Below are 57,671 nucleotides of genomic sequence, written 5' to 3' on the forward strand. Positions count from 1 at the left end.
TGAAGGCCAGGTTGGGCATTTCGGTTAAGGACTGGCCGATGAGGGAGATTTCCGGGCTCTTCTCCACGGGAGCGCTTTCCCCCGTGAGGGCTGACTGGCTGATGAAGAGGTCCTTCGCCTCCAGGATGCGCACATCGCCGGGAACCATATCCCCGGCGCTGAGGTGCACCAGATCCCCCACCACCACGTCAGCCAGGGGGAGCTCATGGGTTCCGGTTTCTTTGCGTTCCACCAGGGTGGTGGTATGGATCATCTGGGCCAGCTTGGCGGCTTCATGGCCGCTGCGGGTTTCCTGCACAAACCGCATGAGGCCCGAGATGAGCACCATGGTGGTGATAATGATCACCGTGACGGGATTTTTCTCCTCGGGCGGGACGAAGATGAGGTCCGTAAAGGTGGAGATCACTGCCAGGACCAGAAGAATGGCCGTGAAGGGATTGAGGAAGGCTTTGCGAAGGCGAAGGGGGAGAGATTCGGTTTTTCCCTGGCGCAGAATATTGCGCCCATAGGTTTCCCGGGCGGTTTCCACCTGTTCCTGTGTGAGTCCTTCGGGATGGCTCCCCAGTACGGGATAGAGAACCTCTGCCTCCTTCCCCCAGGCTTCGGCGAGCCGGGTTTCCCGGGGAATCGCCGTGGTGAAGTTCAGTAGGTTCGGTTCGCGTAAAATTTCTTTCTTGTTCATTTTTTGTACCTCCTTCTTGAGCTCTTTCGAGCGGGGTGTGGGAAGCACGACACCCCCTGGGGGAGTTAAAGGCAAAGGCGCCATGGAGCACGGAATTTCAGCGCACCAAGACTCAGATTTGTCATTTGCTCTCCCGCGGGGGGATAGTCGCCGCCACTTCCAGTGTCCATTTTTGTCACCTCATCTTTCTTCTTGTTATTTTTCAGGGTTCTTTTTTCGGATTTTTGGGCATAAAAAGGCCATCGTCTGCTTTGCCGGGATTAAGGCTCACAGACGATGGCATCTCTCTTTTTTTACGCAGCAAGACTAGGCCCGAAGCCCCGGAGGACTTTGAGCGTCTTGGGAGAGAAATCCCAGATCCATGAACCAAATTCGACTGTGACTACTGTCCAAGTACAAGCACCATCCTTTTATCCGAAGTAAAAACTCCCCTGTGATCGGCAACGAACACAGGGGAGTCCAAAGAATCCTCTTCATTTGTCGTTTGAGCTTTAGCTTTGCAGGGCGATGTAACTGCATTATGCGATACCTTGGATTCGATATCGCCTGTTCAAACCTGCTCAAGGTGTCTCCACCCTTTCGCGGCAGCAGTCCGTATCCCTGTAGGAGCCTCACCTACCGATCAACAGCTTCATTATAGGCTTTGAAAACGAAAAGGTCAAACCTTCGTCAGGGAAGATTTCGCTTTTCTTTGGGGGAGAAAGGGAAACTGAAGGAAACCCTTTGGAGAAACTCCGGTTTATTTCTGCAGCAGCCGTTTTCCCAGCTTCACCAGTTCATACCACAGCACGGAGGCTGCGGCCAGGGCCAGGGCGGTGAGGAGAAGCGGAAGGGGAAGAGCCGCCAGTTTCAGCACCGTGGCTAATGGGGTGTAGAGAATGAGGAAAAGCAGAAAGAGGGTTCCCAAATTCACGGCCCACATGACCCTGTCTCGGACCAGACGCCTTGCGGAATGGAAGGCGAAATCCGAATCTGAACTGTTCACCTGGACGAGGAAGAGGTTGGCCAGCATGATGATGGCCAGTCCCATGGAGCGGGCCAGGGCTGCCCGGGAAAGATCGCCCTGAAGAACATTCAGATAGGCCCCAAAGGAGACGCCGAAGATAACCAGTCCCTGGAGGGTGCTTTTCACAAGAAGACGAGCGGTCAACAGCTTTTCCTGGGGATTCCGGGGACGGCGTTCCATGAGATCCGTCTCTGCAGGCTGCCGCTCCAGCACGATGGAGCAGGTGGGGTCGATGATAAGCTCCAGGAGCACCACATGGAGGGGAAGAAGCAGGAGGGCCGAAGGGGCGATGCCCAGGAAGGGTCCTAATAGAGAGGCCAGGGCAATGGGAATATGGATGGTGAAGACATACCCCACGGCCTTGCGGATATTGTCGTAGATCCGTCGGCCGTCCTTCACCGTTTCCACGATGGTGGTGAAGTTGTCATCCAGAAGAATGAGATCCGCAGCTTCCCGGGACACTTCGCTGCCCCGTTTTCCCATGGCGATGCCGATATCCGCATATTTCAGCGCAGGGGCATCGTTGACGCCGTCGCCGGTCATGGCCACGACTTCCCCGTTGTCCTTCAGGGCCTGCACGATCCGCATTTTATGTTCGGGGACCACCCGGGAGAAGATGGCGACGGTTTTCACCGCTTCCTGCAGTTCTTCTTGGCTCATGGCCTCCAGCTGATCTCCCGTGAGGATCTCCTCCCCATGGGGCAGTCCGATTTTTTTAGCAATGGCGGCGGCGGTGATTCCGTTGTCTCCGGTGATCATCATCACCCGGATTCCTGCTTTCATGCATCGGGCGATGTCGCTTTTTACACTTTCCCGAGGGGGATCCGCCAGACCCACCAGACCCAGGAGGGTAAGGCGGTTGTCCGTTAGTTCCGCGGGAATCATGGCTTCGCTTTCCACAGTGCGGGTGGCCACGGCAATGATGCGAAGACCCTGCTCCGACATTTCGCGGTTCTTCCGAAGAGCTTCTTCCCGAGCCTCCACCGTCAGGTCGCAGATTTCCAGGATGCTTTCCGGGCTGCCCTTAGCGGCGATGAGGATTTGGCCTTCGTGCTCCCAAACATGGCCCATCATCTTCAGCGCATTGGTGAAGGGGTATTCGCAGATGAACCGGCTCTCCTCGAAGAGGTGGGCCAGGGGAATGCCATGGGATTTCACAAAAGAGAGCATGGCCTTTTCCATGGGATCATAGGCTTCCGTTTCGCAGGCCAGGCCCATGATTTCCACCAGATCCTGCTCTTCCCCGGCGGCGGTCCACAGGGTATCCACGGTCATCTGGTTCAGGGTGAGGGTACCGGTCTTGTCCACGCACAGGGCACTGACGGCGCCCAGGGTTTCCACGCTGGGAAGCTTGCGGACCAGGGACTGTTTCTTGGCCAGGCGCCAGGCTCCCATGGAGAGGAAGACGATGAGGATCACGGGGAATTCTTCCGGAATCATAGCCATGGCCAGGGTCACGCCGGATAGAATACTTTCCACGATTCGATCGCCAAAGGGATGATCCGGAATATTCATCCAGGTGAAGATGCCGACGAGGAGGAAGAGGGCAGCGGCAATATAGGCACTGGTTTTGACCAGCTTGCCCGTCTGTTTCTGAAGGGGGGTCTCCTCCTGGGGGGCTTCCGCCACATGGAGGCCGATTTTTCCGTATTCGGTATGAATACCGGTCTGGTCCACCTGAAGGAGGGCGGAGCCCTGGGTGACGAGAGTACCGGCATAGCAGTAGTCTTTGCGCCAGTAGTCCTTTGTGGGCTCAGCCTGATCCACCGTCACCTTCCAGACCCCGGCGGACTCTCCCGTGAGGGAGGATTCATCGACGCAAAGATCTGCGGCCCGGACCACCAGACCATCGGCGGGGATTTTCACCCCTTCGTGGATCTTCATGAGGTCTCCCGGCACCAGATGGGCGCTGGGGATCGTTTCCTCTTTTCCGCTCCGGATGACGGTGATGTGGGGAGCGGAAAGATCCTTCAAAGCATGGAGGGTTTTGTCCGTTTTCCATTGCTGAATGACATCGATGCTGATGATGCCCAGGACAAAGACCAGCATGATGATGCCGTCCCGGGGTTCACCCAGGAGAAAGTAGATGGTGGCGGCGGCAAGGAGCAGCAAAAACATGGGTTCGGATAAGACGTGGAGCACTTTTTTGATAAAGTTCTCCTTCTTCTCCGCGGTCAGCACATTTTCCCCATGTTTCAGGAGAAGCTCGTAGGCTTCTTCATGGGAGAGTCCGGTGGGGGGCGTGGTTATCATAGCAATCCTCCATTCCTGCCGTATTTTACGGCGGTGTACGTATAGTGGTCTTTGTCTTGCCGATCGTCACCCTGTTCCGAGGAATAAAAAAAGCACCTGCGGAACATTCACTGTCCCACAGATGCGGCTTGTCATCTGCTGCCGAAAAATCGGCCCGGCCCCATGCCATGACGGCATCGCCTGCTCAGTTTGTATTGTTGATCTCGCGTCACCCAAAGGATGGCGTAATGCAATGCAAAGAGGTTAGACTTTATTATATTCAGGCTCCGCATTCCTGTCAAGAAAGGCGGGATGAATTTTTACCAATTTTTTAATAGACTTTTCCACAGGGCTGCTTTCGTGGAGTCATTTGGTTTACTTCTTGGCCAGACCGTATTTGGCCAGGAATTCTTCCTTTTTGCGGCGAAGGGGTTCCATTTCGTTGTGGAGAAGGCCATCTTTGAGGTTTTCCTTTTCCATGAAGAAGAAGGACAGTCCGCCCAGACCAACATGGGTACCCACGGCCACGCCCATCTGCATGATGTAGACATCGCCGGTGAAGCCCGTGTCTTCGAGGAATTTCTCCCGAAGATTTTCGGCATAGAGACGATCCGAAGTGTAGCCGATGATGACGAAGTCCGTGAGGGATTCATCCACGCGGCGGATAAACTCTTCCACATAGTGGGCAAGGACGCGGCGGCGGCCCCGTTCTTTGGCCACTATGGCACCTTTTCCCTGTTTCATGGACATGATGGGCTTCAGCTTCAGCATTTTGCCGATGATGGCACTGGTGCTGGACAGTCGTCCGCTGCGCAGAAGATGATCCAGATCGTCCACGGAGAGGAAGTGCTTCACCTGGGTTTTGTAGCTTTCATTAAAGTCTACAAGTTCCTCAAAAGTGGCCCCCTGTTCCCGCAGGCGGGCACTCTTTAAGAGCAGCTATCCGCTGCCGTGGCTCATGGACTGGGAGTCCACGATATGGATTTTCACCAAAGAGTCTGGGTGGCTTTCCTCAAAGTCGCTTTTGGCCAGCATGGCGGACTGATAGGCTCCGCTGGTGCCGCTGGACATGCAGATGCACAGAATTTCATCGTGACCGCTGGCGATGGCTTCGTCAAAGATCTTCAGGTATTCCACGGGGCTGGGCATGCCCGTGGTGGGGGAATTGGCCAGTTTCTCCATGCGGCTGTAGAACTCATCGGGGGTAATGCCGATACGGTCCTGGTAGGTTTCTCCATCCATGGTGACGGAGAAGAGGGCCAGGGAAATGTCGTAACGGTCCAGAATTTCCTGCGACAAATCACAGGTGGAATCGGCCATGAGCTTGATCATACTATATCCTCCGTGGAAATCAAAGTTCTTGTTGGTGCTGAATAAGGTGTAGCGTTTCCATTATACGGGATGAGCCCCGGGAATACGAGAAGAATTTTATCTCCCCCGTGGTATAATTGGAGGAAAAGGGAAGATGGTCTGCCTTAGACAGTTTTCCCGTCTTTTTCGATCATCGGATGTCGCATGAAGGGAGTCCTGGACGAGATGGAGCTATATGGACGCTATTTTCGAACCTACCGCAAACTGTTCTTTTTTGCGGTCTTTTTTGTTTTTCTGGAGACCATGGTGGATCTTTTGCAGCCCACTCTCATGGCCCGGATCATCGATGACGGCATTCGCCGGGGAGAGGTTTCCCGGGTGCTGCAGCTGGGCGGCCTCATGCTGGGGGCCACCGCCCTGGGGGCAGGATTTGCCGCCCTTCGCAATATCCTGGCCAGCCGGGTTTCTCAAAGGTTTGGCCAGGAACTTAGGGAAGATCTCTTCCGCCAGACCCTCTATCTGGGGGAAGGGGAAGCCGATGCCCTGGGCAGCGGTTCCCTGGTCACCCGACTCACCAACGATACGGCCCAGTGCATGCAGTTTGCCAACGGCATGATGCGGATCTTTTTCAAAGCCCCCATCACGGCCCTGGGCAGCGTGATTTTGGCCTTTTTGCTCAGTCCCCAGCTGAGCCTGGTGCTGTTTCTTTTGCTTTTGGTGGTGGGCGTCCTCATTACCCTCAGCATGCGTCTGAGCTACACCCGGTTTGCCTGGGTGCAGAAGGCCATGGATCAGCTCAATGCCAAGGTTCAGGAATATCTTCTGGGCATACGCCTCGTGAAGACCTACGGTCGTCATGAAACAGAACGGGAAAAGTTCGAAGGGGTGAACGGGGAGCTGGAAAAGCGGTCCATGGCCTCCCAGCGGGTCATCGCCTGGTTTTCCCCCCTCCTGACCCTGACCCTTAGTCTGGGGATCGCCTTGGTGCTCTATCTGGGAAGCTACATGTTTTCCCGGGGAGAGATCGAAGTGGGGAAAATCGCCGCCTACATCAGCTACATGACCCAGATTCTCAGCTCCATCATCATGATTACGAATATTTTCAACACCTTTGTCCGGACCAAAGCCTCCTCTGCCCGGATCCTGGAGGTTCTGGACAGCCCCGGGGAAGCCCAGACCAAGGGCGAGTCCCTGGGCCAGGCCTTGAAGGTTTTGGCCTTTGACGAGGTGTCCTTTGCCTATCCCGCGGGTAGTGGGGTTCCCGCCTTGAAGAAGGTGACCTTCACCTTGGCGGCGGGGGAAACCTTGGCGGTCATCGGGTCCACGGGTTCGGGGAAATCCACCCTCAGCTGGCTGCTCCTTCGTTTTTATGAGCCTTCCGATGGGTGCATCACCCTGAATGGCCAGGATATTCAGACCCTGGATCCTGGGGAGATTCGCCAGCGCATTGCTCTCGCGCCACAAAAACCCCAGCTCTTTTCCGGCACGGTCCGGGAGAACATTGCCTGGGGTCGTCCGGATGCCCCTGCAAAGGACGAGGAATGGGCAGCCAGAACAGCCATGGCGGAAGAGTTCATTCTGAAGATGCCAAAAGGCTATGACAGCCCTCTTCGCCAGGGGGGCGTGAACCTTTCCGGGGGACAGAAACAGCGGATCAGCATCGCCCGGGCCCTGGCGAAACGAGGGGAGATCCTCATTCTGGATGATGCTACCAGCGCCTTGGATGCCCTCACGGAGGCCAAGGTTCGAAGTGCCCTTCGGAGGATTTTCCCCAAACCCATGACGTTCCTCATCACCCAGCGGGTCAGTACGGCCATGGGGGCGGACCGGATCCTGGTCCTGGAGGAAGGAAGCGTCGCGGGTTGGGGCACCCATGGGGAGCTCCTTAAAAGCTGCGCCATTTACCGGGAGCTCTACGACTCTCAGATTGGACTGGAGGAAAAGTCTTATGGAGAATAAAAGCGCCAATACCATGCCGAAGCTCACCACTGGGGGCATGGGCACCGGTCCTCAGCGGTTTTCCAATCTGGAGAGGCCGGCGAACTCGAAGGAAACCTTTCAGCGGCTGCTTCGGATCTTCAAACCCTGGCGAAGATCCCTCGCCCTGGCCACCCTATTCACGCTGCTGTCTTCGGGGGCATCTTTGGTGGTTCCTCTTCTCATCGGCCGGGCCATCAACACCTTTGATCCCGTTTCCGGTACGGTGAAGGAGAGTGCTTTAGGGCGGATCCTGCTTCTCATGATGGCCGCCTATGGCCTCACCTGGGTCCTGGAAACCGCTGGAGGGCTCCTCATCAATCGGATCACCCAAAACCTCATTCGCCGGATCCGCTCGGACTTTTTTGATAAGCTTGAGCGAATCCCCCTGTCCTTCTTCGACCAGCGTTCCCATGGCGACACCATGAGCCGCATGACCAACGATGTGGACAACATCAGTTCCGCCGTGGGACAGACCACCACCCAGCTCCTCGCCAGTCTCTTTATGCTCACAGGCTCCCTGGTCATGATGCTCTACCTGAGCCTTCCTCTGACGGGCCTGGCCCTGGTATCGGTCCCCCTCTTCATGGGGCTCACCCGGACCATCACGGCGAAGAGCCGAAGGCATTTCCAGGGACAGCAGCGCAGCCTGGGGGAACTGTCGGGGGTTCTGGAGGAAAACATCACCGGCCTAAAAATGGTGAAGGCCTTCCACCGGCAGGAGGGGGTGCTCGCCCAGTTTCAGGAGGTCAATGGTGAGCTTTACCGCCACGGGACCCTGGCTCAGATCTGGGTGGGGTTCATGATGCCCTTCATGGGGGTCATCAGCAATCTGGGCTTTGCCCTGGTGGCCACTGCTGGGGGAGTATTGTCCCTTCAGGGGGCCATCACCGTGGGCACCGTGGTGAGTTTTCTCACCTATTCTAAGCAGTTCGGTAGGCCGCTGAATAACATCGCCGGGATGATCAGCGGCATTCAGTCGGCCCTGGTGGGGGCGGAGCGGGTCTTTGAGATCCTGGATGAAGGAGAGGAGACCCCTGATTCGCCCAGGGTGGAGATAATACCCCATCCCCAGGGAGAACTGCGCTTTGAGCACGTGCAGTTTTCCTATAATGGAAAGACCCCGGTTTTTACAGACTTTAACCTCATCATCCACCCTGGGGAAGTGGTGGCGCTGGTGGGGGAAACGGGAGCCGGGAAAACCACTTTGGTGAATCTCATGACCAGGTTTTACGAAGTGGATGGGGGGCGCATCCTTCTCGATGGGAAGGATATCACGACCCTTACCCGTCGTAGCCTTCTTCAGGCCTTCTCCGTGGTGCTCCAGGACACGGTGCTCTTTTCCGGAACTGTGGCGGACAACATCCGGTATGGGAAACCGGAGGCGTCCCAGGAAGAGGTCATCCGGGCAGCCCAGCTGGCCCATGCGGAGGACTTCATCCTGAAACTTCCCCAGGGCTATGATACGGAAATTCTTCCGTCCTCGGACAGTTTCAGTCAGGGACAGCGTCAGCTCCTGGCCATCGCCCGGGCAGTGTTGTCGGAAGCACCCATCCTGATCCTGGATGAAGCCACCAGCAGTGTGGATACCCGAACCGAAAAAGCCATTCAAAAAGCCATGGTAACCCTCCTGGCCAAAAAGACCAGCCTTATCATTGCCCACCGTCTGTCCACCATCAAGAGTGCCGACCGGATTCTGGTCCTGGATCAGGGGATGGTGCAGGAAGAGGGAACCCATGGGGAGCTCATGGCGAAAAAAGGGCGGTATTACGCCATGGTCATGAGCCAGATGGGGGGATAGGGATGAAAAGAGACACCGGATTGATGCCGGTGCCTCTTTATAGGAATTTGACGCAAAAGAAAAGCAGCTGCTTGCGCAACTGCTATTTTCATCAGAAATTATCTTCTGCTGAACTTCTCGTTCTTTCTTGCTCTTCTGCAATCAGGACATCTTACGGGCTCGTTCTCGAATCCTTTTTCCTTGTAGAATTCCTGCTCACCTACGGTGAATACGAATTCGTTGTTGCAGTCTCTGCAAATGATCTTCTTGTCTTCCATGTTAACTTCCTCCTTAGGAAACAGTTATACCTAAATTTCTCTGTCGCTAAGGCGAAAGGCAAAATCTTCGTGATTAACTGTATTTATTCATCCCTCTTCAGGACTTTTTCAGTATAGCACATCCCCAAAGAAATAGATAGCGTTATTTATTTTTTATTTTTAAACATGAAATCCAGAATTCTCTGTTTATTTCCGTGCTTCTAGGGCGAAATTCCCTTGGTACTCCGGCGGTTTCCCGGATTTTTTCTGCAAAAAGGGTACTCAAACCCCGGTAGGTATTGTATGATGACGGTGGAACGAAAATGAATTCCTGGCGCAAGCCAAGGATAAAGGAGTGGTGCAGTATGATTTACATAAACCGTTATTTGGCACAAGTCGCTGTGGGAGGAATTTTGATTTTCTGATCCTAAATTTCTCCCCCATATCCAAGGGAGGAAAAATATTGAATCAACGAATGCTCAATTACGGCTTCACGGAGAAGATTCTCCAGGAAGCCTCGGAAGAGGCGCACCTGTATCCGGGGCGCATCATATCCCAACATAAAGAACTCTATAAGGTGGCTCTTGCAGAAGGGGAGGTCCATGCGGAGGTCTCCGGGAAGATGATTCATGGGGCACAAAGTCCTCTGGATTTTCCCGTGGTGGGAGACTTTGTCCTTCTGGACCGCACATCCGATGCTGGAGGGTACGCCATCATCCACCGGGTTCTCCCCCGAAAAAGTCTCTTTGTCCGCAAGGCGGCGGGGAAAACCACCAAAGCCCAGGCTGTAGGAGCCAACATCGATCTGGTGTTTCTCTGCATGGCCCTGAACAAGGATTATAATCTCCGCCGCCTGGAGCGCTACTTTGCTGTAGCCCTGGACAGCGGCGCCACCCCGGTCATGGTGCTCACCAAAGCGGATCTTTGCTCCGATGTGGAAAAGAGAGTAGCAGAGGTGGAGCGCATAGCCCTGGGTTATGATGTGGTCGTGACTTCAGGAGCTACCGAAGAAGGGTACCTGGGACTCAAACCCTATTTGGCCCCAGGGCGAACCCTGGCCTTCATGGGATCCTCGGGGGTGGGAAAATCCACCCTCATCAACCGGCTTCTGGGGGCGGAAATCATGGCCACCCAGGGGCTGCGCAATGACGACAAGGGTAGGCATACCACCACCAGCCGGGAGCTGCTCCTTCTGGAAGAGGGAGGAACCCTCCTGGATACACCGGGCATGCGGGAGCTGGGGCTGGATGGCGCCAATCTGGAAGAATCCTTTGAAGATATCCATATGCTGGCTGCACAATGCAAGTTCAGCGACTGCCGTCATGACCGGGAACCGGGCTGTGCCGTTCGGGAAGCGCTGGATTCGGGGGAACTGACCCTGGACCGACTGGAAAGCTACCGGAAACTGAAAACGGAGAACCCCTATGAGGGACTCAGTTCCCGCCAGATTGAAAAGAAGAAGATTGATCAGATGTTTGGCGGAAAAAGCGGGCTTAAGCAGGCCCGGGAGATCATCAAAAATAAGAAAAAGCGTTAGCGAAAAAGTCCTCCGGAAAATTTCTGGGGGACTTTTCCATGGGGAGGCTTTGTGGACAAAGGGGAGCGCTCCTTGTAAAATGAACATCAAAGAAACCTCCCGCGGCAGCGCGATCATCCGCGTTAAAGGACGGCGGGGGAGAATAACGGCAAGGTCGATGACCCCCTTGCAGAGAAGAGGAAATCATGGGAAAGAAACTGATTCTGGCGGAAAAACCCTCCGTGGGCAGGGATATTGCCAAGGCCCTGGGCCTTCATGAGTCCCGGGACGGATTTATCGAAGGAAAAGAGTATATTGTCACCTGGGCCATGGGCCATCTGGTGACCCTGGCGGATCCGGAGGAATATAATCCGGAATACAAGACCTGGCGCATGGAGGATTTGCCCATTCTGCCGCCGCGGATGAAGCTGGTGGTCCTGGGCAAAACCGCTAAACAGTATAAAACCGTAAAGTTTCTCCTGGACCGGAAGGATGTGGATTCCGTCATCATCGCCACCGATGCGGGCAGAGAAGGGGAACTGGTGGCCCGGTGGATTCTGGAGCGGGCGGGGGCCCGGAAACCCCTGAAGCGGCTCTGGATCTCCTCGGTGACGGAAAAAGCCATCCGGGAAGGGTTTTCCCAGCTGAAGGATGCCAAGGCTTATGAGAACCTCTTCCATTCGGCGGAAGCCCGGAGTCAGGCGGACTGGATCGTAGGCATCAATGCCACCCGGGCCCTGACGGTGAAGCAGAATGCACCCCTGTCCCTGGGACGGGTCCAGACCCCCACCCTGGCCATGGTGAAAGCCCGGGAGGAAGAAATCCGTGCCTTTAAGCCCAAGGAGTATCAGCTGCTGAAACTTCGGGCCAAGGGCGCCCAGTTCACCCATGAGGGCGGACGGATCTGGTCCAAAGCGGAAGCCGATGCGCTTCTTAAAAAGCTCACGGGTCAGGAGCTCCTGATCACATTGGTGGAAAAGGCCGAGAAGCGCAAGGAAGCGCCTCTCCTCTATGATCTGACGGAGCTGCAGCGGGACGCCAGCAATCTCTATGGCTACAGCCCCAAGGAAACCCTGAATACCATGCAGGCCCTCTACGAAAGGCACAAGGTGCTCACCTATCCCCGTACGGACTCCCGATACCTGACCCATGACATGACCGATACCCTGGCGGACCGGGTCCGCGCCGCAGCCAAGGGAGATCTCACCAACATCGGCCGGGAGATTCTTCGAAAAGGAATACGGGAAAAGAAGAGCTTTGTCAATGACGCCAAGGTATCCGATCACCACGCTATCATCCCCACGGAGGAAAGCGTGGTGCTATCCACCCTCACGGACAAGGAGCGGAAGATCTATCTCCTCGTGGTGAAGCGGTTTTTGGCGGTGCTCATGGACCCCTATGTGTATCAGTCCATGAAGGTTACGGGAAAAGTGGGAACGGAAAGTTTCACCCATACGGCAAAAGTTACGGTGAGCCTGGGCTACCGGGCCCTCATTGCCGATGCTTCGGAAGAGGAGGGCGAAGAGCATGCGGCCCTTTTTGAGAAAGGGGAGCGCTGCCCGGTGGAACGGCTTCTCCTGGAAGCGGGACTAACAAAGCCTCCGGCTTATTTCACCGACGCCACCCTCCTCTCCGCCATGGAGAACCCCGGGAAATACATGGCCAGCGAAGACAAGAATCTGGAAGCGATTCTCAAGGAAACCAGCGGACTGGGCACCGTGGCCACCCGGGCCGATATCATTGAAAAACTTTTTTCTTCCTTTGTTTTGGAAAAGCGAGGGAAAGAAATCCATATTACGGAAAAAGGCCGCCAGCTGGTCAAACTGGCGCCCAAAGAGCTGACCTCTCCGGAAATGACCGCCAGGTGGGAAGAAAAACTGGAGAAGATCAAGAAGGGACAGTTGAAGAAGGAGCTCTTCATTGCGGAGATGACCACCTACGCCCAGGAAGTGGTGCGGGAGATTAAAGCTGCCACGGTGACCTTCCGCCATGACAATCTCACGGGGCAGAAATGCCCGGAATGCGGCAAGAACCTCCTGGAGGTGAAGGGCAAGAATTCCACCATGCTGGTATGCCAGGACCGGGAGTGCGGCTTCCGCAAGACCTTGTCGGTGAAATCCAATGCCCGATGTCCGGAATGCAAGAAGAAGATGGAACTGGTGGGCGAAGGGGACAAAAAGGCCTTCAAATGCGTCTGCGGTTACCGGGAAAAACTCACGGCCTTCCAGGAGCGTCGGGAGAAGGAGGGCACGGCCATGCGAAAGAGCGAAGTGAAGCAGTTCCTGGCCAAGGCCAGCAAAGAAAACGAGGAGCCGGTGAACTCGGCCTTGAGCGATGCCTTGAAGGACTTCTTCAAGTAGACCGGGGAAGCTTAGGTTGGGTCCACAGAAGGATAGCCGTGAACGTTTCGTAGCCTTTTCATGAATCTTGCGGGTTTCACCTTGCGCTGTATACCCCTAGGTGGTATATTGAGGTCAAGAAAACCCAGGAGGTTTATTATGAAAATGATTTATGAAGTTAAAACGGAAAAGTCCTTTGAAGTTGCCCGGGAGGACCTGAAAAAGAGTCTTGGAGCCCGTTCCTTCGGTGTGCTGTGGGAAATGAACTTTAAAGACAAACTGCACGAGAAAGGCTTGGAGTTTGAGGATGATTTCCAGGTGATGGAAGTCTGCAATCCGCCCAAGGCCAAAAAGGTGCTGGACAAGCACCGGGAAGCCGGGTACATGCTGCCCTGTAAAATGGCGGTCTATACCGAGGAGGGCCAAGTCTATATGGGCATGATGAAACCCACCGCCCTCATGGGCGTCATGGAGAAGGAAGACCTGCGTGACGTGGCGGAGGAAGTGGAGGCCATTTTGAAGGAAGCCCTAAGCGAGGCCCGTTAGGAAGTATCTAGGATACCCTAGGTAACCAACCAATCCCCCCGCAAGGAAATTAATCTGGAGATCCATGAAATGAAAGCGAGAAGTGCGCTCCTTCGGGAGAGTTGCACTTCTCGCTTCTTTGTGATTGCAGGGGTTTATGGGAAAAGGGGAAGAGGAGTTCAGCGAAGGGATGCGTCCTTCTTCTTCATGAGGTACATTCCGGACAGGGTGTTCACCGGACAGATGGTACACCAGGTGCGGGGTTTGTAGAGTTTGGCTAAAATCAGCCCCAGGGTGGTGGTGGTCATCATCATGGAAAAGATGCGGAAGGAGAGATGGGTGAACCACAGGGGGACTTCCGGGAAGGGAAGAAGGGGAACCAGATGCACCGGCAGGGGGATGAAGATCAGAAACCGGGGAATCAGCATGGGGGCCATTTGTCCCCGGGCCACCCGAAGGGTGGAAAACGTCATGATCAGGAGGCTGAAGAGAAAGTAAATGAGCACTCCGTACTTGACCTCGCTCTGGGTGAAAGAGCGGGGGATTTTGCGGGAGGAGCGGTGATGCTTTCCCAGGGTCATGTAGAGGCTGGAGCGGGGACAATACCCCTGGCACCAGGTCTTTTTCCCATCCCGGAGGAGGAGGTAGAAAGGCAGGGTCATACACAGCAGTCCGAGAACCGCCAGATGGATATTGAGAAGGGACAGGAGGAAAAAGCCTAGGGTGAACAGGTAGAGAAGACGATGATTACGCAGAGAGGACACCTCATTTCAACATTATGCTTGTGGGGAAAAATTACCGGGGATTGCTGAGCAGAGCGCCGACCAGGGCTCCATACAGCGTAGACCGCCAGGGGCTGGAGGTAATGGGGCAGGTGCCGGTACGGCAGCCCACCAGCTTGTACTGCAGATAGCCGGCGATGCCGCCCACGAAGGTTCCTATAAATATGGACATAGTGAATCCACCTCATTTTCAAAATTTGGGCAAAAAAGGAGAAGAGGCATAAGTTGCCTCTTCTGTAGGCAGGAAGGGTTACAGGCTTTCCATGGTCTTCAGGAACTCCTGAATGGGTTGATTCCCCAAAAGATCCACCTGATCGTTGAAGACAATCTTCGGGACACCGGAGACATTATGCTTCATGGACAGTTCCTCAAAGGTCTCGGCTTCGATCATTTCCGCTTCGATGAGGGGGTTGATCAGGGCCATTTTATGGGCCTTCTGCACGGCTCCAGGGCAGTGAGGGCAGCTGAGGGTAACAAAGACTTTAATATTCACGGGCTTATTGATGTTCTTGATGCGGGCTTCCAGTTCTTGAGGAAGCTCGCTGGCATTGCCGGAGACTTCAATGATGGCGGGAATAAAAGAGTTGATTTCATGGCCAGCAGGAATTCCATTGAACTTGATCCCGTGATATTTCTTTTCGCTGTCTAAAAGGACGATACTGGGGACCATTTCCACATGGTAGAGCTCGGCCATTTCCGCATCCTTCTCGATGTCATAGACGTCCAGATGGATTTTGTCGCTGAGTTCTTCCACTTCCTGCATATAGCTCAGGGTTTCTGCACAGGAGTAGCATTCGCCTTCCTTGGTGAAGAGGGCGATGGTTACGTCATTTTTGAGATCCTGAAAGATTTCTTTCAGTTGGGATTGAATTTCTTCGTTGAACATTTTCATGGGTTTTCCTCCAAATTATTTAGTGGTCGAAGGGGCAGCAGCATGGGGTTTCCAGGTATTGAGATATTCATTGGCGGCCAGAGCAGCTTTTGCACCGTCACTGGCGGCCAGGATTATTTGCTTGTAGGGAATCTGGGTCACATCGCCTGCGGCGAATACCCCCGGAAGGTTTGTTCGGTTCTTCTCATCCACCAGAATTTCCCCCTGAGCATTGAGCTGAAGGACTTGGTGGAAGGGGCCCAGGTTGGGAATATGGCCGATTTCGATGAAGAGCCCGTCGGCGGTGATTTCCTCTTCTTTGCCTGTGGCTTTGTCACGGACCTTCACGGCGCGCAGGGCGCTATCGCCCAAAACTTCGAGAATTTCTGTTTCCAGCCGGATGGCGATTTTCTCTTCCTGGTAGAGCTTATCCACCAGGATTTTGTCGGCCCGAAACTGACTACGATGGATCAGCTGGACATGATGGGCCACTTTAGCCAGATCCAGGGCGGATTCCACGGCGGAGTTTCCCCCACCGGCGATGAGGACATCCTTTCCCTTGAAGAGAGGAGCATCGCAGATGGCGCAGTAGGCTACACCTTTGCCGGCGAAGCGGTCTTCTCCGGGAATGTTCAGGTGACGGGGCTTAGATCCTGTGGCAATGATCACGGCCTTCGCCTGATAGGTGACCCCGGAAAGGAGGGTGAGATAGTGAACCCCGTCTAGGGAGGAGTAGGCGGCAACTTCCGCATCCTCGAGAATGGGAACGTGGAGAGCCTCCACATGCTGCAGAAATTCCTCTGCCAGCTTTTCTCCCGTTTGAAGGGAGATTCCCAGATAGTTGTCCACGGAGGAGGTGTCCAGGAGCTGGCCGCCTTTGCGCACCGTGAGGACAGCAATGTCCAGGCCCTTGCGCCTTGCATACAGGGCGGCATTGAGTCCGGCAGGGCCTCCACCCACGATGAGAAGATCATAAAGCTTCTCGGGATTCAGGGCCGTGGGGGAAAGGGGAGAAAGGTTTTTTTTCAGATCGACTTGAAATTGAAAAGCCATGGTTACCTCCTGGAATAGGGTAAAAAGAGAAAGTGAAGGGAAGATCTCTCCCAAGGTTCAAATCCAAGGGGGATTTCCAACAACCTCGTGGTGATGCTTGGTGAATCATGCCATCGGGTTGCATTTTCTAATCACAATATACCATACGGGGGTATATTTTACAAGGGGCTTTTCTCCCGTCGTTCGATGTTTTTCCGGGAAAAGGGCTCTTTTCAGCCTGGAACGCCTAGTTCTCCATGGAAGAACTTTGCGAGGAGGTCGTGCGATGAAGATCTATTTATCCCCCAGCCGGCAGAAGGAAAATCGGTATGCAGAGGGGGAAACCCACGAAGCGGAGGTCATGGGGAGGGTGAGCGGAAAAATCCTGGAGATCCTCCACCGGGAATATGGCGTTCAAGGGATCCTGGCGGATCCGAATTTGGGCATTGAGACTTCGGGGCGGCCCAAGGAAGCGGTGAAGCAGGGCTGTCAGCTCTATGTTGCCCTCCATTCCAATGCGGGTGGGAAAGGCAAAGCTGCAGGGGCCGTGGCCTTTTATCACCCGAAGTATCCGCTGTCTAGAAAGTTAGCCGAAGTGCTGGTGGAGGAGCTGGATCGGGTATGCCCGGTGCCCTCCAACCGGGCACAATCGGTACTGGATGGAATGAAGGCCTTCCAGGGAAAGGGGTATGGGGAGATCCGCAATCCCGCGTTAGCGGGCCTTGTCCCTGTGCTGGCGGAAACCAATTTCCATGATCATCCCGAGGTCGCCCACTGGATGAGGACGAAGACGGAGGAGGTGGCGCAGGCTTATGTCGCCGCTCTGGCCAAAGTGCTGGAGCTGAAGAAAAGGGATTCTTCAAAATCTGGTCCCGAACTTTACCGGGTTCAGGTGGGGGCCTTTTCTCAGCGAAAAAATGCAGAGGCCTTGCGGGACCAATTGAAGGAAAAAGGCTATCCGGCATTCATCACGCGAAAAGAAGAGGCTTGAGAAAGGGGAGTTTCCTTTCTGATTCCCCGGGTTCCTCCGGGTTTTACGAAAACTCGGGGATCAGAATAAAAAATTATGGAAAAATATTCCCTGATTACCTTGAATTTCAATAAAATTCGCAAAAAGAATTATCGATTTTAATTATTTCAAATGTTATAATAGATTCAATTGTAAGGGTAATGGAATTATCGTATGTATTGGATTAACCTGAATACGCCATCATTCCGAAAATTGAAGGCCTCGTGGCAAAATGAATCGAGGAGAGGTGAAGTAAAACATGGAACAGGACAACATCATGTACCTGCAGAGCAAACTGAACAAGAACTACATCAAGTCAAAATTTCGGTCCAAGCTCTTTGGCGGACTGAACCATGACGATGTGGTGAACTACATCAGCAACATGGAACTGGAGTTTCAAAAAACCGAGCAGAAGATCCGCAAGGATCTGGCGGATCAGTGCGCCGTGAAAGTGGCCCTGCAGATGGAACTGGATGCGTTGAAAGCAAAAATTGCTGAAGAAGCAGCCCAGCGGGAAATGGAAATCAGTGAACTGCGCGATGAAAATGAACTGCTGAAAAATGAGATGCAGGGAAAAGACAAGGCTCTGCAGGAATTGGATGAAACCTTTGGGGTTCAGTACGAAAGTGCTTTAGCAGAGGCCCGAAAGCTGGAAGAAGAGCTGCAGAAGCTCCAATCGGAGCGGGAGGTTCTCAGCCAGGAGCTTCAGCTGTCCCAGGAAGAAAAAGCCGAGCTGCTGGCCATGACGGAAAAGCTCCATCAGCTTCAAGATGACCATGAATCCATGGCCCGGGAGCTGAGCCTCACCCAGGAAGAAAAGGCTGCCCTCCAAGGGAAAGCGGACACCGCCGTGCTGGATGAAGAAATACAGCGGGTGAAAAGCGAAACCGAACAGGAACTGATGCTGGAGCGTGCTGTCAGCGGAAAACTCATGCGGGATCTGGAAAATGCCAACCTCATGTTAAGAGACAAAGCCGTGGAGATCCGGAACCTGGAAAACCAGGTCCAGAAGGAAAAGATCCACGCTGCAGAACTGGAAATGACCCTGCGGGAAGAGCGCAACAAGCTCACCAATATGCAGATCAATGGCCTCAAGGATGAAGTTTCCGGGATTTATCTTCTTCTGGACGAGCTCTCCCAGGAACTGGCCCAGAACAAGGAAGATTTCAAGAATCGTCTGGAGCAGGAATCCCAGCGGGCAGAAGCTGCAGAAAATATGGTGGGCGAACTCCTCAAACTGGGCACCGACCTTCGGGACAAGCTGTCCGGGGAGCGCAACCTCATCGATACCCAGCTAAGGAAGATCATGGAGAAGCACGAACAGATCGTGGGCGATGCTTCAGGAATCCTGGTCAATTTTGGCGACTACAAAGATGTATCCTCTCATCAGTAATCCTTTGGACCTTCGGCATCGCCGGAGGTCCTTTTTAGAGGAAAAAATCAAGAGAGCGCAGAACCCCAGCCGAGGATGATCCTCCGCTGGGGTTCTGCGCTCTCTCTTTTATTGGTATGGGTGCGGATTCTTGATGGATGCCGTCTTTCCCGTCTCTTTTTAATGTCAGTTGCGGGGAATCAGGATCTCTAAAGGCGTGGGTAACGCTCTTGCGGGGCCTGAGTGACGGGGGAGAAGAAGCTCGTGGCTTTCGGTTTTTTCCAGTACCATGCGGGTCAGCATCACCGGTACGCCATTCTCCAGGGTACTGCTGATGCTCGTGGACTTCACCGGGACTTCCTCTTTCGTGAGCGTGGTCACCTCATGGTAGAAGAGACTGAAGGACTGATCGGTGAAGGTTCTAAACTCCAGGATCCAGGCATCCTCTTCTTCCGTGACGTTTAAGAGGTAGGTGTCCGGAATTTCCGGTGTGAGGGTCCGACGCTCCAGATCCACAAGAACTTGCTTCTCGGTTTTTGGCAGCGTGGTCAAGGCAGTGATCTTAAGCGTCTGGGGTTTGTCGCTGAAGTAGTCGGACTCCAGGAAGTAAGTCAGGGATGATCCGTCCAGGGAGCCAAAGGCTGAAATTCCCCCCGGGGCATTGGCTCCATCCAGGGACAGTTCCAGGTCTTTGATCCATGCGGTATTGGTATCGGGAAAGCGGAATGTGATTTCGGTGCCTGTGGGATACGTGGTCAGGGATTCCAGGATAACCTGCTGATCCAGAAGGGTCAGTTCCTGGTTCAGCACATGGGTTACCGGGGCCAAAAACGTGGGGAGGGAAAGCTCATAGTCAAAGCGATACTGCTTTTTGAGGGTCTCTTCGGGATACCCCGGGTTCTCTTTAATCGCCAGTTCCAGGGTCAGGTCGAAGTTTTGGGGCGTGGGGCGGTCGGCGAAGCGGAGCCGCAGAAGGAATAGCCCATCGTCTTCCAGAAGTCCCTGGGGAGTCAGGGAACTGCTGCTGTAGGCGTAGCCTTCGATCTTCTCTTTCGTATCCGGATGGGTCAGGGTAACGTTGTTCGGGAAGATCCATCCCTTCTCCTCCCGAAGAAAGGCCTCGGGAAGCTGGAAAATCAGCACGAGGCTGTGCTCATCGGCAATGACGTAGGGCAGATCCAGGGTGAGGCCTCCATCCTCGTGGGAGAGGGCCAGCTCTTGGAGATATTGATTCTCGATGGCGGACTGGATGCCCCGGTCTTCCTGGGTGAAACGAACCAAACGGGTGAGATCGCCGATGACGGGCCACTTCGCCAAAGTGTTGGCAAAAGCCGTGTTCGTGTTCACCAGGGTGACAAAGGTCAGGGCAAATAGTGCGGTGGTCAGGGCAGAATATAAGGTTCTTCGCCGTTTTCGGAGTCTTCGGCTCAGCCTTTCCTCGACACCCAAAAGGCCGGGGGGCGTATCCTGGACTTCCTGAACCAGGTCATTCCAGGGATGGTTATCGCTTTTCATGGGAGATTCCTCCTTCCTCGTCAGCCAGTTCAACTCGAAGAAGCGTCAGGGCCTTTCGGGCTCGGGTAGCCACCGTGCCCTCCGGCAGCGAGAGCAGCTTGGCGGTTTCCTTCAGGGTGTGATCGGCGAAGTACCGGAGGACAATGACCTGACGAAGCTCCTCCGGAAGGCTTTGCACGGCCATGCGGGTGGGAAGGGTCACTTCCGTATCCTGTTCCGGAAAGTCGGGCAGACCGTCCAGGGGGAGAAGGCGCTTCTCAGTTTTCAGCAGTTTCAGGCATTCGTTGATCAGGATTCGGGTGAGCCAGGTTTTCAGATAGTCCATCTCTTTTAGCTGGCGCCGATGGATGTAGCCTTGGTATACAGCTTCGTCCACGGCATCCAGGGCAGCGCTTTCCCGGCCCAGATAACCATAGGCGATCCGGTACATGGTGGCTTTATAGCCGGTAATAAATGCAAGATAGGTTTCTTTGTCCAGGGCGGGGGTGAATAGTCCCACGAGCATCCCTCCTTCTTCAACTATTAGAGATCCCAGATCCCTTTTTTCATTTCGAAAAGGGAAATTTTTTTTCTTTCGTTCTTCGCCGGTTTCCATGAGTCCTGAGGGGGTGAACCCTCCAGGGGGTTTTTGGCCATCGGTGCATGGTCATGGGCTGGATTTTGCAGATATCTTCATCATAGGAGCAGAAAGGCACAAGGACAAGGTATTCCCGGATTTTCTTTCCTTGACGCACAAAGAAGTGCGAAGAGAGAGGGGAGAAGAAAATGCTGCAGATCCGCTGAGGGTGGATAAATATGCATTAATGCAGATATTTTGAATAATTATTCAATATGAATACGAATGTATTCATTGAGAGGCTGCTAAATTGTCGGCGAGGAAGAAATAGCCCTTATTGAAGGATTCATGTTTGATTTATGCAGATGTGTACCGTGGGCGGACTGAGGTTTGATAAATACATACAATTTGCAGTTATTCAGTTATTTTACTCTCAATTATGCAAGAATATCTTCGTTTTTTGGGTCTGGACGTTTTACTGCTGGACGACGGAAGTTTGGGAAATAACGAATGATCATCGCGTTTTTCTATTTTTCATTCCGAAGACATTGTTTCGTGAAGCAAAAATATTTTGTAAATTAATAACGAATGGTGAACCGATGTCGTTTACATGGGCTGCTAATCCTTAATTATCAACGATTTTTATATTTTTTGTCGTTCATTACAGGTTTACGATTGACAAGGGATCATGGCGATGTATAATTATTAAAAATGCGCAAGCGATGCGGATTGTCAGGAAATCAGGAGAAATCTTGAGAGTTTGACAAGAAATCAACCTTGTTGTCATCAAAAAGGAGGAAAATCCATGAAAAAGAAAAAGAGAGGTCTGGGATTAGCCCTGGCGCTGGCTTCGATGATGTTCGTCACAGCCTGCGGCAGTTCCGGAAGTCCCGCCACCCCTTCCGAGACCCCGACCAATGAGACCCCCTCAGAAGGTGGAGATCAGGTTCTCAAGGTACAGTTCGATGTGGAAGTGTCATCCCTGGATCCCCAGATTGCCACGGATGGAACATCCTTTGAACTCATCGCCGCCACCACCGAAGGACTCTACACCGTGGATGCCAAAGGTTCTCCGGTCCTGGCCATGGCAAAGTCTGTGGACAAGAGCGAAGACGGCCTAACCTATACCTTTACTCTTCGCGATGCCCAGTGGACCGATGGTACACCGGTCACCGCCGATGATTTTGTTTTTGCCTGGAAACGTCTGGTGGATCCGGCCGTGGCCAGTGAGTATGCCTTCATCATGGAAATTGCCGGGGTGAAGAACGCCGCCGCCATCAGTTCGGGAGAAAAGCCCGTGGATGATCTGGGCGTCACGGCCAAGGATGCCAAGACCCTGGTGGTGGAACTGGATGTTCCGGTTCCTTACTTTGAATCCCTCATGGCCTTCCCCTCCTTCCTGCCGATGAATGAAGCATTCTTCACCGCAGCGGGAGATAACTATGGAACCTCCCCAGCCACAGTGCTGGCCAATGGTCCCTTCAAAATCACCGCCTATGAGCCTGCCACCACCTCCATTACCCTGGAAAAGAACGACAAGTACTGGGATGCTTCCGCCGTGAAACTGGCCGGCATTCAGTATCAGGTCATCAAGGATTCCCAGCAGGCCATGCTGTCTTATCAGAATGGCGATCTGGATGTGGCCACCCTCTCTGGAGAGCAGGTGGAACAGTTCCAGGCTGATCCGGAATTCAAGAATGTCGTCGCTGGATATCTCTGGTACATTTCCCCCAACCAGAAAGTAGCTGGATTGGAAAATGAGAATCTGAGAAAAGCCTTGGCTCTTTCCTATGACAAGGAAGCCATTGTGAGCAACATCCTAAAAGACGGCTCCATCGTGGCAAACTTCGCCGTCCCCACCAAGCTGGCTACAGGTCCCGACGGAAAAGACTTCCGCGAGACCACGGACACCTACCTTCTTACCGACAAAGCCAAGGCTGCGGAGTACTGGAACACCGCCAAGGGTGAACTGGGCGTCACGGAGCTGACCTATACCATGATCGTGGAAGACACGGAATCGGCCATCAACGTGGCACAGTTCATTCAGTCGGAGATTCAGACCACGCTCCCCGGCATCACCATCGAAATTCAGACCATGCCAAAGAAAAACCGCGTGGAGAGAATGCAGCAGGGTGACTTTGAACTGGGACTTACCCGATGGGGCCCCGACTATGCTGACCCCATGACCTACCTTGACATGTGGACCACCGGAAGCCCCAATAACTATGGATTCTGGTCCGATGCTGACTATGATGCCATCATCGAGTCTGCCAAGAAGGGCGAACTGGCCCTGGATCTGGAAGCTCGCTGGGAAGCCTTGAAGGATGCCGAAAAGATCGTCATGGATGCTGCAGTGATTCTGCCGGTATACCAGAAGGGCGATGCGGTGATGATCAAGGATGGCGTGGAAGGCATTGAGTTCCACTCCGTGGGCATCAACCGCGGCTACAAGAACGCCACAAAGAAATAGAAGGGTCCTGAATATCTAAAGCAAGAGTAGTGACGCTGTTCGATGGTCCTCATCGTGGCAACAGCGTCATTATTCTGCTTTATCCCCGACAGGAATCCTGAAGGAGAATTTCAATGAAAAAATACATTTTGAAACGGATTGGCATATCTGCCCTGACCCTCTTGGTGATTCTCTTCATCCTCTTCATCATGCTGGAGCTCATGCCCGGATCCCCCTTCAATGATGAGAAGCTCACGGAGGCCCAGCGGGCCATCATTAATGCGAAGTACGGTCTGGACAAGCCCGTCTTCATCCGCTTCTTCAACTACCTGAAGGCCATGCTCACGGGGGACTTCGGGGTCTCTTACACCATATCGAAGAATACACCCATCTCCACTCTCCTCCAGGCGCGGCTTCCCTTGTCTCTGCGCATCGGCGGCCAGGCGGTCTTCATTGGGACCATCATCGGGATTATCCTGGGCCTCATTGCCGCGATTAAGCACAATACGATTTTTGACACGCTGACCACGGTTATTTCCGTCATCGGCGTCAGCCTGCCCTCCTATGTTTTCGCCATGGGGCTCATCTATACCCTGGGGTTCAAGCTGAAATGGTTCCCCCTCCTTTATCAGGCCAAGGCGCCCTTTGAATCCACGGTGCTTCCCACGGTGGCCCTCAGTATGTTCACCATCGCCACAGTGGCCCGGTTCACCCGTACGGAAATGCTGGAAGTTCTGGGGACGGACTATATGCTTTTAGCGGAAAGTAAAGGGGTAAGCAACACCCACCTCATCTTCAAGCATGCCCTGCGCAATGCCCTGATCCCCATTATCACCGTGCTGGCCCCTTTGGTAGTGGGCCTCATGACGGGAAGCCTCGTCATCGAGAAGCTCTTCTCCATCCCGGGTATCGGCAGCCTCATGGTCACCGCCATCCAGTCCAATGACTACAATGTGATCATCACCTTAGCCTTCATCTACAGCGCCATGTTCATCGGCATCATGCTGGTGGTGGATATTCTTTACGGGATCATTGATCCCCGCATCCGTCTGGCAAAGGAGGACAGCCATGAATAACGAACAAATGGAATTTAAGCCGGATGATTTTGTGCTGGTGGGTTCTCTTGGCGATGCCTTCGTGGACGAAAGCTACAAGAAAGAATCCTACTGGAAGGATATCCTCTCCCGCTTCATGAAGAACAAAGGGGCTCTGGTGGGCCTGATCTTCATCATCCTGGTGGTCATCATGGCCCTAGTGGGACCGGGACTCAATGAGCATACCTATTACTCCCAGATCATCGCCCATCAGAACCTGGCTCCCCGAATTCCGGGTCTGGAAGATCTGGGGATCTTCAACGGTTCGGAAACCATGAACACCTCCACGGGAACCGTGGTGGTGAACAAATATGTGGTGCCTGGAAAAGTCACGGGTCTGGAAAAGACCTACTACTGGTTCGGCACCGATGTACTGGGCCGGGACATCTTCACCCGGACCTGGCAGGGAACACGAATTTCCCTCTACATCGCCCTGGTGGCCGTGATTGTGGACATGCTCTTCGGCATGAGCTACGGTCTGATTTCCGGTTATTTCGGCGGAAAGGTGGACATGGCCATGCAGCGCTTCTCTGAAGTGCTCAACGGCATTCCCACCCTAGTTCTCGTGACCCTTCTCATCATCGTCATGAAACCGGGGCTTGGCACCATTACCCTGGCGCTGGCCTTGACGGGCTGGATCGGCATGAGCCGCATTGCCCGGGCCCAGGTGCTGAAGCTCAAGGAGCAGGAGTTCATCCTGGCGTCCAAGACCTTGGGGGCCAAGGACTTCTTCATCATCTTTAAAGAGATCCTTCCCAATATCTTCGGACAGCTCATCATCATGTCCATGTTTTCTGTGCCCAATGCCATTTTCACCGAGGCCTTCCTGGCCTTTGTGGGGCTCGGCGTTCCCCAGCCCCAGGCTTCTCTGGGCTCCCTCATCAGTGATGCCTTCAAGTCCTTCACCACCCATCCCTACATGATCATCTTCCCCGTCATCGTTCTGGCCGTGATCATGCTAAGCTTCAATCTTTTGGCTGACGGACTCCGGGATGCCTTTGATCCCAAAATGAAAGAAAGGTAGGGCGTCGCCATGGAAAAAGAAGTGGTACTGCAGATTGAAAACTTATCCATCACCTTTGAAACTTCCTCCGGGCAGGTGAAAGCCATCCGCGGAGTGGACTTCACCCTCTACAAGGGGGATACCGTGGCCATTGTGGGCGAGTCCGGCAGCGGAAAGTCAGTCACGGTGAAGGCCATCATGGGCATTCTCTCGGGCAACGAGACCGTGAACAGCGGCTCCATCGCCTTTACCTACCGAAGGGGAGAAGAAGTGGTCCATGAAGACCTGCTCATGCTCTCCAAAAAGGAGATGCGCCGGCGCATCAACGGAAAACGCATTGCCATGGTGTTCCAGGATCCCATGACCTCTCTAAACCCCACCATGTCCATCGGCGCCCAAGTCATGGAGGGCATGACCTATCACCTGAAAATGACCAAGGGAGAGGCTCGAGCCAGGGCCATCGAGCTCTTGGAGCTGGTGGGCATCAGCGAACCGGAAAAACGCATGAAGAACTATCCCCATCAGCTTTCCGGGGGTATGCGTCAGCGGGTGGTCATCGCCATCGCCTTAGCCTGCAATCCGGAAGTGCTCATCTGCGATGAGCCCACCACGGCGCTGGATGTGACCATCCAGGCGAAGATTCTGGAGCTCATCCGGGATATCCAGAAGAAACTGGGGATCTCCGTCATCTACATTACCCACGACCTGGGGGTCGTGGCCAAGGTGGCCGATTATGTGGCGGTGATGTATGCCGGAAAGTTTGTGGAAAAGGGAACCACGGAGGAGATTTTCTACGATCCCCGTCATCCCTATACCTGGGGTCTGCTCTCGGCCATGCCCAGCATGGATCAGGCGGAAGGGGAGCTTTACACCATTCCCGGAAGTCCTCCGAATCTCCTGAATCCCGTCACCGGCGATGCCTTTGCCGTCCGGAACAATTACGCCCTGAATATCGATCACCGCATGGAACCCCCCATGTTCAAGATCACCGACACCCATTACGCCAGCACGTGGCTTCTCCACGAAAAGGCGCCCCGGGTGGAGATGCCACTGCAGCTGAAGCAGCGCATCGAGGCCATGAAAAAGGAGGCGAACTTCCATGGATGACCGAAAACCTCTCCTTCAGGTGACCCATCTGAAGCAATATTTCCGGATAAACCGGAAGTTCACCGTGAAAGCGGTGGACGATGTTTCCTTTGAAATCTATCCGGGAGAAACCTATGGCCTCGTGGGCGAGTCCGGCAGCGGAAAGTCCACCATTGGCCGTTCCCTTATTCGCCTCTACGATCCCACAGAAGGAAAAATCATCTTCAACGGCATGGATATTTCCGGAAAGCTGAAAAGCGAAGAAAATCGGAAGCTCCGCACCAAGATGCAGATGATCTTCCAGGATCCCATGGCATCGCTGAATCCCCGGAAGAAGGTCATTGACCTTATCGCTCTGGGGCTCGACATCCATAAAAGCTGCTCCTCGGCGGAGGAGCGGAAGAAACGGGTCTATGAGATTTTGGACATGGTGGGGCTCTCCCATGAGCATGCCAACCGTTATCCCCATCAGTTCTCCGGGGGCCAGCGTCAGCGAATCGGCATCGCCCGGGCCCTCATCATGAATCCGGACCTTATCATCGCCGATGAGGCCATCAGCGCCCTGGATGTGTCCATCCAGGCCCAGGTGGTGAACCTCATGAAGGAGATCCAGCGTAAGACGAACATCGCCTATCTCTTCATTGCCCATGATCTCTCCATGGTGAAATACATCTCCGACCGTATCGGGGTGCTGCACTTTGGCCATCTGGTGGAGACGGGCACCACGGAGGAGATTTTCTCCAATCCCGTGCATCCCTATACCCGATCCCTCATCTCGGCCATTCCCCATCCCAATCCGGCAGCGGAGCGGGAGCGGAAAGCCCTGTCCTATGACTATGCCACCAGCGGCATTGATTATCATCAAGGTACCCTCCGAAATGTGGGAGGCACCCACCAGGTCCTGGCCACGGAAGAGGAGCTTCAGGCCTGGACAGCAAAATAGCAACATTTTATCCGCCCAGATTTCCATGGAGAAGTCTGGGCGGATCCTTTTTGGGGAAAACTTCGGGGGAAAGTTTGTGAAAAAATGTGGACAATTCATGGCCTAAAGCTTAAGCTTTGGTGAAAGATTTCTGATATTCTTCTCAGAATTGTTCCGCTGCCGGGAAAATTTGGTATGCTATTTGTGAAAGTTAAATCGAGGTTAATTGCGGCGTGGATTAAACCGCAGGAGGTGAGCGGCATGGACCGTCTGACAAAAAAATTATCGGACTCCAAGTGGGCCCTGGCGACACTTTTGGGTCTGATTCTCTATGGGAAGTCCCTGTTCCTGCTCTTCACCCTCTATGAGGTGAGTGTTAGGGTGGTTCTCTTAAGTCTTCTCAGCATCGCCCCCATTGCCCTGGTGGTGTCCTTCATCTTCCTTTTTGCCGGCCGGGGCCGGTGGAAGTATTTCTTCCTGGTCAATGTGTTTTTCTCCGTGCTGTTTTACGCGGACATGGTCTATTTCAAGGGGCTGAACCAGCTCTTCAGCGTCTATGTCCTCTACATCAAGAACATCAGCTTCGACTTCGGTTCCAGCGCCTCCGGGTACTTCATGAGCTACGACTTCGTGGTGCTTTTGGATCTGCCGGTGTTTCTCCTCATGCTGCGGAAAAGCCGCATCTATGAAAAGGAGCAGACGCTGAAACCTCAATGGGGCGGAGCTCTTCTGCGGCGGACCCGCTTTGCCGTGGCCCTGACCCTCAGCGGACTCCTTATGGCCACCCAGGTCATGGCGGTGAGCGGAGTGGAAGACATGGAAAACTTCGAAAATCATGCGCTGCTCCTTTCGCCGGTGGGAAACCATCTGGTGAACATGGCCAGCTTCGTGGCGGAAAAAGTCATGAACCTCACGGAGGATGACCGAGCAGAAATCAGGGACTGGTTCGAAGCCAATGCGCAAAATCTGACGGCGGATGAAACCCATGCCGAGGACTTTGGCGTCCTTAAAGGGAAGAATATCGTGGTGCTCCATTTCGAGTCCCTGGAGAACTTTGTCCTCCAGGAAACGGCCGATGGCCAGGAGATCACCCCCAATCTGAACCGGATTCTGAAGGAGAGCTATTTCTTCTCGGGCGTTCGTGAGCAGGTTCGGGAAGGAACCAGTTCGGATACGGAGCTCATGTTTAACACGGGGCTATATCCCACGCAAAAAGGCAGCGCCTTCATGAGTTATGCTGAAAATACCTACTTTGCTCTGCCGAAGCTCTTAAAGAGCCAGGGCTATGCCACCATGACCCTCCACGGGGATGACGCCAAGTTCTGGAATCGGGATGTCATGTATCCGACGCTGGGGATTGAGCGCTATATCGATGAGTCCCTGTTTGAGGACAAACGCTACAGCGGTTTGGGAATCCTCGACGAATCCCTCTTCCAGCAGTCCCTCCTGGAAATCGGACGGACCAAGGAGCCCTTCTACTCCTACATCATGACCGTGACCTCCCATACTCCCTTCAATCTGGAGGAGGAGTACCGATATCTGGGCCTCCCGGGGGATACCGCTGACGCGGGCTATCTGGAAAGCATTCACTATACGGATTATCATTTCGGCAAGTTTTATGAGGAGCTAAAGAAAAAGGGACTCCTGGAGAATACAGCCTTCGTCATCTTCGGGGACCATGAAGGGATCCATAAATACCACGAGACCGAGCTTCCGGAAAATGACAAGAAGATTCCCTTTATCGTTCATGTGCCGGGGATGAAGGGCGAGGAGATTGACCGCATCGGCGGACAGATCGATATGCTACCCACACTCCTGTACCTTCTGGGCGAAGAGGAGAGCACCTATGGCGACAAAGTCATGGGCACCAATCTCTTCCATCCGGGAACCGGATCGGTGATTCTGGCCTCTGGTGAGATCATCGGTGATCCGGAGGATCCCGTGCATCTGCAGCAGGCGGGAATACTCGCCAATAAGATCCTGGCTGGGGACTACTTTAAGCCTCTGGTGGAGGATGCCTCATCTTCCCTGGACGACTAAAAAATATTGAAGGGCCATCGTTTACGCAACGATGGCCCTTTTTTAGTGTTTTGTTTTTTTGCCCTCGATTTCGCTTTTCACATGGATCAGCGGTGTATCGGGAATGAGGATGTTGTATTTCTGCCTAGTGACTTCCAGGTAGACCTCCAAGAGTTCATCTTGGCCGCTGAGCTTCAGGAGAAAGAATGCGGCCTGGAGGGAATCCATGTAGTCGGCGTTCTGGAGCATATACTCGGCAATCCCTTTTCGGTAATAAAGAAGATTGAGGGCATAAGTAGTTTCTTTCTTGCGGCAGTAGTCAATGCCTTCCTGGGCATATCGGATGACCCCCTCATGGTGATCCTGGAGATGGTGGTTGTAGCAGAGATTGGAGTAGATCTTGATGATGAGAAAATCCACATATTTTCCAGGATTGTTGTCCTTGAGTTTTTCTAGGATAAAGTGGAGGATTTCGTTGCTCAGATCAATCTCATTCTTTTCGGCGATGAGGATGCTGATCAGAAGGAGGATGCGCAGTTCGATGTAGGAGTAGTTGAAGCTCTTGTATTTCTTGGTGCTGAAGGTGGGCATGGTGAGCTTCAGGGCGTCCGTCAGCACATAGCGGGCATCTTCCCGGTCATTGGAGATCCGGGAGTGGTAGAGGGCGCTGCCCCGCATGAGCATGAGGAGCTGGATCACCTCCGTGGGGTTCACGATGGCCATGCGCGTACTGTCCGAGAAGTTCTTCCGGATGTCCGCTTCCACGGCTTTCATCTTTCCGGCATCAAAACAGGTGATGAGATCGTCCAGTTCATCGTGATATTCCGTGAGCAGCTTGTTTGCCCGACAGCTTTTTAAGAGTTCCAACAGATCTTGCTTATAAATGGTGGAGAGGAGTTCCAGGGTTTCGTACCGGGGGATGACCTCTCCTTTTTCAATGCGCCGGAGGGCATCCACGCTGACGCCGGTGCTGCTTTGAATATCCAGCTGGCTAAGTCCCACATCTTTTCGAAGATTCTTCATTTTTTCGCCGAACTCCGCCAGATTGTAGCTGATGAACATGGACAAATCCTCCTTTAGTGAAATGCATTACTATCTTCTATTTTATCGCAAGATGTGAAAGTTGTATATCGGTGACTCATCATTCTCCCCAGGAAAATGCAATTTTGCGCATCTTCTCCCAGGAGTTCTCCCTGGGGGAAGAAAGCGGTCCAGGTTCATGAGGAAGCTGTGAAAAAAACGGCAAAATAGCGCTTTTTCCCGCGGTCATCACGGAAAGAAGCCCGAAAACCATTGAGGTTCAAGAGAAAAAGCGCGTAGGTTAAAGATGATGTCATTGTCGCAAAACCCCGAAGAAGTTCGGGGTTTGTCGAGCGATTTCTTCCCTATAATGAGCTCAATCAGAAATATAGGTCATTAAGGGAGGAAAAAGTCATGATTAAGAAAATGTTGGCCAAGGTTCTCGTCCTGTCGCTGCTTCTGAGTGCACTCACCACCTTCACCGTATTTGCTGGCGAAAATGATGTCCCTCGCATGTGGAGCATCACCACATCCCAGTCTGCTGATTAGTCTCCCAACACAATTAAATCAGGCTCCGGCTTGACCGGAAAGTGGCAGCCCCGTTACGGGGCATGTCGCGCATCAAGGAGGTTTCCATGAGTATACTTGCAGCAACCCAAAAAAGACTGTTTCCCCCAACCCTGATCCATCGGAGCGAAGGGCAAAGAAAAAGAGAAGTGGATAAAGATCAGCGGTTCAGCGCTCTCTATGAGCGGCTGGACCAGCTTCCCGTTTCCCTGTCCAGCCGCTATCATCATTTTGGACTCGTCTTTGAAAATTTAAGCTATCGCGATGAAGACGGCCACATGGTTCTCGCTGGACTCAATATGACCATCGAGCAAGGGAAAAAGTATCTCCTTCTGGGCACTGAGGAATCCGGCAATGCGGAGCTTTTAAAAATACTGTCCCACCAGATCCAGGAATATGACGGAAATGTCTATGTGGGCCATCAGAATCTGAAGGAACTCCAGGGCAAGTCCTTGGAGCGGATCCTGGCCTTCATTCACAAGAACATTTTCGTCCTCAACGATACCATCTACCGAAATATCGCCCTGCATCCTCATTATGACGAAAAGAAGGTAAGAGAGAGTATGAGAAGAGTTGGACTCAATGAACGGCCAGAGGCCAATACCACCGATATCGCCTTGAACCGGGGCTTCTATTCCGCCAATGAGCGGCAGAAGATTTCCATCGCCCGGGCACTGGTGAATAATTCCTCCATTCTGATCCTGGACAGTACGTCCGACTGCACCAAGGACTGTGAAGTGGAAGAACTGATCCTGAACATTCGGGACATGACGGTACTTTCCGTGAGTCACATCCTCAGCAAGGAACTGGTGGACCGGTATGACAAGATTTTTGTTCTGGATGAAGGACGTGTGGTGGAAGAAGGATCCTTCAGCGATCTTCTTCTCCAGGGCGGTCATTTCTATAGTATGTATGTGCGTAACGAAGCCATCTAGTGACAGGACGCACTCCTTATGATCATCTCCCTCCCCTGGGATTGCGGAATATGCGCCATCACCCTACTGATGGCCCTAAAATCCGGGTGAATTGCCTCTGCTGTGACGAGAGAGGCAAAAGACCCGGTTTTTTGTTGCTTTCTTTACGGTATCGAAGCCCTGGACTATAATGAGAGAAGAATTTGAAAATTTTCGGATTGAGGAGGTTCATCGCATGGAGAGGGAGAGAGTGGCCATCGTCACGGGGGGCGCCCAGGGGATTGGCCGAGAGATTGTGGAGACTTTTCTTCGGGAAGGCTATCATACGGTGGTTCTGGATAAAGAGCAGATGATGGAGGAGGATTCCTCCCATCGCCTGATGTATCTTCAAGGAGATCTGACCCATAAGGCCTTTCTGGAAGAGGCCGCAGCGAAAATCATTGAGGATTTTGGCCGAGTGGACTGCCTCATCCACAATGCCGGGGCCTCCCATGAGGGAATCCTAAGCGGATGCAGTTATGAGACCTTCAATGAGATCCTTCATCTGGGGATCACGGCACCTTACTATCTGACCTTGAAACTGAAGGATCATTTTGCTCCCGGAGCCAGTGTGGTGAATATTGCCTCCACCCGTGCCCATCAGTCCCAGGCGGATACGGAGAGCTACAGTGCAGCCAAGGGCGGGCTTCTTGCCCTGACCCACGCCCTGGCCATGAGTCTTGCCGGTATTGCCCGGGTGAACGCCATCAGCCCGGGTTGGATCGATACCCAAAATAGCAGTTTCCACGAAGCGGATCTCTTGCAGCACCCGTCAAAAAGAGTGGGGGTGCCCCAGGATGTGGCCCGGCTCGTGTGGTTTCTCTGCCAGGAGGACTCCTCCTTCATCAATGGCCAGGAAATCATCGTGGATGGTGGCATGAGTCGCCGGATGATCTACCATGGAGACGAAGGCTGGCAGTATCAGCCCCAAGGGAAATAAGAAGTATAGGAAAACTCAGGAGGAAGAGCATGATGAAAACCATCGAGGTGGTGGCCGCCATATTGGTCCACGACGGTAAAATTCTCTGTATGCAGCGAGATGCCGCCAAATACGACTATATCGCCTATAAGTATGAGTTTCCCGGAGGGAAAATCGAAAGGGGCGAAACCCGGAGTCAGGCTCTCATGCGGGAACTGAGGGAAGAGATGGATCTTCAGCTTAACATCGCCGAGGAACAGTACTTCATGAGCATTGACCACACCTATCCGGACTTTCGGATTGTGATGCATAGCTACCTTATCCCCGTGGAAACACCCACTTTCACGCTGAAGGAGCACCTCAGCTTCTGCTGGCTGCAGCCTGCAGCGCTTTCTCAGCTGGACTGGGCTCCAGCGGATTATCCTTTGGTGGATCAGCTCATGAACATGCTTATACCGGGTATAAGTTAACCTTGTCTTGGCACATCAGTGAAGCATGTATGGAAAACTTGGAGAGGTTCATGCTGGGGAGTTATGGAACCCTGATTCTCCAGGATAGAGAGTGTGATCAAATTTCCTAACATCAAACGAGAAAATATCGTTTCTGTACGCCGACAATTATGGTGCGGGAATAAAAATATTTAGTTCAAAAGAGGTCAAGGGATTATCCACCAAAAACCATCTTCTAGGCAGAATCTTGATTGTTTGTCCCTAATAATGTATATTATTAGGGACAAAGAGGTGAAAATAATGGATGCTAAAAGTTATATCGCACAAATGGAAGAGCGGATCGACAGGGCACAAAGTGGTTCTGCATTTACGTTGTCGGATTTTACTGATCTTATGGATTATGAAACGGCTAAAAAATCGATATCACGCCTCGAAAAAAAAGGAACATTGAGGAGAGTGCTGCGAGGGATTTATGATAAACCAAGGTACAGTAATCTGCTGCGTGAGCAAGCAGTTCCAGATCCTGATCGTGTAGCCCATGCCATTGCTCGGAACTATAACTGGGCCATTTCCCCGCAGGGAGAGACCTCTTTAAATGTGCTTGGATTATCGACACAGGTTCCGGCAGATTGGTCATATTATAGCAGCGGACCCACCAAGGAATATCCCTTATATGAACTTTCCATCAAATTTCTCCATCGCTCAAATCGTGAAATGAGGGGAATGTCATCGAACACCTTGTTGATGATACAAGCCATAAAAGCCATAGGACAGTATAAAATTACAGATAAAGAGATAATGATCTTAAGGAAGTCTTTTACGACAGAAGAACTTACTTTAATTCTCCAGGAAGGCCAAAATACGACCCGATGGATCTATGAGGTGATCAAAGAAATCTGCAAAATATGATGTGAGGTGACAAATGTATAATATTGCAAAAGCACCACAGCAGGACCGTGAAATCCTGTTTTTGAATACTGCGGCCAAAATAGGCGTCAATGCAGCTATCATCGAAAAAGACTTTTGGGTATGCCTATCACTACATTACCTGTTTCATGAAAGCAAGTGGAAAAATTCCTTTGCCTTTAAAGGGGGGACCAGCCTTTCTAAAGGGTATGGCTTGATTGAGCGATTTTCAGAAGATGTTGATTTAATTTTAGATTGGAGAGTTCTTGGTTATTCTGTTCTCGAACCATGGAAAGATCGATCCGCAACAAAACAGCAAAAGTATACGGAAGAAATGAATCACCGGTTACAGGACTTCCTCGAGTTTGAGTTTATCCCGGATTTTCAGAAACACTTTTCGATACTGATTGATGAACCCGTATCAGTGTATTTATCGAAGGATGATCCTGGAACGGTAAAGCTTAAGTATCCTCGTTCCTATGATGAGGAGTCGATTTTGCAGGAGATTAGATTGGAAATTGGAGCCCTCGCCGCGTGGACACCGACAAAAATGATGGAGATCCAGTCCTATGCAGCGGAATGTTATCCGGACATCTTCGTGCAAAAAACTGCGATGATTCTTACCACGACATCGACACGAACTTTCTGGGAAAAGGCTACAATACTCCATCAGGAAGCCATGCGCCCAGGAACATCGATGATTCCCAGTCGTTACTCTCGTCATTATTATGATTTATACTGTATGACGAAGAAAGGTGAACTGATTAAAGCTCTTGAAAATCTGGATTTGCTGAATCAAGTTGTCGATTTCAAAATGAAATTTTATCCAAGGGGATGGGCTAGATACGAGTTAGCGCGAGCTGGTTCACTAAAGCTAGTACCCCCACAGCATTGTTTGGCTTCGCTTCGTGTTGATTATGAGAAAATGCGAGCGATGATTTATGGAGTTTATCCGGATTTTGAGGAGATGATGGATGAACTTAATGCGCTAGAGCGAATAATAAATACAGTAATCATGGAGAAAGAAAACGTCCAGGATCTGGACTCGAAGTATATTCGTGGTTGGTGATAACTCAATAGGAGGCTTACTCGGACTTCAACCAATTTTCGATTCACGATCAAGCACCACGTTTATTAGGATAAAATTAGTATCGGAGGAACCACTTAATTGAAGGGTTTCTCCGTTTTGCATTCGGAGAAATTTTTGAAGACTATCGGGAGATGATTCAGAGAATGTTGAAATTTCTGATTTATATCCTCGTGTTCAATGTTATAATGAACAAAATGAGGAAAGTCTATGGATAAAACTATTTAGTTCATGGTAAGTGTATCCGTTGTTATATGATGAGTACTAAGGATTCACCAAGAGTCTTGAGGAACTATAGGGTTCAGTGCATTTGAAAGCGATTTGGCGTACATTTCAATGAAGACGGACCAGGGTAGCTACCTACACTACGGATTTTGTCATGATTAATCAACACTGGAATGAGGGTAAAGGATGGAGAATCGATTTTTAACCAATTACACCGAGCAGCCCTTCCTGGAGCGAGTTCGAAAAAACTTGAGGGCCTGCGACAGTTTTTGCTTCTCGGTGAGCTTTATTAAGAAAGCGGGATTATCGCTGCTGATTAAGGATCTTGAGGCTGCCTTGGCCAGAGGTTGCCAAGGGCGCCTGATCACATCCACCTATCAGAACTTCACGGATATTGAGTCCCTGCGGACCTTTCATCGGCTCATGAATGATTATCCGCAGTTTTCCTGTCACTTGGATTATGAGAGTTTTCATGATGAACAGTACTCCACCCTAGGGTTCCATACCAAGGGTTATATCTTTACCTTTCCCGCTCACTGCGAAATCATCATTGGCTCTTCAAACCTCACCCGCTATGCGCTTCTGCGAAATGTGGAATGGGATCTTCTGCTCCAGGAGTCTATGGAGTCGCCCATTTATCTTCAGACCATGACGGAGTTCGAGAGTTTGTGGGCACAAACCCACGCCCTTGATCAGGAACTGATTCAGCGCTATCAGGAACAGCTTCATTACGCCATTGAACGATGGGATATGGATTATGACCGGGCAAAGACGGCCATAAAACCCAACTACATGCAGCGTGCGGCCTTGAAAGAGCTGAACCGGTATCGGGCCATGGGGATCCATCGCGCCATGATCATCAGCAGTGCCGGATCAGGAAAGACCTTTCTGGCAGCCTTTGATGCACTGAATTTCAATCCGAAACGGCTTCTCTATATTGTCCATGAAAGTTCCATCTTGAAGAAATCCCTGGAAACTGTTCAAACCGTTTTTGGCCCGGATGTCTATTGCGGACTGTACACCGGCGAAGCCAAAGAGGGGGACGCGGACTTCCTGTTTGCTACAAATATTTTGATGGCTAGGGATTTGGCATTATTCCCTAAGGATGCCTTTGATTATATCGTCATCGATGAATGTCATCATGCCGTGGCAGACAGCTACAAAAAGATCATTAGCCATTTTGAACCTGAGTTTCTGCTGGGGCTCACCGCCACGCCGGAGCGTATGGATAATCAGGATGTCCTGGAGCTCTTTGATCAAAATGTGCCCTTTGAGCTGCGTCTACGCGATGCCATCATCAATGATCTCATTGTCCCGTTCCATTATTATGGCATTCGTGACCAGATGGTGGATTATGGGCTGCCCAAAAACCAGGAACGGAAAATGCTGGCCCAGATCGCCGATGAGGAACATTGCGCGTTTATCATCGGGGAGATCGAGAAGCATCGGCCATCGGGAAAGCTTAAAGCCTTGGTATTCTGCCGCAATATCACCCATGCTCGAATGATGGCCGAGGCCCTGGGGTCCCACTATCATACGGCATACCTCACGGGGAAAAACACCGTGGGTGAGCGGATTCGTGCCTATGATGACCTCCAGAGTGAGTCTGCCGATCTAGAACTGCTTTGTTCCGTGGATATTTTGAATGAAGGTGTGGATATTCCGGGGGTAAATATGGTGATTTTTCTTCGTCCCACGGAATCCTCCACGGTCTTCATCCAGCAGCTGGGGAGAGGTCTTCGTAAGTTTCCCCATAAGCCTTATGTGACGGTGCTGGATTTCATCGGAAACAGCTATAAACGAAGTGTGCAGATTGCCTTTGCCTTGGGCAGTCTGGCCCAAAATCTGGTTCTGGAAAAGAGGCTCATGATGTCTCTGGTCAAGGACAATTTTTCCGCATTGAAGCTTCAGGAGTATGGGGTAAAAATCCAGATCGACGATCTCAGCAAGGAGGAGATCATCGAACATCTGGAAAATGAGAACTTTAACAGTTTGAGCTATCTCAAGCAGGATTATCTCAACTTTAAACGCTTCATCGGAGCTGAATTTTATCCCCGTCACATGGATTATCTGAACAATGACAGCGCCCCAGATCTTCAGCGGTTTATGAGCATCAAAATCGGAGGAAAGAAAACCAGCTGCTACTATAACTTTCTTCTGGGCATTGAGGAAGACCATCTTCCCATCTTCACCGAATCCCAAGTCCGCTTCCTCCAGTATGTCTCATCTTTCTTGCCACTGGTCCGTCCCCATGAGTTCCTGATTATCGCTCATCTTCGGAAAAAACCGGCCACGAAAGAAGAGCTGATCATGATGCTGCAAGAATCTGTTCAGGGCTTTTCCCAGGAACAGGCAGACCATGCGCTGGAGTTCATGGAAAAGAATCAGGCCCTGGGAAGGGAGGGGGTCCTATACACCCTGAATACCCTCCTGGATGAACAGTTTCTCGATTACCTGGATGATCTCTTGGAGTATGGTCTGGTCAAATATGAGGCCGATTATGGAGTCAGCACAGATTTTCTCCTTTGGCACAGTTACCGGATGGATCAGGTTCAGCTAAAGCTACTAAACAACCCCGGATATACCATGAAGGGAACCTACATCTACGGAAAAACCGTGGTGATTTTTGCCTCGCTGAAAAAAGACGCCTCTGTGGAAGAACGGCTGAATTATCAGGACAAATATCTTGCTCCGGACCTTTTCCAATGGGAGAGTGAAAACAACATCAGCCGCAATGACTTGCAAGGTCTTCTGGAGAGTGAGCATGCGCTGATTTTTATCCGTAAGGTTTCCTCGGAAAATGGGGTGGTAATGCCCTTCACCTATGTCGGAAAGGGAAAGCTAACGAATCCCCGAAAACAGGAGAAAATCGACAGCGTCACCAGAAAGTTGGGAACCACGTACATCTTTGATGTCCCCATGGACAATGAACTTCCGGATTATCTGCAGTATGATTTTGGGCTTCAGCATTAGGTGCGGATCAAAGTAACAGCGATAAGCACGGTTATTAATGTTATAAGTTCAACTTTTCATGATGAATAAGATATAATAAAATTTAATAATTAGATTTAGATATACGATTAGATATAATTAAGTCATACGAGATAGCAAATGGCAAAATTAAGTGCTTTACCAGAAGGAACAGATTATTCAAAAATTGAAAACTGATGAGTAAAATATTGAGCCAAACTCGGAGATTAGCCAAGCCTAATACTTGTATTTTATGTGGCAAAGATCAAACAAGTTTTTGTAATTAGCACTCAGTATCGCAATTATCCCTTAATAATATTGCAGATAATGGAAAATTGCTACATGCGCAGCTTTGATGGAAATAGAAATTATTGACATTGAGAAGTGTGTTAATAGTTCAGGAACATTTCAAATCATATGTGATTATTGTGATAGCACATTTTTTCGAGATTATGCGAATGAACAAAATTTATAATCGCTACCCACAGATAAAATGCTTGCAGAAATTGCAGTAAAGATTTTTCTTCTACAAATAAGTAAAAGAACTCATGAAGTAGAGATTTATAAGGAAATACAAAGCAAACAATTTATATTAACCCAGAAGAGTTGGCTGAAATTTGGCATATTCTTCACCCAAAAATCCAGCTGAAGCTGATATCCCATAGGAACCTCATCAGAAGATTCAAAACTTCGATGGATTGCTTTCTTCGGAATATGATATTCGAGCCTTAGGTTTCGCACATATTGGCTTACCGTTCGCGGGGAGACATCTAACGTTCCATAATGATCTATCAACCAATCATTAACTTGTGCAGCTGTCATATTTGGATATGTCTGTAACCAGTCAAAGACCACCGGCTTCAATTTTACATGCGCGCTTAACTATCGGATGGCGACTACATTATCCATGTAATCATCTAAGGTCATCTTTCGATACTTTGATACTGTCTTCTGGTAAATCCGGAGTATCTTTGTAGTCTGTCTTTCCGTAAACCCCTTCTGCACTAGTTGCTTAATCTTACTGTACATTTCTATCTCCTTCATCTAGTAATACCTCCTGAAAGCCATATATCATAGAGGTTATCACACAATTGATCAGAAATGGCTCCCTTCCTGCCATGAAGTGGTATAATTCGTGGTAGAAACTGGTGACTTTTTAGTGTCCAAAAGTGGTATACTTTATTTTATTATTTACACTACCATTGCGCTGCTTCTTGATGATCCCAATCCATTTCACCTTCAATAGTTCGTGACAGGCTTGTTTCATTGTGGCCAATTCATGTCCTCTCCTTACTTACGGCTTTAACCTTGGCTATGCATGCTTAGCGGAGACTAAAACCGATTTATAGAAAAGAATATCTCACGGTTCTACGCTGCATAGAATCCGTTCTTTTAATGACCGCTTACGTTCGACAAAACAGGATCTGACAAAAAAATCTGAAATAATCGGACAAAAAAATCACCCTTGATCTGACTTGAAACAAGTCTTATCAAGGGTTAACTCCTTTTAAAACCTAAACTTAGGAGTGATACCGGCGGCCGTGAGGTCGCCTTCTGTTTTCTCTCTTCTAAAATTATCCCATACTTCCCTCGATGAGTACACCCATCCGATTAAAGACCGCTTACTCTTAAACCACTGATTTTAAATGGTTTGTGAGGTTTTTTCTCTTATATACTGTAAAAGTCGGGGGAAATTGAGTATTCCGTTGAATTTGAGCTACTTCAATTAGGTGGCTATTATGAATCGGTATAACCAAAAATCAATCAATACTTCAATGAAACTACTTTACAGTGCTCAATAATTGAATTCATTCCAGTTAATTTTAGACATAACAGGTGAAGATAAGTATCATTAGTTTTCTGCCATAAAATTTTGACACTATCTAACTTGATGAAACTATTTACTGCATCACTAGCGTTCTGCGATATCTCCATCATGCCCTATTCCATCTCTTTAACTTTATCTTCGATAAAATTAATCTCATTTTGATCGAGGCCATATTTTTTGTAAAGCTGCTGGTCGATTGACTTAATGGATTGAGTCCAGTCAATATCCGAGTTTGGTGTGAAGTCCTGCAGTGGGACATACTTCCATTTAGCAGCAGGATTATGTTGAGTCACCTTTAAAACACCTAGCATAGTCCTCGCAAACTTCGATTTAATGTATTTCATAGTGTTTTCTGCTTCAAGTTGCACATCATATTTACCTACTGACAAGAATGTTTGAGTAAACCCGATTAGGGGTTCTCCGATTAGGGGTTCTCCGATTAGGGGTGTAGACAATACCTCGCCTATCGCACCAGTTCCATTTGCATTTGGCAATATAACTCTCCATTTATCAAATCCAATTGGTTCATTTACATAATCTTTACGAATCCAACGATAAACTCGTTCACCCTTGTATCGTCCAAGCATAGAAATGTATTCGTAATCATCCTCAGGTTTTTCTGCAAAAAATAAAATATTGTCTAACGTGCCAAACACCCCTGTGCTAATATCAAACTGATGGCTAGCTGGCAAAATGGTAGAAACTTCAGGATAGTCTTCATGCATCTTTTGAGTAAATCGGTAGATCCCTTGTCCAGTAATTATGGTATCTAAAGTCTCTTGAGTTAACGGTACAACTTTGTGAATGATGGAGTTCAGTTCTTCAAAGTTAGTAAATGTTCCAATTTCCCCAAATTGTTTGCCTCCGTCTCTTAACAATACTGCAACCCCACCCTTTATGTCCGTGCTGGGAAAGACCTTTGCTGAGTTTTGTTCATAGTATACAACTTTTAGATGCTTATCAGTAAGCATTTTATTATTCCAATTTTTATCAGTACTACCGGCATTAAACAAAAACCTCGCTGGTGAAATAAGACAATATTTCGATCCAACTTTTTCTGCTAAATCATAAAAATAGTTATAAATAGCATCATCTCGCGTATCTTCACGACTTTCTTGATATGGTGGATTCCCCACCACTACGTCAAATTTCATTAGTTCTTACCTCCAAACAAATCATCACATTTATCTTCAAAACTCATACCTGCTTCACCACGAGCAAAAGGCGTTGTATCGAGATAAACAACATGTGAGTCATCAATATTCTTAGCTTTTTCATCAAAGCCAAAAATAAAGTTACGTGCAATATTATAGATGATTTCACTTGGCGCAAAACCATAAACTTGATGTTCTAGGATATGTTTCAAGCGCTCATTTTCATCTGGAATTTTATCTTCAAGCCCAACATATAACCGCTTTACTATCTCAGTGATATAAAGGCCGGACTTGATATACAAGTCCACAAAAATTTTATCGGGATTTGTAAAATCTTCCGGGCTTTCTTCCTGCAACTTATCAATCATCATCTTCACAACTTTCTTCGGCGTAAAGATTTGGTTGGTTTGTTGCGGTGGAATGTAGTCAAAGATATCCTCTTCTTGACTTTCATCAAAATAGTTGGCAAGTTCTGTACGTTTTCTCAAGAATTCTTGGATGGACTCGTCAAATACCACAGCATCAAAAAAATTGTAAGTGTCACGTAATGTTCTAAATTGCTCCAAAGTGATGCCTGTTACTTCCTTGAAGACTTCATCTTTGATAGTTACATCAAATGACGCCAGTGTTGTTGATGGTTCACCGTAACCCATTAAGAATGATGGAATCGTTCTCGCAAAACCTCGTAAACGAGCACGTACGTCATCTTCTACTGTATTTTTCTTCTTGTTTTCAGCTATCTTTAAGATAGTTTCAGTTGATTGTTTTATCAATTCTTTGGTTTTCGTCTCAACCGTTGTAGCAACTTCATTCTTGAAATCATCCTCGATTTGTTGTTTCTTAACTTCATAAGCAACCTTAGCTTCTGCCACTTTAGCTTCATCATGGTGACTTTCTGCCACTATGTTCTTATATTCAACTTCTGCTTCGGCATGTTTGATTTCAGCTTTCTTTTGAACTACTTCTACTTCACGAGCAATCACATGGGCACTTTGTTGCACAACTTGCTCAGCCGCTTTTGCAGTCAAGCCATTTTCTTTAGCCAAGTCTTTTACCGTTTCTTGCGTATTTTGCTTGAAGGTAGTTGCAACGACATTTGATAAGTTCTTTACTGCTTGATTAGTTGCTTCTTCAACAGTTGACTGGATGTCCGCATATACCTTTTCACCAAAATGAGCATTTGTTTGAGCTACAACAATATCTTGCTCAACGATTGCTTCACCATTGTTATCCACATGGACATTTTTTGTATCAATTGGATTATCTGTCTTACGTGGTACTGTTTTCCCAACGTCAACAGGATTTAATTGTTCTAGTATTTCACGAGCATGGGATGATGAAAAGATACCTGAAATATTTTGGAATAATAGGTTTGACATAAAACCACGTCGAACGACTTCTTGTGCTTTGATAGCTTTCGGAATCGTTAACACTTGGTTTACATCAAGTTCAACCATTTTTCCTTCATTGTCTTCCGCAATAACTGGGAAGAAGTTCAATAGCGTCCGAATGTTATCTTTACGGTCGTCAGTTGTTCCGCCACCATTAGTAGTCTTACTTGATAAGTTATTGGCAAACTCATCATAAATCATAAGCGTGCGTTCTGGAGCAAAGTCAAAAACATAGGCGTTTTCTTTTTGATGCCATTCGCCATCAATTTCATACTCCCAAGTGTTTTGTGCACGGAAGGCTGCCTGCATATAAAGACTTGGTGATTTCATGTTGGAAAGCATCAAAACTCCAGTCCACTCAGGTACCGTTACACCCGTGGTTAACTGCCCGACAGACAACGTGATAGTTTTATCATGAGTTGCAATTGCTTCTTTCACTCGGTCAAGTGATTTTTGATTGATGGTTTGGTCATCATCACTCGCACGGCCATCCCCAGCGGCTAAGATAATTTCATAGTTTTTAAAAACTGGATGATCTTTAAGTAATTTTTGCAAGGCTTTAGCACTGGCTACACGATTTAAAAGCCAGAAAGTATGTTTTAACTCATCACGGAGTTCTTTTGTTGAGAATGGGTATTTTTCATTATGAGAAAGAGAATCCAACCACTTCTTGATATCCGCCTCATGCACAAATTTCCCATTATCATTGGTCTCAAAAAATTCGTTCAAGTCAAAAGCAAAATCGATATTCTCACCATCAATCTCAGCACCTTTGTTGACTTCATCTGTAATCATTTGACTCATTTGATAAGAGAACATACTCAAGCGTGGCAATTTTTCGTAAGGATTGTTTTCCTCAGGTCTATCCCAGTTAGCTTTGGCTTCTTGCTCATCAGCGTAAGTCCAGTTATAGATTTGATTTTGCTTAAATTTTCCAGAAGCTACTGCTTTAAATGGTGTACCGGATAAGTTAAGCGTTAAATCACGATTGATGTTTTCAAAGGCAATATCAGTTTTGAACGTATCAACCCCTTCGTGTGATTCATCGATAACTAATAGGTCCCAATGTAAGTCTTTGACCCATTTTAGCTTATCATGACCACCGCCAAATGAAATTGCACCTTTTAAATCTTGTAGCGAAATAAAAGCAAGTATTCGGTCTTTGCCACCAGTTATCATTTGTTTAGTAAACTCATCACGATCAATTACTGGACGGTCTTTTAAAGAGTCACTTGTCGACACAAAGACATAATCGGTTTGCCAAGCAATAAATTTTTGGAAATCATCAAACCATGAATTGGCAATTGCAGGACGGTTTGTCACCACAAGCACGTTTTTGGCATCCAGTTTACAAGCCAAATCATAAGTGGCTAGCGTCTTGCCAAAACGTGGCTTAGCATTCCAAAGGTACTCCCCATTCTTATGATTTTTTGCATAATCAAGCGTCTGTGACACCGCTGCTTCTTGTTCAGCACGCAATTGATAAGTCAACTCTTCTTTCACTTGACTACGCTCATTATTCCGAAAATCATTAAAGTCAGCATGTGCTTTTTCTGGTGTGCCATTATAGAAAAACCATTCAGTATTTGATCGTTGTTCAACATTTTTGTACTTACGCAAATAAGCATGGAGCTGTTTGTCTTTAAACCAATCGTCAGATGTACTGAACTTTGCCGGTTCTGACCACAATTTTAAATAACCTAAATTGATTGCAGCAGTCTTCGTTTGCTCCTTGATGCGATCATCCACATTTTTACGCTCTGTATAACCAATCTTAATCCAGCCTTCATTGTCTGGAATAGTTGGTAACGTATAAGCGTAAATCTGCGGATAAATCATTTTAGTCGTTTTGATAACCGTACTATCACTCATATCAACTTAACTCCTTTATCAAAGAATTCCATTTTATTTATACCCCAGTTCATCACTTTCACGCGCTTACCTGGTATAATATGCCATTGTTCTTCTGGTTCCTCATCATCAAATAGTGATATTTGAACCTCAACTATTTTTTCTCGTTTTTCAGTTAGTGGAATGATGCATTTCAAACCGTCCATTTGGAAAACATTGTAACTGATAATTTCAGCAATATCTTCGAATAAACCGTAAAGCGGTTCTTCTAACCATTTAGCAAAATAGTAGTCACGATAGGTGTAGAGCAAATTTTCACGAGCAAGCAGTAATGAGTCGCCGTTCCACTCGAATCCATAGCTTGATTTATACGCTTCTACCACCAAACGCTGCCATTCTGCTTTATCGACCACTTCTTCATTGATGCGTTTCAGTTTTCGGTCGACGAAACCAACACGTTCATTCAATGGCAAGATTACACCAGTTTCCATATCATAGCGAGTTGCCATATATGGGGCTTCCCCACAGGTGATTTCTAACCATGTTCGTTTGACATAGGTTTCTAAATCGTCATTTAGATAATCCTTATCAACCGCATCATTTTGTTTTTTCACAATCCAAGTTGGTGTAAACACTTCCGCCTTTGACTTAGTGCGCTCTTTTTGCATCTCTTTTGATTTCAATGCACGTGGTTTTATGATTTGTCCCATTTGCCCCGTCACTAATTCAGGTCGCATTTGAGCTGTAGCTGCATAAACTTTATAGCCATGCTGGATATAGTTTTCATTTGCCCATATGATGTTCTTCTTCGTCTTTGGTGTGGATATTGTTCGATCCATCAAGAGAATCTCTAGTATACCTGGCATTTTTTCACGTAAGGAATTCTCAAGAATGTCAGTTGAGCTACATTCATCAGTATTCTTTTCTTTATCTTCTTCAGTTGGTTTCATCATAATCTCGGCTACTAACAAATAGCTGCCTCCTCCCGTTTTAGATCTCATCGTTATTCTGACCCAATGATCTCGCTAATATCAACGACTAAAGCAATAGCTATTTTCATGAGCATCTCAATTGCCACTGGTTCGTTCTTCCCCATTTTTGCAATGAAGTTACTACTCACTCCCACAGCTTCCTTGAGCTGAGTTTTATTCATTTCCTTGTCAATTAATATTTTCCATAGACTTATATAAGTGATATCCATTCGTATCTCCTAACATAACATTGAATACTTAAAATTCATTAGTTACATCATATGATGGTAAATCAAGATTTTCTGTATTTATCAAAATTTTTTGGAGTTTCTTAAATCAATCACACTGTTGTAAAATCCCACATAAAATAAGAAAGCATGGTCCACGCCAGTTCCTTAAATCTCATTATCTCAATATATCGCCATTTATTCAATAAACGACATCCAACACTTTCTTGAATAGGGAAATAGACAAAAAAGAAGCAAAAGGAGAAGGTCATCCAAAGGGTTGCCGAAAGCAACTACTGTCTCTCACTTTTTGCCATGATTTGTTCCCTTTCTCCCAATTGCTTCTCCTGCTTCACAATCCTTTTGTTCTTTCTTGTTGGATCGTACTACATCCAACGTTACAGGCACAGACCCCCAAAATGCCCTATGACAATTTCTGCAATTCTGCTTGTGAAAACACATAAAAACCATGTCATTTATGATACGATTCACCGTACCACAAGTAAGGGCATATGTTTTTAGAGCAAACAATAAAGTGCATAGATCAATATATGGAAATAGAAATTATTTAGAAAAATAAGTAGATGCTTTATATATTTACATTGTCTGGGACAAACTGTATAAAAATGTAAACAATAGTGGTTCTGATACCTAAAAGGATCTGAAGATGAATAACCCTAAATAATTTTCCGAAAGTGACCCATCAGCCTGAATAGTCCTTTGGAGAGCAAGGCATAATACTCTTGAAAAGGAGTGTGAGGCCATGTCTCGTGTGAATTTCAGCCACCGCTATGTTACCCAGGGGGTAAACCGACAGCTTTCTCTCGATTTGCAGCTGATGCTCTGGTCCATGATCGATGACACTGCGTATCCCCGGGATGAACTCCAGGTGTTTCAGCTGAAAACCCTGGAAGAGACGGGGATTCTCATCCGGCATACCCAGGAAGAACCGGCGTATGAGAAACATGTTATTTTCAAGTTTCCCTCCCCATGGGCACTGGATGACCGTATTTTTGTTGTGGACAATGGGGAATATACGGTGATGATGCTGTCCAGTGAGTATTAGGCGAAGAACTGGCCAGGAACCGGCTGAGGCTAAATAAAGTCCGTCCTTTTTTCAGGGTGAATCCCCGAAGAAAGGACGGACTTTGTCGTATGCGTCAATGAATTATATTGCCCCTTACTTTATCCGCTGATTCCCGGTGGGTTTGGGGAGAGTTTGGAAGCGGAACTAACGGGCTTCCTCCTCCATGGAGGGAAAACGTTCCTGGATGCTCATCTTGATGGTCTCATAGAGGTGGGAGATGGAAGGCTTGGTGACCAGGGTCCCCGTCAGACAGATGGGGCTCTTTTTCTGATGCTCCACCAGCTGAAGGTAGAAATCCTCCCGGAGATTCGTGGATTTCAGATGCGGGAAGATATACCACTGCTTAGCCATAATGAGATGCTTGATTCGGATGCCTGCTTTTTTGAGATCTTCCGTTATCTTTTCCACCAGATCTTTCTGAAGAATACCATAGGTATAGGCCACAAGAATGGTTTTGTCCTTGTCCTTATAGACATTGAAAAACTGAAGGCAGCCTTTCTTCCCCGCGTTGGCTTTATAGTAGGTGGTCACGACATTCTTGTTCTCCACTTCATAAACGCAGGTCACATAAGGATTGGTGTCGATCTTTTTCATCAGCTCATTGTAGAGCGCGTCCTTCAGCACATCCTTAGGAAGCTTAGTGGTCACCAGTACCTGATCATAAAATGCAGAGTCAAAATCCGTATCGAGGCGAACTCCGCTTAAATGGGGCTCCACGTTCTTCACCTCAGCCCCATAGCGGATGTCCTTCAGGTTGGTGCAGAGCTTTTCCATGAGATCGCTCATCCCCTGATTCACAAAGAGGAGTTTGTCTCCCTGGATGATGGCTTTTATCGTTTTGGGATCAAAGGTGTGGAGAGCATAGTAGGCAGGAACCTCTTCGATGGCTCCAAAGCCGTAGGCAGACAGATGGGGAGCGATGACCTGCTTCATCATGGGAAGTTGGTTATCTTCCAAATACGTGGAAAGAGGGATCTTCAGATCTCCGAAATGTCCATAGAAAGACGAAGCCCCCTGGCCAAAATGAGCGCTGTACAGCGCTTCATAACGGGGGAGCTCCACCGTGAGTCTTTTGACCTCCTCATGGCTTAGTAGCTCCACTTTCTGGTGGTGCTCATTGAGAAAATTGCGATAGGTGAACCGCTCGGAGTAGGGCATCCCCAGCTCAAGAAGCAGCTCTTTCAGATGAGGTGAAAAAGCTGCGGCGGTTCCGATTTCCACCGTGAGACCCTGACACAAGAGCGTTCTGCAGTGTCCGCCCAGGTGGGTTTCTTTTTCATAGAGGGTGACCGGGATATCTTTTTTCTCCAGAAGATACGCAGCGAGAAGCCCGCTGAATCCTCCACCGATGATGGCAACATGCATAACAGATTCTCCTTAGTATTCCCGGTCCATATAGGCCCATAAGGGCAGAATGGTTCCTTCTCCTGCAAAGCTTCGATGAAACTCCAGAGGAGAAAGAAGCAAATCGCCGTATCGGGTTTTATGGCTGAGATTGTAGGTTCGGATTTCTCGTTGAAGGGTGATCTTTAGAAGAGCCAGCGGCTCCCCTTTGGACAAAAGAGGAATCAGGCCGGAAAGGCAGACTTTGGTGTAGTTTTCGCGAAGGGACTGAATTTCCTTGGGCAGCGCATCACTTTCCATAAAATGCAGCTCCGGATCAAAACCGCTGGTGAGGAGGATCTCATGTACTTTCTCTTCAAAGAGGCTCTTATTCTTACACTGAAGATTCGCATCCTCCAGGAAACATAAATACCGGGTCTGGAAATTGAGGTTCTGGGCCACAGGCAGCGCTGCAGCGGTGAGAAGATCCTCGAAGCAGTCCATGGAAAGCTTCTCGTAGAGTCTGGAACAGGCGATCCTGCTTTGGTAGTCAATGATGCTGTAAATGTAGAGCGGTCTTTCCTCTTTCCAGTGGCCACAGGAGGTGATGAAGAAAAACCAGCATTCGCCACTGGCAGATCCTTGAAAGGGAAGGGTACCTGGGGAGGACTGCCGCAGTTTTTTTCGGGAAAACGCCATACGCTGCTCTCTTCGGGAAAGACTGAGGCGCTTCATGATGTTATAGACGGCAGACTCACTGAGATGGATATTGATTTCTTCGAGAAGATACTTGATCTCCCTGGGCCCCAGAGCGGGATAGGTTCGGATGAGCTTGAGAAGCTTATCCTCCAGTTCCTTTGGCGTCCGGTTCTTCGGAGGCTGCACGTTTCTTTGGGAAGAGAGACCCTCCATACCCCCGCGCTCATACCGGCGCAGCCAGCGGTAATAGAGCGTTCTGGAAATGCCAAATTTCTCGCAGGTGCGGGTGATGCCATGTTTCTGCCCGTGGGCCAGGATATTCTGTTTTTCCTTCGGGTCCATGGAGGCACATCCTTTCATCAACATAACTTATCAAAACTTTAACATAATATGCCGCTTTTCTCAATGTAGAAAGAAAATTTTACTTTGGCCCCCTGTGTACAGTTCCTCATTTTTTCGAGATTTACAGGGTCTTCTCGTGAGGTGTGCACACTTCGCTAAAGTAATTATTTGTTAAATTCAAAACAAATTGGGCGATTGTTGAAGGTGAAAACGATTGTTATAATCATGTCAAATAAAGGGTTGAGGTGTAGAAATGAGTGAGCTGAAAGTCTTTTCCATCAAGAAGAATATTTATGAGGATAATAAGAAGGTTGCCGAGGAAACCAGAGGATTCCTCAGAGATAAAGGAGCCTTCATGGTGAATGTCATGTCCTCTCCAGGCAGCGGAAAAACCACGACGCTGGTCAGTACCGTGAAGGCACTGCAGGGGGAAATGAGGATCGGCGTCATTGAAGCCGATGTGGATTCCGATGTGGATGCCCGAACCGTGCAGGAAGCCGGCGCCCGAGCCGTGCAGATGCACACCGACGGGCTCTGCCATATCGATGCTACCATGGCCAGGGCCGGGGTGGACGCCTTGGAAGTTTCAGATCTGGATCTGGTGTTTCTGGAGAACATCGGAAACCTCATCTGTCCTGTGGGCTATGACACCGGCGCCATGAAGAACATCGCCATTTTGAGCGTACCTGAAGGGGATGACAAACCCCTCAAGTATCCCATGATCTTCGCCAAGGTGGATGCGCTTCTCATCAGCAAAATGGATGTGATGCCCTACTTTGATTTTGATATGGAAGCCCTGAAGGAAAGGGTATATCACCTGAACCAAGACATTGAGATCTTCCCTCTCTCGGCAAAGACCGGAGAAGGGATGGATGCCTGGACAAGCTGGCTTAAAAAACAAATGGGAAGGAAGTAGGACATGGCAAAAAAACAGGAAAAAACAAATTTCAACAAGTCGACGAACTTCAACTTTGCCCTGAACTGGGCCGATGTGGACGGCAGAGCATACCGTCAGGAGATTGTGGACCTGGCCAACAAGATCGGCAGAACGAAAGCCGGAACCAGCCGGGAGGCCATTCCCTTTGGGCCGGAGTATTATGCGCTGGCTCCGATTCTTTCGCCCGATGAAGCGAAGATCGCCCTTCACGTGGGTTTCCGGGACAAGAAAAGCGCTGAAGAAATCGCGGAAGCTGCCGGAGAGCCCCTAGAAAAAGTCAAGAAAGCGCTTCAGCATCTGGCCTGGACCGGAGTCACCTTCTGGAACACGGTGGATGGCGTGGATGTTTACTGGCATGACATCTTTGTGCCAGGGCATCTGGAGATGATCAACAACAATAAAGAGATCGTGGCGAAGCATCCGGAAGTGGCCGAAGCGTTCTACTACTTCGGCAGCAAGAAAGGACCCATGGCCGCGGGCATCATGCCCGTGGGCGGAGGACCCATGAGAGTGCTCCCTATCGAGCGCGCCATCGACGGGAACTCCAAGAAAGTCGGATACGAGGAAATCTCCAAACATCTCCAGGAAGCGCATATCTTCTCTGTGTCGGATTGCTCCTGCAGAACGTCCAGAGAAGCCATGCATGAAGGCTGCGGCCATCTGAAGGAAGAGATGTGCATCCAGCTGGACCATGCGGCAGAGTACTACATCAAAACGGGAAGAGGCCGGGAGATCACCCGAGAGGAAGCCTTTGAGATCATCCGGAAGGCGGAGGACAATGGACTCATGCACTCCGTGCCCAACCTGGATACGCCAGGGCATACCCATGCCATCTGCAACTGCTGCGGCTGTGGCTGCTACGCCATGAGACTGGCCAATGAGTACTTAAATAATGACATCGTCCGGTCCAACTACAAATCTGTGGTGGACGAGTCAAAATGCGTTGCCTGCGGTGAGTGTGTGGATGTCTGCCCCACCAATGCCGTCCGTCTGGGACAGAAGCTCTGCGCAAAGACGCCTTTGGATGAGAAGATCACCAAAATTACCCCAAGAAACACCGAGTGGCAAGAAGACAAGTGGAACAGCGATTACCGCGTGAACCGGAAGAACACCCTGGAGTCCGGAACGGCCCCGTGCATCACCAAGTGCCCGGCCCATATTCCCGTACAAGGGTATATTAAGCTGGCTGCCCAAGGAAAATACACCGAGGCCCTGGAGCTTATCAAGAAGCACAATCCTCTACCGGCGGTTTGTGGAAGAGTCTGTCCAAGACTTTGCGAGGAGGACTGCACCAGAAGCGCTTATGACGAGGCTGTGGCCGTGGATGACATCAAGAAGTTCATTGCCCAGAAGGATCTGGAGGCAGGCACCCGGTATCTCCCCAAGAAACGTCATGACTACAGCCACAAGAAAGTGGCCATCATCGGATCCGGTCCCTCCGGACTCACCTGTGCCTATGATCTGGCCCTGGACGGCTACGATGTGACGGTCTTTGAAAAAGAGAAGCGTCTGGGGGGCATGCTCACCCTAGGTATTCCTTCCTATCGTCTGGAGAAAGACGTGGTGGAAGCGGAAATCGACGTCATCCGGGAGATGGGGGTGAAGTTTGAGACAGGGGTGGAGATCGGGAAAGATGTCACCTTGGAAGAGCTCCGAAGGAAAGGCTTCCATGCCTTCTACATCGCCATCGGCGCTTCCTTGGGAAGAAATCTCGGTATTCCGGGCGAAGAGCTTCCCGAGGTGATGCATGGCGTGGAGTTCCTGAAGAAGATCAATCTGGGCGAAAATCCGGAAGTGTCCGGGAAGGTCGTGGTCATCGGGGGCGGAAATGTGGCCATCGATGTGGCCCGAAGCTCCGTTCGACTTCCCCAGGTGGAGAGCGCTGCGCTATATTGCCTGGAGCCCAGGTCCTCCATGCCTGCCCATGAGGAAGAAGTGGAGGAAGCCCTTTCTGAGGAAATCTCCATCCACAACAGCTGGGGCCCGGTGAGGATACTTCATGACGGCGTCAAGGTCACCGGCGTGGAGTTTAAGAAATGCACCTCCATCTTTGATGCGTCTGGAAAATTCTCCCCGGTCTATGATGAGACGGACATCATCATGGTATCCTGCGACCATGTCCTCCTTTCTGTGGGACAGACCTACGGCTATGGAGAGCTTCTCGTGGGAGAGGATGTTCTTCTCACGGAGCGCAGGACCATAAAGGTGGATCCGGTGACGCTGCAGTCCTCCAAAGCGGACATTTTCGCCGGAGGGGATGTGGCCAGCGGACCAAGACTGGCCATCGATGCCATTGCCGCCGGAAAAGAAGCGGCCATCTCCATCCATCGATTTGTACAGAAAGGACAGTCTCTGGTCTTTGGACGAGACAACCATGCCTATAAAATGCTGGACAAGAATAATCTCCAGCAGATCATGGACTATGACGGCACAGAGCGTCAGCGAATCGCGGCCGTTGAAGGACGAATTGCTAAAGATACCTTTAAGGATCTGCGAGGCGTTCTCACGGAAGAGCAGATCAAAAAAGAATCCTCCCGATGCCTTGGCTGCGGAGCCAGTAAAGTGGATGAGTATCTGTGCGTCGGCTGCGGCGCCTGCACCCTGAGATGCAAGTTCGGGGCTATCAGCCTGGAGAGGGTTTACGATGAGAAAGGCTTTGAGCTGGATAAACTGTCAAAAGCCGTCCTGAAGAATGCCCTCAAGAGAAAAGCGAAGATCACCTTAAATAAGATCAATCCCTTCGTGGAAACCCGATGATGAGGTGTTTCTATGCATGAATTAGGTATAGTTTATGAGGTGATCCGGGTTGTGGACAGCTTTGTTCTGGAAAACCAGCTGACCAAAGTGGAGAAGATTGTGCTGGAGATCGGGCAGCTCTCCCAGGCCATCCCCCGGTTCATCGAGGAATGTTATCCGGCGGCGGTGCACGGCACCGCCTATGAGGAGACAAAACTGGAGATCATCACGTTGCCTGCCATGGGCCGATGCCATGGCTGCGAAGAAACTTACAACATTGTCACCCACCGCCGTACTTGTCCTGCCTGTGGAGGAAGGGAGTATACCCTTCTCTCCGGGCAGGAGTTTAGCATCAAAGAAGTTGTTGCGTATTAGTTAGTGAAAGGAGCTTATGATGGGATTTTTATACGAAGGTTTAACGATTGAGAGTTTCCTGGCCCTCGTGGCATTCATTGCCGTATTCCTTTTCCTCAATGAGATCAGCAGAAGGTCAAAGACCGTGTCTCTACTGATGTTTGTGCTTCTTCCCGTACTTCTGGCCCTGGGCATCTTCTTTGGGCCATTGGGTTCCCCCACGGGGAAAACCTGGTTTGGCTGGGTGAAGGTCGTTTCTGCCCTCATCGGCGTCTATGGTTTTCTTCTCATCCGCTTCACCAAGCTGGGCACAAAGAAGTTTGCAGCGATTTTCCCCGCCGCCATCCTGTCCATCAACATCGCGGAAGCGGTGTTCCGGGAACTGGAGATCTTTGCCACCTATAAGACGCTGACGGTGGATGCAGGAGGAATTGTGGTCCAGGGCGGTCCCTGGAACATTCTCAATGCCATTGCCGGGGTCTTCACCATCATCACCCTCACCGGGTTTGTGGGCATCCGGGTGTCCAAGGACAAATCCAGAGATATGATCTGGCCGGATATGACCTGGCCTTATGTCATCGGCTATACCCTTTGGAATTATGCTTATGTCTACAACTGCATCTCCACCCGATCCCTCTATGCGGGATTTGGGATTTTAACGGCAGCGATCATCGCGGAGTACTTCTTTAAGCGTGGCGCATGGCTGCAGCATCGAGCACAGATCCTCTCTCTTTATGCCATGTTCTCCCTGTCTGTGGATTTCCAGACGGCCTCCTTTTTCCAGGTGCTGCCGACGTACAGCCCAGGAGCCCTCATGTCCTTAAGCATCGTGTCCTTTGTCTTCAATCTGGGCGTGTTCTTCTTCATGGTATATACCATGAGACAAAAGAAGGCCAACCCCATAAGACAGGAACTCTATAGGCATACCGATGCCTACAAGAAAACGCTGACCGCCAACGGACTGTAGACAAGACTCGTAATGGAAAAAGAAGGCTTCCGCGGAAGCCTTGGGGTTGATAAGATCAATATTGAAGAGGAGGGCACCTGAGGAAGGTGCCCTTTTTTTGCCATGAAGGGGCAGGAGAAAGGCAAAGAGAAGACGAAAGCCTTTAGCCTGGAAGGAGCACAGCAGGATAGAAGGCCGCTGATGTTCCCGGGGTATTTAGACCAGAAACAGACCATGAACCGGAGGAGCTCAAAGGAAAGTCCGTCCTTTTTTCAGGGTGACTCCCCGAAGAAAGGACGGACTTTGTGCAGGGTTCCCCTTAGGGCTGGACTTTGTAGAAGGTTTTGGGGCCCACATTCTGGAGTAGAGCCCCCCGGGGCACCTGGAAGAGGATGAGCAGTACGCCGAGAAGATCGGCGCAGGAGCCCATGGCATTGAGCAGGATGAGAAAAGCAAGATATGGATTTAGCAGTTGTGTGAAGGTCAAGAGGAGCGGCAGGAGGATGGACAAAAGGAGAAAGGGCAGGAGGGAGATGAGGAGATACCGGGCCTTGGTCAGGATTTCCTCCGTGGCCACAAAGAGACCCAAGGGGGTGATCCCCCAGTAGGTGCGGCTCTTCCCCGAACGCCGAGGAATGGCTGCCCCATGGAGGAGCTCATGGAGGGCAAAGAATGCCCCCATCCCCAGGAGGGGAAGAAGGGTCCCGGGACCCAGGGTGAAACTTAAAGCGAACCCGTCCTCCAGGGCCAGCCCCTGGAGAAGGGAGGGCTGAAGAAAGAGTAGCCAGGCACCGGTAATTAGTGCACTTACGCCCATGAGGGGAAAAGAGAAGAGGAGGATCTTTCCCGGGGTATCCGGTTCCCTCAGCCCGATCCACCCCTCTTCCCGAAGAAGGGTTTCCCGCTGGGGGTTGGCTGGAGGCAGCTGCTTGATGTATTTCATGGGGTAACGCTCCCTTCGCAAAGAAATCCGCATTTTCCCTCATTTTGGCACAGATGGAGAAAGATTGCAAAGGGTTCAAGGTTCCGTGGAGGTTAACTCTTCGACTTCTCCCGGTTTCTCCCGGACAGAAGGGCTACTGAGGAGGGGGCTCCCTGTGGTATAGTGAAAGGAGAAGGGGACCCCAAAAGGGATAACCCCATAAAGGAGTAGCCCATGAACCTTTTTCGAAAAATCCTCTTGAAAGCCAGCAGCAATTTTCCCCTCGACATGAAAGAAGATTACCCTTGGGTGCGAAAGGTTCAGCGCATGCTCTACAAGGAGCGGATGCTTCCTAAGGGCGTCATGGATCGAAAAATCCCCCGGGATGACGAAGACTACGGCGTTCCCGTGCGGATCTTCTATCCCCAGGGAAAGCGAAAACCAGGGGCCATACTCTACTTTCACGGGGGTGGCTGGGTCATTGGCGATATCGCCACCTACACCCCGGCCTGTATGAATTTGGCAGAAGCCACGGGACGGGTGGTCTATTCCGTGGATTACCGGCTGGCGCCGGAATATTCCTACCCCACGGGCCTCATGGACTGCTATCAGGTGGCGGAGCGGCTGCTTCAGCAGCCTTCTTTGATTCATCTGTCCCAGCCTTCCGACCTGATTCTCATGGGGGATTCCGCCGGCGGTAATCTGGCGGCGGTGGTCTCCATGATGCTTCGGGATCAGGGGAAGCCCCTGCCCGGAAAGCAGGTTCTCCTCTATCCCGCCACCTACTGGGATCATTCCCCGGATTCTGTCTTTGATTCCGTGAAAACCTATGGGGAGGAGTACGGGCTCACCTGGCAGCGTATTGAAGACTACATGACCCTCTATGTGCCGGATGCCGCCCTTCGGCAGACCCCCCAGGTGTCGCCCATCATGGCGCCGGATCTTTCCCGTCTTCCGGAAACCTTGGTGATCACGGCGGAGTATGATCCGCTCCGGGACGAGGGGGAAGCCTATGGAAGGCTCCTCCAGGAGGCAGGGGTATCGGCAAAAATTGTCCGGATTCCCGATGCCATCCATGGATTCATTACCTTTCCCAAAATCAGTTCATCCCTCACCGCAGCCTACGGCGCCATTAATGCCTTTTTAGAGGAAACTTCCCCGGGGGAGAACGCTGATTCATCCACATCAATCAAGGAGGGTTAAGCCATGGCAAGAAAAAACTGGGTCCGCTTGGATAATGCCTCGAAGATCTTTGTGGCCACCATGTCCTCCAAGGATTCCAAAGTCTTTCGGATCACGGCAGAGCTGAAGGACGAGGTGGTGCCGGAACTTCTTCAGGAAGCCCTGGATGTGACCTATGAGCACTTTCCCCTCTACCACAGCGTCCTGCGCCGGGGAATCTTCTGGTACTATCTGGAAGACAGCGATCTCACGCCCAAGGTGCAGCCCGACCGGCAAAATCCCGCCCAGCCCCTCTATCAGTTTGAGAGCCGAAATCTCCTGTTTCGGGTCCTCTATGACCGGCAGCGGGTTCATCTGGAAGTCTTTCACACCCTCTCCGATGGGACGGGGGCCCTGTGGTTCCTGGAAAATCTTCTTCATCACTATATCCTCAGGCGTTATGCGGCGGACTTTCAGCACAAGGAGCTTCTCCCGGAAGGCCGGGAGTCGGTCCGAAAGCTACTGGATGACAGCTTTGCCCGCTACTTCAGCCGAACTAAACCCTTCACCCTGACCACCCCGGCCAAGGCCACCCTCAGCACGGTGACGGGAGCCGGAAAAGCCGTGGGAAAGCTGGTGTATCATGTGGGGGAATCGGTGGTGGGCCAGTCCCCGGCCAAGGAGCGGGTGTATCGGGTGCGGGGCAGGCGGACACCGGATAACCGCATGCGGCTGGTGGAGGGGCGTATGCCCGTAAAACCCGTGCTGGCCCTGGCGAAAGCCCAGGAAACCACCCTCACCGTCTACCTCACGGCCCTCTATATGCTGGCGGCCGTTCAGGAAGCGCCTGTTCGAAAAGACGGCTGGACCGTGGCGGTGACCGTTCCGGTGAACCTTAGGGCCTTCTTTCCCTCCACCTCCGCCCGGAACTTCTTCAGCACCATCCGGGTGTCCTACCATTTCCAGGAGGAAGAGCGGGGCGAGGAGGTCCTGAAAAAAGTCATTGTCAGCCTGAATCATCAGTTCAGCGAGCAAATTGTGCGGGAAAGGCTGAAGGAAAAGTCCGTGAATCTGAAAGCCTATGAGGAGCAGCCGGTGCTCCGGATCATGCCCCGACCGGTGAAGGATCTCATCTTGAAGATTCTCAACGCCAAGAATAACCGAACCCTGACCTTAGGGATTTCCAACCTGGGCAGGGTGGCCTTCCATCCGGACATTGATCCTTACATCGGCAATCTCTATGCCATGACCTCGGCGGTGAGACCTCAGTTTCTCACGGTGAGCCATGGAGAGACCCTGACGATCACCTGG

At 50.3% G+C, this 57,671-nt stretch carries 45 protein-coding genes, 1 pseudogene and 2 riboswitches (2 of these 48 cut by a window edge); of the genes and pseudogenes, 28 read left to right on the forward strand and 18 right to left on the reverse strand.

Annotated elements, in window-relative coordinates; genetic code table 11:
* The 3 genes and pseudogenes from mgtA to KCG48_RS06970 form a co-directional block, all read right to left on the reverse strand.
* Positions 1-682: the 5' portion of a magnesium-translocating P-type ATPase gene (mgtA, locus tag KCG48_RS06960; RefSeq protein WP_211800839.1), read on the reverse strand. Its footprint begins 2,018 nt before the window's first position; 682 of the gene's 2,700 nt are visible here — the first part of the coding sequence; its start codon is at positions 680-682; its stop codon lies beyond the left edge, outside the window.
* 468 nt (positions 683-1,150) lie between these two features.
* Positions 1,151-1,312: riboswitch (M-box (ykoK) riboswitch) on the reverse strand.
* Positions 1,313-1,421: 109 nt separating this feature from the next.
* Positions 1,422-3,941, reverse strand: coding sequence for a cation-translocating P-type ATPase (locus KCG48_RS06965; protein WP_211800841.1), 2,520 nt, complete (start codon positions 3,939-3,941; stop codon positions 1,422-1,424).
* 108 nt (positions 3,942-4,049) lie between these two features.
* A riboswitch (NiCo riboswitch) is annotated at positions 4,050-4,139 on the reverse strand.
* A gap of 156 nt (positions 4,140-4,295) precedes the next feature.
* Positions 4,296-5,252: pseudogene (locus tag KCG48_RS06970) on the reverse strand (DegV family protein).
* Between the two features lie 204 nt (positions 5,253-5,456).
* Between KCG48_RS06970 and KCG48_RS06975 the strand changes: the two are divergent.
* Positions 5,457-7,190 (forward strand): ABC transporter ATP-binding protein, encoded by a 1,734-nt coding sequence (locus tag KCG48_RS06975; protein ID WP_211800924.1) that lies wholly within the window; start codon positions 5,457-5,459, stop codon positions 7,188-7,190.
* The gene (locus KCG48_RS06980; RefSeq protein WP_211800843.1) at positions 7,180-9,009 is read left to right on the forward strand and encodes an ABC transporter ATP-binding protein; all 1,830 of its coding nucleotides are present in this window, start codon (positions 7,180-7,182) and stop codon (positions 9,007-9,009) included. The genes KCG48_RS06975 and KCG48_RS06980 overlap by 11 nt, the downstream gene beginning before the upstream one ends.
* 98 nt (positions 9,010-9,107) lie before the next feature.
* Here the strand turns inward: KCG48_RS06980 and KCG48_RS06985 are convergent, their stop codons facing one another.
* On the reverse strand, positions 9,108-9,266 hold the full coding sequence (locus KCG48_RS06985; RefSeq protein WP_211800845.1) for a zinc-ribbon domain-containing protein: 159 nt from the start codon (positions 9,264-9,266) through the stop codon (positions 9,108-9,110).
* Between the two features lie 442 nt (positions 9,267-9,708).
* Between KCG48_RS06985 and rsgA the strand changes: the two genes are divergently transcribed.
* The 3 genes from rsgA to KCG48_RS07000 all read left to right on the forward strand — a co-directional run bounded on the left by rsgA (position 9,709) and on the right by KCG48_RS07000 (position 13,646).
* A complete protein-coding gene (rsgA, locus tag KCG48_RS06990) occupies positions 9,709-10,782 on the forward strand; it encodes a ribosome small subunit-dependent GTPase A (RefSeq protein ID WP_230977041.1) in 1,074 nt (357 codons plus the stop codon).
* A gap of 185 nt (positions 10,783-10,967) precedes the next feature.
* Positions 10,968-13,121 carry a DNA topoisomerase III gene (locus KCG48_RS06995; RefSeq protein ID WP_211800847.1) on the forward strand — a complete coding sequence of 718 codons (2,154 nt, stop codon included), beginning with the start codon at positions 10,968-10,970 and terminating at the stop codon, positions 13,119-13,121.
* 138 nt (positions 13,122-13,259) lie between these two features.
* Positions 13,260-13,646: a DUF302 domain-containing protein gene (locus tag KCG48_RS07000; RefSeq protein ID WP_211800848.1), complete on the forward strand. Its 387-nt coding sequence runs from the start codon at positions 13,260-13,262 to the stop codon at positions 13,644-13,646.
* Positions 13,647-13,804: 158 nt separating this feature from the next.
* Here the strand turns inward: KCG48_RS07000 and KCG48_RS07005 are convergent, their stop codons facing one another.
* The 4 genes from KCG48_RS07005 to KCG48_RS07020 form a co-directional block, all read right to left on the reverse strand.
* The gene (locus KCG48_RS07005) at positions 13,805-14,287 is read right to left on the reverse strand and encodes a 4Fe-4S binding protein (protein ID WP_211800850.1); all 483 of its coding nucleotides are present in this window, start codon (positions 14,285-14,287) and stop codon (positions 13,805-13,807) included.
* Between the two features lie 133 nt (positions 14,288-14,420).
* Positions 14,421-14,579 (reverse strand): DUF6132 family protein, encoded by a 159-nt coding sequence (locus KCG48_RS07010; RefSeq protein WP_211800852.1) that lies wholly within the window; start codon positions 14,577-14,579, stop codon positions 14,421-14,423.
* A 78-nt stretch (positions 14,580-14,657) separates the two neighbouring features.
* A complete protein-coding gene (gene pdo, locus KCG48_RS07015) occupies positions 14,658-15,299 on the reverse strand; it encodes a protein disulfide oxidoreductase (RefSeq protein ID WP_211800854.1) in 642 nt (213 codons plus the stop codon).
* A gap of 15 nt (positions 15,300-15,314) precedes the next feature.
* Positions 15,315-16,331, reverse strand: a complete 1,017-nt coding sequence (locus KCG48_RS07020) for an NAD(P)/FAD-dependent oxidoreductase (RefSeq protein WP_211800855.1) — start codon at positions 16,329-16,331, stop codon at positions 15,315-15,317.
* Between the two features lie 265 nt (positions 16,332-16,596).
* Here KCG48_RS07020 and KCG48_RS07025 point away from each other — a divergent pair, with 265 nt between their 5' ends.
* Positions 16,597-17,301, forward strand: a complete 705-nt coding sequence (locus KCG48_RS07025) for an N-acetylmuramoyl-L-alanine amidase (protein ID WP_211800928.1) — start codon at positions 16,597-16,599, stop codon at positions 17,299-17,301.
* 277 nt (positions 17,302-17,578) lie between these two features.
* Positions 17,579-18,712: a coiled-coil domain-containing protein gene (locus KCG48_RS07030; protein WP_211800856.1), complete on the forward strand. Its 1,134-nt coding sequence runs from the start codon at positions 17,579-17,581 to the stop codon at positions 18,710-18,712.
* Between the two features lie 165 nt (positions 18,713-18,877).
* Here KCG48_RS07030 and KCG48_RS07035 read toward each other — a convergent pair whose 3' ends face one another.
* Complete coding sequence (locus tag KCG48_RS07035; protein ID WP_211800857.1) at positions 18,878-20,206, reverse strand: DUF4179 domain-containing protein; 1,329 nt, start codon at positions 20,204-20,206, stop codon at positions 18,878-18,880.
* Positions 20,193-20,705, reverse strand: a complete 513-nt coding sequence (locus KCG48_RS07040; protein WP_211800858.1) for a sigma-70 family RNA polymerase sigma factor — start codon at positions 20,703-20,705, stop codon at positions 20,193-20,195. The genes KCG48_RS07035 and KCG48_RS07040 overlap by 14 nt, the downstream gene beginning before the upstream one ends.
* 94 nt (positions 20,706-20,799) lie before the next feature.
* Here KCG48_RS07040 and KCG48_RS07045 point away from each other — a divergent pair, with 94 nt between their 5' ends.
* The 7 genes from KCG48_RS07045 (at position 20,800) to KCG48_RS07075 (ending at position 29,356) form a co-directional block, all read left to right on the forward strand.
* Positions 20,800-21,024, forward strand: a complete 225-nt coding sequence (locus tag KCG48_RS07045; protein WP_211800859.1) for a hypothetical protein — start codon at positions 20,800-20,802, stop codon at positions 21,022-21,024.
* 543 nt (positions 21,025-21,567) lie between these two features.
* Positions 21,568-23,232 (forward strand): peptide ABC transporter substrate-binding protein, encoded by a 1,665-nt coding sequence (locus tag KCG48_RS07050; protein ID WP_211800860.1) that lies wholly within the window; start codon positions 21,568-21,570, stop codon positions 23,230-23,232.
* Positions 23,233-23,345: 113 nt separating this feature from the next.
* Entirely contained in the window at positions 23,346-24,287 is a 942-nt protein-coding gene (locus KCG48_RS07055; protein WP_211800862.1) for an ABC transporter permease, read from the forward strand.
* Positions 24,280-25,329 carry an oligopeptide ABC transporter permease gene (gene opp3C / locus KCG48_RS07060; RefSeq protein ID WP_211800865.1) on the forward strand — a complete coding sequence of 350 codons (1,050 nt, stop codon included), beginning with the start codon at positions 24,280-24,282 and terminating at the stop codon, positions 25,327-25,329. Before KCG48_RS07055 ends, opp3C begins: the two co-directional genes overlap by 8 nt.
* A 9-nt stretch (positions 25,330-25,338) precedes the next feature.
* Positions 25,339-26,415 (forward strand): ABC transporter ATP-binding protein, encoded by a 1,077-nt coding sequence (locus KCG48_RS07065; RefSeq protein WP_211800867.1) that lies wholly within the window; start codon positions 25,339-25,341, stop codon positions 26,413-26,415.
* A complete protein-coding gene (locus tag KCG48_RS07070) occupies positions 26,408-27,337 on the forward strand; it encodes an ABC transporter ATP-binding protein (protein WP_211800868.1) in 930 nt (309 codons plus the stop codon). The genes KCG48_RS07065 and KCG48_RS07070 overlap by 8 nt, the downstream gene beginning before the upstream one ends.
* Positions 27,338-27,577: 240 nt before the next feature.
* Complete coding sequence (locus tag KCG48_RS07075) at positions 27,578-29,356, forward strand: LTA synthase family protein (protein ID WP_211800869.1); 1,779 nt, start codon at positions 27,578-27,580, stop codon at positions 29,354-29,356.
* 42 nt (positions 29,357-29,398) lie between these two features.
* Here the strand turns inward: KCG48_RS07075 and KCG48_RS07080 are convergent, their stop codons facing one another.
* Complete coding sequence (locus KCG48_RS07080; RefSeq protein WP_211800870.1) at positions 29,399-30,397, reverse strand: helix-turn-helix domain-containing protein; 999 nt, start codon at positions 30,395-30,397, stop codon at positions 29,399-29,401.
* Positions 30,398-30,769: 372 nt separating this feature from the next.
* Here KCG48_RS07080 and KCG48_RS14890 point away from each other — a divergent pair, with 372 nt between their 5' ends.
* The 7 genes from KCG48_RS14890 to KCG48_RS07110 all read left to right on the forward strand — a co-directional run bounded on the left by KCG48_RS14890 (position 30,770) and on the right by KCG48_RS07110 (position 38,434).
* A complete protein-coding gene (locus tag KCG48_RS14890; protein ID WP_269142414.1) occupies positions 30,770-30,904 on the forward strand; it encodes a hypothetical protein in 135 nt (44 codons plus the stop codon).
* A gap of 86 nt (positions 30,905-30,990) precedes the next feature.
* Entirely contained in the window at positions 30,991-31,857 is an 867-nt protein-coding gene (locus tag KCG48_RS07085) for an ATP-binding cassette domain-containing protein (RefSeq protein ID WP_211800871.1), read from the forward strand.
* Between the two features lie 214 nt (positions 31,858-32,071).
* Positions 32,072-32,815 (forward strand): SDR family oxidoreductase, encoded by a 744-nt coding sequence (locus tag KCG48_RS07090; protein WP_211800872.1) that lies wholly within the window; start codon positions 32,072-32,074, stop codon positions 32,813-32,815.
* 29 nt (positions 32,816-32,844) lie between these two features.
* Positions 32,845-33,264, forward strand: a complete 420-nt coding sequence (locus KCG48_RS07095) for a (deoxy)nucleoside triphosphate pyrophosphohydrolase (RefSeq protein ID WP_230977042.1) — start codon at positions 32,845-32,847, stop codon at positions 33,262-33,264.
* A gap of 279 nt (positions 33,265-33,543) precedes the next feature.
* The gene (locus tag KCG48_RS07100; protein WP_211800873.1) at positions 33,544-34,152 is read left to right on the forward strand and encodes a DUF6088 family protein; all 609 of its coding nucleotides are present in this window, start codon (positions 33,544-33,546) and stop codon (positions 34,150-34,152) included.
* A 13-nt stretch (positions 34,153-34,165) separates the two neighbouring features.
* A complete protein-coding gene (locus KCG48_RS07105; RefSeq protein ID WP_211800874.1) occupies positions 34,166-35,218 on the forward strand; it encodes a nucleotidyl transferase AbiEii/AbiGii toxin family protein in 1,053 nt (350 codons plus the stop codon).
* 429 nt (positions 35,219-35,647) lie between these two features.
* Positions 35,648-38,434 carry a DUF3427 domain-containing protein gene (locus KCG48_RS07110; protein WP_211800877.1) on the forward strand — a complete coding sequence of 929 codons (2,787 nt, stop codon included), beginning with the start codon at positions 35,648-35,650 and terminating at the stop codon, positions 38,432-38,434.
* 1,938 nt (positions 38,435-40,372) lie between these two features.
* Here the strand turns inward: KCG48_RS07110 and KCG48_RS07115 are convergent.
* From KCG48_RS07115 to KCG48_RS07130, 4 genes are read right to left on the reverse strand one after another with little or no spacing between them, the layout of a single operon-like run.
* Positions 40,373-41,413, reverse strand: coding sequence for an Eco57I restriction-modification methylase domain-containing protein (locus KCG48_RS07115; protein ID WP_211800879.1), 1,041 nt, complete (start codon positions 41,411-41,413; stop codon positions 40,373-40,375).
* Positions 41,413-44,676, reverse strand: a complete 3,264-nt coding sequence (locus KCG48_RS07120) for a DEAD/DEAH box helicase family protein (RefSeq protein ID WP_211800881.1) — start codon at positions 44,674-44,676, stop codon at positions 41,413-41,415. The genes KCG48_RS07115 and KCG48_RS07120 overlap by 1 nt, the downstream gene beginning before the upstream one ends.
* Entirely contained in the window at positions 44,673-45,626 is a 954-nt protein-coding gene (locus KCG48_RS07125; protein WP_211800883.1) for a restriction endonuclease subunit M, read from the reverse strand. The genes KCG48_RS07120 and KCG48_RS07125 overlap by 4 nt, the downstream gene beginning before the upstream one ends.
* A 32-nt stretch (positions 45,627-45,658) precedes the next feature.
* The gene (locus KCG48_RS07130; protein WP_211800885.1) at positions 45,659-45,856 is read right to left on the reverse strand and encodes a helix-turn-helix domain-containing protein; all 198 of its coding nucleotides are present in this window, start codon (positions 45,854-45,856) and stop codon (positions 45,659-45,661) included.
* 760 nt (positions 45,857-46,616) lie between these two features.
* Between KCG48_RS07130 and KCG48_RS07135 the strand changes: the two genes are divergently transcribed.
* A complete protein-coding gene (locus KCG48_RS07135) occupies positions 46,617-46,919 on the forward strand; it encodes a DUF960 family protein (protein ID WP_211800887.1) in 303 nt (100 codons plus the stop codon).
* Between the two features lie 165 nt (positions 46,920-47,084).
* Here the strand turns inward: KCG48_RS07135 and KCG48_RS07140 are convergent, their stop codons facing one another.
* The gene (locus tag KCG48_RS07140) at positions 47,085-48,305 is read right to left on the reverse strand and encodes an NAD(P)/FAD-dependent oxidoreductase (protein ID WP_211800889.1); all 1,221 of its coding nucleotides are present in this window, start codon (positions 48,303-48,305) and stop codon (positions 47,085-47,087) included.
* 12 nt (positions 48,306-48,317) lie between these two features.
* A complete protein-coding gene (locus KCG48_RS07145; RefSeq protein ID WP_211800891.1) occupies positions 48,318-49,304 on the reverse strand; it encodes a helix-turn-helix domain-containing protein in 987 nt (328 codons plus the stop codon).
* 253 nt (positions 49,305-49,557) lie between these two features.
* On the opposite strand from KCG48_RS07145, the gene hypB reads away from it, so the two are divergent.
* From hypB to KCG48_RS07165, 4 genes are read left to right on the forward strand one after another with little or no spacing between them, the layout of a single operon-like run.
* Complete coding sequence (gene hypB, locus KCG48_RS07150) at positions 49,558-50,220, forward strand: hydrogenase nickel incorporation protein HypB (protein ID WP_211800893.1); 663 nt, start codon at positions 49,558-49,560, stop codon at positions 50,218-50,220.
* 3 nt (positions 50,221-50,223) lie between these two features.
* Entirely contained in the window at positions 50,224-52,998 is a 2,775-nt protein-coding gene (locus KCG48_RS07155; protein ID WP_211800895.1) for an FAD-dependent oxidoreductase, read from the forward strand.
* Between the two features lie 12 nt (positions 52,999-53,010).
* Positions 53,011-53,352: a hydrogenase maturation nickel metallochaperone HypA/HybF gene (locus tag KCG48_RS07160; protein WP_211800897.1), complete on the forward strand. Its 342-nt coding sequence runs from the start codon at positions 53,011-53,013 to the stop codon at positions 53,350-53,352.
* Between the two features lie 16 nt (positions 53,353-53,368).
* Complete coding sequence (locus KCG48_RS07165) at positions 53,369-54,298, forward strand: DUF5692 family protein (RefSeq protein ID WP_211800898.1); 930 nt, start codon at positions 53,369-53,371, stop codon at positions 54,296-54,298.
* Positions 54,299-54,596: 298 nt separating this feature from the next.
* On the opposite strand, the gene KCG48_RS07170 is transcribed toward KCG48_RS07165, so the two are convergent.
* Entirely contained in the window at positions 54,597-55,220 is a 624-nt protein-coding gene (locus KCG48_RS07170) for a DUF3267 domain-containing protein (protein ID WP_211800899.1), read from the reverse strand.
* 213 nt (positions 55,221-55,433) lie between these two features.
* Here KCG48_RS07170 and KCG48_RS07175 point away from each other — a divergent pair, with 213 nt between their 5' ends.
* Together KCG48_RS07175 and KCG48_RS07180 are read left to right on the forward strand one after the other, a co-directional pair.
* Positions 55,434-56,402 carry an alpha/beta hydrolase gene (locus KCG48_RS07175; RefSeq protein ID WP_211800900.1) on the forward strand — a complete coding sequence of 323 codons (969 nt, stop codon included), beginning with the start codon at positions 55,434-55,436 and terminating at the stop codon, positions 56,400-56,402.
* Positions 56,403-56,405: 3 nt separating this feature from the next.
* Positions 56,406-57,671, forward strand: the 5' portion of a protein-coding gene (locus KCG48_RS07180; protein ID WP_211800901.1) for a condensation domain-containing protein. It continues 129 nt past the right edge of the window; the window shows 1,266 of its 1,395 coding nt (coding positions 1-1,266); its start codon is at positions 56,406-56,408; its stop codon lies off the right edge, out of view.

Origin of the sequence: Proteiniclasticum sediminis, from assembly GCF_018128025.1 — a bacterium.
Classification (GTDB): Bacteria; Bacillota; Clostridia; order Clostridiales; family Clostridiaceae; genus Proteiniclasticum; species Proteiniclasticum sediminis.

What these genes read in the sequence shown, in the direction of transcription:
- KCG48_RS06965 (WP_211800841.1), bottom strand. Translation starts at nt 3,941, where the DNA reads ATGATAACCACGCCCCCCACCGGACTCTCCCATGAAGAAGCCTACGAG.
- KCG48_RS06975 (WP_211800924.1), top strand. Translation starts at nt 5,457, where the DNA reads ATGGAGCTATATGGACGCTATTTTCGAACCTACCGCAAACTGTTCTTT.
- KCG48_RS06980 (WP_211800843.1), top strand. Translation starts at nt 7,180, where the DNA reads ATGGAGAATAAAAGCGCCAATACCATGCCGAAGCTCACCACTGGGGGC.
- KCG48_RS06985 (WP_211800845.1), bottom strand. Translation starts at nt 9,266, where the DNA reads ATGGAAGACAAGAAGATCATTTGCAGAGACTGCAACAACGAATTCGTA.
- KCG48_RS06995 (WP_211800847.1), top strand. Translation starts at nt 10,968, where the DNA reads ATGGGAAAGAAACTGATTCTGGCGGAAAAACCCTCCGTGGGCAGGGAT.
- KCG48_RS07000 (WP_211800848.1), top strand. Translation starts at nt 13,260, where the DNA reads ATGAAAATGATTTATGAAGTTAAAACGGAAAAGTCCTTTGAAGTTGCC.
- KCG48_RS07005 (WP_211800850.1), bottom strand. Translation starts at nt 14,287, where the DNA reads ATGACCCTGCCTTTCTACCTCCTCCTCCGGGATGGGAAAAAGACCTGG.
- KCG48_RS07010 (WP_211800852.1), bottom strand. Translation starts at nt 14,579, where the DNA reads ATGTCCATATTTATAGGAACCTTCGTGGGCGGCATCGCCGGCTATCTG.
- pdo (WP_211800854.1), bottom strand. Translation starts at nt 15,299, where the DNA reads ATGAAAATGTTCAACGAAGAAATTCAATCCCAACTGAAAGAAATCTTT.
- KCG48_RS07020 (WP_211800855.1), bottom strand. Translation starts at nt 16,331, where the DNA reads ATGGCTTTTCAATTTCAAGTCGATCTGAAAAAAAACCTTTCTCCCCTT.
- KCG48_RS07025 (WP_211800928.1), top strand. Translation starts at nt 16,597, where the DNA reads ATGAAGATCTATTTATCCCCCAGCCGGCAGAAGGAAAATCGGTATGCA.
- KCG48_RS07030 (WP_211800856.1), top strand. Translation starts at nt 17,579, where the DNA reads ATGGAACAGGACAACATCATGTACCTGCAGAGCAAACTGAACAAGAAC.
- KCG48_RS07035 (WP_211800857.1), bottom strand. Translation starts at nt 20,206, where the DNA reads ATGAAAAGCGATAACCATCCCTGGAATGACCTGGTTCAGGAAGTCCAG.
- KCG48_RS07045 (WP_211800859.1), top strand. Translation starts at nt 20,800, where the DNA reads ATGAGTCCTGAGGGGGTGAACCCTCCAGGGGGTTTTTGGCCATCGGTG.
- KCG48_RS07050 (WP_211800860.1), top strand. Translation starts at nt 21,568, where the DNA reads ATGAAAAAGAAAAAGAGAGGTCTGGGATTAGCCCTGGCGCTGGCTTCG.
- KCG48_RS07055 (WP_211800862.1), top strand. Translation starts at nt 23,346, where the DNA reads ATGAAAAAATACATTTTGAAACGGATTGGCATATCTGCCCTGACCCTC.
- opp3C (WP_211800865.1), top strand. Translation starts at nt 24,280, where the DNA reads ATGAATAACGAACAAATGGAATTTAAGCCGGATGATTTTGTGCTGGTG.
- KCG48_RS07065 (WP_211800867.1), top strand. Translation starts at nt 25,339, where the DNA reads ATGGAAAAAGAAGTGGTACTGCAGATTGAAAACTTATCCATCACCTTT.
- KCG48_RS07070 (WP_211800868.1), top strand. Translation starts at nt 26,408, where the DNA reads ATGGATGACCGAAAACCTCTCCTTCAGGTGACCCATCTGAAGCAATAT.
- KCG48_RS07075 (WP_211800869.1), top strand. Translation starts at nt 27,578, where the DNA reads ATGGACCGTCTGACAAAAAAATTATCGGACTCCAAGTGGGCCCTGGCG.
- KCG48_RS07080 (WP_211800870.1), bottom strand. Translation starts at nt 30,397, where the DNA reads ATGTTCATCAGCTACAATCTGGCGGAGTTCGGCGAAAAAATGAAGAAT.
- KCG48_RS14890 (WP_269142414.1), top strand. Translation starts at nt 30,770, where the DNA reads ATGATTAAGAAAATGTTGGCCAAGGTTCTCGTCCTGTCGCTGCTTCTG.
- KCG48_RS07085 (WP_211800871.1), top strand. Translation starts at nt 30,991, where the DNA reads ATGAGTATACTTGCAGCAACCCAAAAAAGACTGTTTCCCCCAACCCTG.
- KCG48_RS07090 (WP_211800872.1), top strand. Translation starts at nt 32,072, where the DNA reads ATGGAGAGGGAGAGAGTGGCCATCGTCACGGGGGGCGCCCAGGGGATT.
- KCG48_RS07095 (WP_230977042.1), top strand. Translation starts at nt 32,845, where the DNA reads ATGATGAAAACCATCGAGGTGGTGGCCGCCATATTGGTCCACGACGGT.
- KCG48_RS07100 (WP_211800873.1), top strand. Translation starts at nt 33,544, where the DNA reads ATGGATGCTAAAAGTTATATCGCACAAATGGAAGAGCGGATCGACAGG.
- KCG48_RS07105 (WP_211800874.1), top strand. Translation starts at nt 34,166, where the DNA reads ATGTATAATATTGCAAAAGCACCACAGCAGGACCGTGAAATCCTGTTT.
- KCG48_RS07110 (WP_211800877.1), top strand. Translation starts at nt 35,648, where the DNA reads ATGGAGAATCGATTTTTAACCAATTACACCGAGCAGCCCTTCCTGGAG.
- KCG48_RS07115 (WP_211800879.1), bottom strand. Translation starts at nt 41,413, where the DNA reads ATGAAATTTGACGTAGTGGTGGGGAATCCACCATATCAAGAAAGTCGT.
- KCG48_RS07120 (WP_211800881.1), bottom strand. Translation starts at nt 44,676, where the DNA reads ATGAGTGATAGTACGGTTATCAAAACGACTAAAATGATTTATCCGCAG.
- KCG48_RS07130 (WP_211800885.1), bottom strand. Translation starts at nt 45,856, where the DNA reads ATGGATATCACTTATATAAGTCTATGGAAAATATTAATTGACAAGGAA.
- KCG48_RS07135 (WP_211800887.1), top strand. Translation starts at nt 46,617, where the DNA reads ATGTCTCGTGTGAATTTCAGCCACCGCTATGTTACCCAGGGGGTAAAC.
- KCG48_RS07140 (WP_211800889.1), bottom strand. Translation starts at nt 48,305, where the DNA reads ATGCATGTTGCCATCATCGGTGGAGGATTCAGCGGGCTTCTCGCTGCG.
- KCG48_RS07145 (WP_211800891.1), bottom strand. Translation starts at nt 49,304, where the DNA reads ATGGACCCGAAGGAAAAACAGAATATCCTGGCCCACGGGCAGAAACAT.
- hypB (WP_211800893.1), top strand. Translation starts at nt 49,558, where the DNA reads ATGAGTGAGCTGAAAGTCTTTTCCATCAAGAAGAATATTTATGAGGAT.
- KCG48_RS07155 (WP_211800895.1), top strand. Translation starts at nt 50,224, where the DNA reads ATGGCAAAAAAACAGGAAAAAACAAATTTCAACAAGTCGACGAACTTC.
- KCG48_RS07160 (WP_211800897.1), top strand. Translation starts at nt 53,011, where the DNA reads ATGCATGAATTAGGTATAGTTTATGAGGTGATCCGGGTTGTGGACAGC.
- KCG48_RS07165 (WP_211800898.1), top strand. Translation starts at nt 53,369, where the DNA reads ATGATGGGATTTTTATACGAAGGTTTAACGATTGAGAGTTTCCTGGCC.
- KCG48_RS07170 (WP_211800899.1), bottom strand. Translation starts at nt 55,220, where the DNA reads ATGAAATACATCAAGCAGCTGCCTCCAGCCAACCCCCAGCGGGAAACC.
- KCG48_RS07175 (WP_211800900.1), top strand. Translation starts at nt 55,434, where the DNA reads ATGAACCTTTTTCGAAAAATCCTCTTGAAAGCCAGCAGCAATTTTCCC.